Annotated in this window: 54 protein-coding genes (2 of these 54 cut by a window edge); 29 read left to right on the top strand and 25 right to left on the bottom strand. The window is 60.3% G+C overall.

Going from position 1 to position 57,671, the window contains the following annotated elements; translation table 11 throughout:
* The 6 genes from C453_RS11425 to C453_RS11400 form a co-directional block, all read left to right on the top strand.
* Positions 1–1,130 carry the 3' portion of an ABC transporter substrate-binding protein gene (locus C453_RS11425; protein ID WP_049907650.1) on the top strand. The gene continues 625 nt to the left of window position 1, outside the view, so the window shows 1,130 of its 1,755 coding nt (coding positions 626–1,755); its start codon lies beyond the left edge, outside the window; its stop codon occupies positions 1,128–1,130.
* A gap of 72 nt (positions 1,131–1,202) precedes the next feature.
* Positions 1,203–2,177 (top strand): ABC transporter permease, encoded by a 975-nt coding sequence (locus tag C453_RS11420; protein ID WP_008324653.1) that lies wholly within the window; start codon positions 1,203–1,205, stop codon positions 2,175–2,177.
* A complete protein-coding gene (locus C453_RS11415) occupies positions 2,177–3,178 on the top strand; it encodes an ABC transporter permease (RefSeq protein ID WP_008324652.1) in 1,002 nt (333 codons plus the stop codon). The genes C453_RS11420 and C453_RS11415 overlap by 1 nt, the downstream gene beginning before the upstream one ends.
* On the top strand, positions 3,178–4,218 hold the full coding sequence (locus C453_RS11410) for an ABC transporter ATP-binding protein (RefSeq protein WP_008324651.1): 1,041 nt from the start codon (positions 3,178–3,180) through the stop codon (positions 4,216–4,218). The genes C453_RS11415 and C453_RS11410 overlap by 1 nt, the downstream gene beginning before the upstream one ends.
* Complete coding sequence (locus C453_RS11405) at positions 4,215–5,582, top strand: ABC transporter ATP-binding protein (RefSeq protein WP_008324650.1); 1,368 nt, start codon at positions 4,215–4,217, stop codon at positions 5,580–5,582. Before C453_RS11410 ends, C453_RS11405 begins: the two co-directional genes overlap by 4 nt.
* Complete coding sequence (locus C453_RS11400; protein ID WP_008324649.1) at positions 5,579–6,529, top strand: tetratricopeptide repeat protein; 951 nt, start codon at positions 5,579–5,581, stop codon at positions 6,527–6,529. The genes C453_RS11405 and C453_RS11400 overlap by 4 nt, the downstream gene beginning before the upstream one ends.
* 118 nt (positions 6,530–6,647) lie before the next feature.
* Here the strand turns inward: C453_RS11400 and ric are convergent, their stop codons facing one another.
* From ric to C453_RS11365, 7 genes are all read right to left on the bottom strand, one after another.
* Complete coding sequence (ric, locus tag C453_RS11395) at positions 6,648–7,361, bottom strand: iron-sulfur cluster repair di-iron protein (protein WP_008324648.1); 714 nt, start codon at positions 7,359–7,361, stop codon at positions 6,648–6,650.
* Between the two features lie 126 nt (positions 7,362–7,487).
* Complete coding sequence (locus C453_RS11390; RefSeq protein ID WP_008324647.1) at positions 7,488–7,874, bottom strand: cupin domain-containing protein; 387 nt, start codon at positions 7,872–7,874, stop codon at positions 7,488–7,490.
* 627 nt (positions 7,875–8,501) lie between these two features.
* On the bottom strand, positions 8,502–10,340 hold the full coding sequence (locus C453_RS11385; protein ID WP_008324646.1) for an IucA/IucC family protein: 1,839 nt from the start codon (positions 10,338–10,340) through the stop codon (positions 8,502–8,504).
* Between the two features lie 2 nt (positions 10,341–10,342).
* The gene (locus tag C453_RS11380) at positions 10,343–11,716 is read right to left on the bottom strand and encodes a lysine N(6)-hydroxylase/L-ornithine N(5)-oxygenase family protein (RefSeq protein WP_008324645.1); all 1,374 of its coding nucleotides are present in this window, start codon (positions 11,714–11,716) and stop codon (positions 10,343–10,345) included.
* The gene (locus C453_RS11375) at positions 11,709–12,347 is read right to left on the bottom strand and encodes a GNAT family N-acetyltransferase (protein WP_008324644.1); all 639 of its coding nucleotides are present in this window, start codon (positions 12,345–12,347) and stop codon (positions 11,709–11,711) included. The genes C453_RS11380 and C453_RS11375 overlap by 8 nt, the downstream gene beginning before the upstream one ends.
* Positions 12,344–14,170, bottom strand: coding sequence for an IucA/IucC family protein (locus tag C453_RS11370; RefSeq protein WP_008324643.1), 1,827 nt, complete (start codon positions 14,168–14,170; stop codon positions 12,344–12,346). Before C453_RS11370 ends, C453_RS11375 begins: the two co-directional genes overlap by 4 nt.
* 298 nt (positions 14,171–14,468) lie before the next feature.
* A complete protein-coding gene (locus tag C453_RS11365; protein ID WP_008324642.1) occupies positions 14,469–15,932 on the bottom strand; it encodes an amidase in 1,464 nt (487 codons plus the stop codon).
* Positions 15,933–16,094: 162 nt separating this feature from the next.
* Between C453_RS11365 and C453_RS11360 the strand changes: the two genes are divergently transcribed.
* From C453_RS11360 to C453_RS11345, 4 genes are all read left to right on the top strand, one after another.
* Positions 16,095–16,835, top strand: a complete 741-nt coding sequence (locus C453_RS11360; protein WP_008324641.1) for a GNAT family N-acetyltransferase — start codon at positions 16,095–16,097, stop codon at positions 16,833–16,835.
* 99 nt (positions 16,836–16,934) lie between these two features.
* Entirely contained in the window at positions 16,935–18,278 is a 1,344-nt protein-coding gene (glnA2, locus tag C453_RS11355) for a gamma-glutamylputrescine synthetase (protein ID WP_008324640.1), read from the top strand.
* A gap of 57 nt (positions 18,279–18,335) precedes the next feature.
* Positions 18,336–19,118, top strand: coding sequence for an MOSC domain-containing protein (locus C453_RS11350; protein ID WP_008324639.1), 783 nt, complete (start codon positions 18,336–18,338; stop codon positions 19,116–19,118).
* Between the two features lie 211 nt (positions 19,119–19,329).
* A complete protein-coding gene (locus tag C453_RS11345) occupies positions 19,330–20,139 on the top strand; it encodes an HpcH/HpaI aldolase family protein (RefSeq protein ID WP_008324638.1) in 810 nt (269 codons plus the stop codon).
* An 82-nt stretch (positions 20,140–20,221) separates the two neighbouring features.
* On the opposite strand, the gene C453_RS11340 is transcribed toward C453_RS11345, so the two are convergent.
* The 4 genes from C453_RS11340 to C453_RS11320 all read right to left on the bottom strand — a co-directional run bounded on the left by C453_RS11340 (position 20,222) and on the right by C453_RS11320 (position 24,809).
* Positions 20,222–21,385: an ABC transporter substrate-binding protein gene (locus C453_RS11340; protein WP_008324637.1), complete on the bottom strand. Its 1,164-nt coding sequence runs from the start codon at positions 21,383–21,385 to the stop codon at positions 20,222–20,224.
* A gap of 148 nt (positions 21,386–21,533) precedes the next feature.
* Positions 21,534–22,310, bottom strand: coding sequence for a PHP domain-containing protein (locus tag C453_RS11335; RefSeq protein WP_008324636.1), 777 nt, complete (start codon positions 22,308–22,310; stop codon positions 21,534–21,536).
* 637 nt (positions 22,311–22,947) lie between these two features.
* A complete protein-coding gene (locus C453_RS11325) occupies positions 22,948–23,784 on the bottom strand; it encodes a class II glutamine amidotransferase (RefSeq protein WP_083881600.1) in 837 nt (278 codons plus the stop codon).
* A gap of 11 nt (positions 23,785–23,795) precedes the next feature.
* Positions 23,796–24,809 (bottom strand): NAD(P)/FAD-dependent oxidoreductase, encoded by a 1,014-nt coding sequence (locus tag C453_RS11320; protein ID WP_152418046.1) that lies wholly within the window; start codon positions 24,807–24,809, stop codon positions 23,796–23,798.
* Positions 24,810–24,954: 145 nt separating this feature from the next.
* On the opposite strand from C453_RS11320, the gene C453_RS11315 reads away from it, so the two are divergent.
* Positions 24,955–25,353, top strand: coding sequence for a helix-turn-helix domain-containing protein (locus C453_RS11315; protein WP_049907648.1), 399 nt, complete (start codon positions 24,955–24,957; stop codon positions 25,351–25,353).
* A 4-nt stretch (positions 25,354–25,357) separates the two neighbouring features.
* Positions 25,358–25,960: a class I SAM-dependent methyltransferase gene (locus C453_RS11310; RefSeq protein ID WP_008324631.1), complete on the top strand. Its 603-nt coding sequence runs from the start codon at positions 25,358–25,360 to the stop codon at positions 25,958–25,960.
* 582 nt (positions 25,961–26,542) lie between these two features.
* On the opposite strand, the gene C453_RS11305 is transcribed toward C453_RS11310, so the two are convergent.
* Positions 26,543–28,252, bottom strand: a complete 1,710-nt coding sequence (locus tag C453_RS11305) for a sensor histidine kinase (RefSeq protein WP_008324630.1) — start codon at positions 28,250–28,252, stop codon at positions 26,543–26,545.
* A gap of 318 nt (positions 28,253–28,570) precedes the next feature.
* Here C453_RS11305 and C453_RS11300 point away from each other — a divergent pair, with 318 nt between their 5' ends.
* Positions 28,571–29,179: a SprT-like domain-containing protein gene (locus C453_RS11300; RefSeq protein ID WP_008324629.1), complete on the top strand. Its 609-nt coding sequence runs from the start codon at positions 28,571–28,573 to the stop codon at positions 29,177–29,179.
* Positions 29,180–29,380: 201 nt separating this feature from the next.
* Positions 29,381–30,109 (top strand): type 1 glutamine amidotransferase, encoded by a 729-nt coding sequence (locus tag C453_RS11295; RefSeq protein WP_241430739.1) that lies wholly within the window; start codon positions 29,381–29,383, stop codon positions 30,107–30,109.
* 94 nt (positions 30,110–30,203) lie between these two features.
* Here the strand turns inward: C453_RS11295 and C453_RS11290 are convergent, their stop codons facing one another.
* Positions 30,204–32,126 carry an archaea-specific SMC-related protein gene (locus C453_RS11290; RefSeq protein ID WP_008324627.1) on the bottom strand — a complete coding sequence of 641 codons (1,923 nt, stop codon included), beginning with the start codon at positions 32,124–32,126 and terminating at the stop codon, positions 30,204–30,206.
* A gap of 102 nt (positions 32,127–32,228) precedes the next feature.
* Between C453_RS11290 and rdfA the strand changes: the two genes are divergently transcribed.
* Complete coding sequence (rdfA, locus tag C453_RS11285; RefSeq protein WP_008324626.1) at positions 32,229–32,831, top strand: rod-determining factor RdfA; 603 nt, start codon at positions 32,229–32,231, stop codon at positions 32,829–32,831.
* 309 nt (positions 32,832–33,140) lie between these two features.
* Here rdfA and C453_RS11280 read toward each other — a convergent pair whose 3' ends face one another.
* From C453_RS11280 to C453_RS11250, 8 genes are all read right to left on the bottom strand, one after another.
* On the bottom strand, positions 33,141–33,872 hold the full coding sequence (locus tag C453_RS11280; protein WP_008324625.1) for a universal stress protein: 732 nt from the start codon (positions 33,870–33,872) through the stop codon (positions 33,141–33,143).
* The gene (locus C453_RS11275) at positions 33,865–35,328 is read right to left on the bottom strand and encodes an APC family permease (protein WP_008324624.1); all 1,464 of its coding nucleotides are present in this window, start codon (positions 35,326–35,328) and stop codon (positions 33,865–33,867) included. Before C453_RS11275 ends, C453_RS11280 begins: the two co-directional genes overlap by 8 nt.
* A gap of 306 nt (positions 35,329–35,634) precedes the next feature.
* Positions 35,635–36,363, bottom strand: coding sequence for a helix-turn-helix domain-containing protein (locus C453_RS11270; RefSeq protein ID WP_008324623.1), 729 nt, complete (start codon positions 36,361–36,363; stop codon positions 35,635–35,637).
* A gap of 62 nt (positions 36,364–36,425) precedes the next feature.
* A complete protein-coding gene (locus C453_RS11265; protein ID WP_008324622.1) occupies positions 36,426–37,442 on the bottom strand; it encodes a proline racemase family protein in 1,017 nt (338 codons plus the stop codon).
* A 366-nt stretch (positions 37,443–37,808) separates the two neighbouring features.
* Complete coding sequence (locus tag C453_RS11260) at positions 37,809–38,129, bottom strand: outer membrane protein assembly factor BamD (protein WP_008324621.1); 321 nt, start codon at positions 38,127–38,129, stop codon at positions 37,809–37,811.
* Position 38,130: 1 nt separating this feature from the next.
* Positions 38,131–39,603 (bottom strand): sodium-dependent transporter, encoded by a 1,473-nt coding sequence (locus tag C453_RS11255; RefSeq protein ID WP_083881597.1) that lies wholly within the window; start codon positions 39,601–39,603, stop codon positions 38,131–38,133.
* A 291-nt stretch (positions 39,604–39,894) separates the two neighbouring features.
* Positions 39,895–40,056 carry a DUF7560 family zinc ribbon protein gene (locus C453_RS21120; RefSeq protein ID WP_449404890.1) on the bottom strand — a complete coding sequence of 54 codons (162 nt, stop codon included), beginning with the start codon at positions 40,054–40,056 and terminating at the stop codon, positions 39,895–39,897.
* A gap of 105 nt (positions 40,057–40,161) precedes the next feature.
* Positions 40,162–40,797, bottom strand: a complete 636-nt coding sequence (locus C453_RS11250) for a helix-turn-helix domain-containing protein (protein ID WP_008324619.1) — start codon at positions 40,795–40,797, stop codon at positions 40,162–40,164.
* Positions 40,798–41,086: 289 nt separating this feature from the next.
* On the opposite strand from C453_RS11250, the gene C453_RS11245 reads away from it, so the two are divergent.
* The 13 genes from C453_RS11245 to mobA all read left to right on the top strand — a co-directional run bounded on the left by C453_RS11245 (position 41,087) and on the right by mobA (position 54,049).
* Positions 41,087–41,662: a hypothetical protein gene (locus C453_RS11245; RefSeq protein ID WP_008324618.1), complete on the top strand. Its 576-nt coding sequence runs from the start codon at positions 41,087–41,089 to the stop codon at positions 41,660–41,662.
* Positions 41,662–42,324 (top strand): QcrA and Rieske domain-containing protein, encoded by a 663-nt coding sequence (locus C453_RS11240; protein ID WP_008324617.1) that lies wholly within the window; start codon positions 41,662–41,664, stop codon positions 42,322–42,324. The genes C453_RS11245 and C453_RS11240 overlap by 1 nt, the downstream gene beginning before the upstream one ends.
* On the top strand, positions 42,324–43,838 hold the full coding sequence (locus C453_RS11235; protein WP_008324616.1) for a cytochrome b: 1,515 nt from the start codon (positions 42,324–42,326) through the stop codon (positions 43,836–43,838). The genes C453_RS11240 and C453_RS11235 overlap by 1 nt, the downstream gene beginning before the upstream one ends.
* On the top strand, positions 43,831–44,043 hold the full coding sequence (locus C453_RS11230) for a hypothetical protein (protein ID WP_008324615.1): 213 nt from the start codon (positions 43,831–43,833) through the stop codon (positions 44,041–44,043). Before C453_RS11235 ends, C453_RS11230 begins: the two co-directional genes overlap by 8 nt.
* Positions 44,040–46,988: a nitrate reductase subunit alpha gene (locus C453_RS11225; RefSeq protein ID WP_008324614.1), complete on the top strand. Its 2,949-nt coding sequence runs from the start codon at positions 44,040–44,042 to the stop codon at positions 46,986–46,988. Before C453_RS11230 ends, C453_RS11225 begins: the two co-directional genes overlap by 4 nt.
* Positions 46,985–48,049: a nitrate reductase subunit beta gene (narH, locus tag C453_RS11220; RefSeq protein ID WP_008324613.1), complete on the top strand. Its 1,065-nt coding sequence runs from the start codon at positions 46,985–46,987 to the stop codon at positions 48,047–48,049. The genes C453_RS11225 and narH overlap by 4 nt, the downstream gene beginning before the upstream one ends.
* Positions 48,050–48,279: 230 nt before the next feature.
* Positions 48,280–49,104, top strand: coding sequence for an ethylbenzene dehydrogenase-related protein (locus C453_RS11215; RefSeq protein ID WP_008324612.1), 825 nt, complete (start codon positions 48,280–48,282; stop codon positions 49,102–49,104).
* Positions 49,105–49,114: 10 nt separating this feature from the next.
* Entirely contained in the window at positions 49,115–49,852 is a 738-nt protein-coding gene (locus C453_RS11210) for a molecular chaperone TorD family protein (protein WP_008324611.1), read from the top strand.
* Positions 49,849–50,748, top strand: a complete 900-nt coding sequence (locus C453_RS11205) for a hypothetical protein (protein ID WP_008324610.1) — start codon at positions 49,849–49,851, stop codon at positions 50,746–50,748. The genes C453_RS11210 and C453_RS11205 overlap by 4 nt, the downstream gene beginning before the upstream one ends.
* Positions 50,745–51,575, top strand: a complete 831-nt coding sequence (locus C453_RS11200) for a HEAT repeat domain-containing protein (RefSeq protein WP_008324609.1) — start codon at positions 50,745–50,747, stop codon at positions 51,573–51,575. The genes C453_RS11205 and C453_RS11200 overlap by 4 nt, the downstream gene beginning before the upstream one ends.
* Positions 51,576–51,609: 34 nt before the next feature.
* A complete protein-coding gene (locus C453_RS11195) occupies positions 51,610–52,890 on the top strand; it encodes a P-loop NTPase (protein ID WP_008324608.1) in 1,281 nt (426 codons plus the stop codon).
* Positions 52,891–52,898: 8 nt separating this feature from the next.
* Positions 52,899–53,405, top strand: a complete 507-nt coding sequence (locus tag C453_RS11190) for a molybdopterin-dependent oxidoreductase (RefSeq protein ID WP_008324607.1) — start codon at positions 52,899–52,901, stop codon at positions 53,403–53,405.
* Positions 53,402–54,049 (top strand): molybdenum cofactor guanylyltransferase, encoded by a 648-nt coding sequence (gene mobA / locus C453_RS11185; RefSeq protein ID WP_008324606.1) that lies wholly within the window; start codon positions 53,402–53,404, stop codon positions 54,047–54,049. Before C453_RS11190 ends, mobA begins: the two co-directional genes overlap by 4 nt.
* A gap of 140 nt (positions 54,050–54,189) precedes the next feature.
* Here mobA and C453_RS11180 read toward each other — a convergent pair whose 3' ends face one another.
* From C453_RS11180 to C453_RS11170, 3 genes are all read right to left on the bottom strand, one after another.
* Positions 54,190–54,426, bottom strand: a complete 237-nt coding sequence (locus C453_RS11180; RefSeq protein ID WP_008324605.1) for a DUF2249 domain-containing protein — start codon at positions 54,424–54,426, stop codon at positions 54,190–54,192.
* 75 nt (positions 54,427–54,501) lie between these two features.
* A complete protein-coding gene (locus C453_RS11175; protein WP_008324604.1) occupies positions 54,502–54,729 on the bottom strand; it encodes a DUF2249 domain-containing protein in 228 nt (75 codons plus the stop codon).
* 77 nt (positions 54,730–54,806) lie between these two features.
* Positions 54,807–55,088 carry a DUF7521 family protein gene (locus C453_RS11170; protein WP_008324603.1) on the bottom strand — a complete coding sequence of 94 codons (282 nt, stop codon included), beginning with the start codon at positions 55,086–55,088 and terminating at the stop codon, positions 54,807–54,809.
* A 545-nt stretch (positions 55,089–55,633) separates the two neighbouring features.
* Between C453_RS11170 and C453_RS11165 the strand changes: the two genes are divergently transcribed.
* Positions 55,634–56,020: a hypothetical protein gene (locus C453_RS11165; protein WP_008324602.1), complete on the top strand. Its 387-nt coding sequence runs from the start codon at positions 55,634–55,636 to the stop codon at positions 56,018–56,020.
* A 192-nt stretch (positions 56,021–56,212) separates the two neighbouring features.
* Here C453_RS11165 and C453_RS11160 read toward each other — a convergent pair whose 3' ends face one another.
* Positions 56,213–57,671: the 3' portion of an amino acid permease gene (locus C453_RS11160; RefSeq protein WP_241430737.1), read on the bottom strand. Its footprint extends 725 nt past the window's final position; the window shows 1,459 of its 2,184 coding nt (coding positions 726–2,184); the start codon falls outside the window, past its right edge; it ends in the stop codon at positions 56,213–56,215.

The following is a 57,671-nucleotide window of genomic DNA, read 5'->3' as shown; positions in this document are numbered from 1 at the left end:
CGTCGAAGCTGACGAGTTATCGGACTGCCGTCCTTCCCGTCGAAGCGCTCGAAGAACACGGTGACGACTTCGGGTCGTTCGACACGGGCGTCTGGGCGACCGGCCCGTTCACCTTCGAGTCGGCAGAGGCTTCGGGGCCGTACGAGTTCTCCCGCAACGAGGAGTACTTCAAAGAAACCGAGGCGGGGCAACTACCGTATCTCGACAGCGTCACGTACAGTGTCGTCCCCGACGGTACGGTCCGGAACACGAAGCTCAAAACCGGAGAGGCCCACATCAACCCGACCGTTCCCGCGAACAAGGTCGAAGACCTCGAAAAGGCGAACAACGTCTCGGTGCTCTCGATGCCCAGCGTCGAGCGCGTCAATATGTACATTAATTGGCGGAACGTCGAACCACTCGGAAAAAAGAAAGTTCGACACGCACTCGGCCACGCGTCCAATCGAGAGGCCATCAAATCGGTGAAATTCGCCGGGAGAGCCGACCCGGCGTGGTCTGTGTTCCCACCGTGGCATTGGGCCTACGACGAATCGTCCGTCTCGAAGTATCCCTACGATATCGAGAAAGCGAAGTCCTTACTCGCCGATGCAGGTGAGAGCGACGGGTTCTCGCTGGAAGTTGACGTGACGAACCAGCCAAAGTTCGTCGACATCGCACAAATCCTCCAGCAATCGTACAAGGAGATCAACGTGGACATGGAGATAAATCCCAAGGAGAAAGGGTCTGTTTGGGGTCCATGGTATCCGAGCGAGTGGGACGACAAGGACGAAAAAGAAGAGAACCGCGAGGTCGGCCCGCCGTCCGACGTGGAAGCACTCATCGAGAGTATCGGCTACGGCTTCAGCGCCGACGGCTACGCGTACCTCGGGTTCCACTCGCGGGAGTATTTCAACTCCTCGTTCTACGGGGACGACGAAGTCGACGCATGGCTCGAAGAAGCCCGTCGCACTCAGGACCAAGCACAGCGCGCAGAACTATACCGGAAGGTCCAGCAGAAGGTCACAGATTTCTACCCGCTTATCATGCAGGTGTGGCCGCACACGAACCAGGGGCGTCGGAGCTCCGTGAAGAACTACATCGCGTATCCGACACGAACCCCGCACGTGGAAAAGGTCTTCCTCGAAGAGTAACGGCAAAAGTAACACATACATGCCCAGACCAACGTTAGACGGGTCGAAACACATCCATCGAGGGTGGTACTGATGAGTACGTCGAATTACGCAATCAAACGAACGCTGCTGCTCGTGCCGGTTCTACTCGGTGTGAGCCTCGTGACGTTCCTGTTCATCCGGCTCAGTCCGAGTGACCCGGTCGTCGCGATGCTCCCCCCGGAGGCCGCCGCACAGCAGAACATCGTCAACGAGCTGCGACGAGAGATGCGTCTCAACGAGCCACTCTACATCCAGTACACCTACTGGCTGTGGGACGTGCTTCACCTCGACTTCGGGTACTCCTACTCCCAGAGTGCGCGAGTCACGTCGCTCATCAAGAGCAGTGCGTGGGCGACCGCACAGCTGTCGTTCTTCTCGTTTATCATCGGCGTCATTGTCGCAGTTCCGACCGGCGTCATCAGTGCCGTGAAAAAGGACACGTGGGTCGACAACGTCACCCGTGTCGCGGCCTTCGGTGGAATCAGCCTCCCGGGGTTCTGGGTTGCGATCATGATGATACTCGTGTTCGCGCTGTTCTGGCAGAACTGGTTTGGCGCACCGCTCATCCCGTCCGGTGGGTACGCAACGCTCAGCGACGGCCTTGGGACGTATCTCAGACACATCCTTCCCCCAGCAACCGTCCTCGGAACCGGGTTCGCCGCGCTCGTGATGCGAATGACCCGGTCTTCGATGGTAGAAGTCCTTCAAGAAGAGTACGTCAGAACCGCGCGTGCGAAGGGAGTCAAAGAGAAGTCGGTACTGATGATTCACGCGCTCCGAAACGCGCTCATCCCCGTGGTGACGGTTATGGGGATGCAAATCGGATTCCTGCTGAACGGAGCAGTCGTGATAGAACAGGTCTTCCAGTGGCCTGGCATCGGCCGCCTGCTCTACATGTCGGTCCTCTCTCAGGACCTCGTCACCGTTCAGGGAATCGTCCTGTTCATTGCGACGGTGTTCGTGGTCGCGAACCTCGTCGTCGACCTCCTCTACGCGTATCTCGACCCCAGAATTAGTTACGAATAATGGCTATCGATACGAAACACTCTGAAAACAGAAGCGTCGTCGACCAAGTCGGCAGCCGTGTCCGCTGGCTGGTCGCAGTGTACCGGCGGCTGGATTTGAGCGCCCAGGTATCGTTCTGGATTGTCGCCGCAATCTCGGTGGCGGCCGCCGCCGCACCGCTCATCACGCCGTACGCACCGGGTGAGCAACTCGCGATTACGGCCGACCCAGCGCTGAAGCTCCACCCGCCTACGCCGGCGAATCCAATGGGGACGGACCTCTACGGACGCGACGTGTTCACGCGCCTCGTGTACGGAGCGCGTTCTTCCCTCGCAGTCGGCCTATTAGCAGTCGGTATCGCCGCAACCATCGGCATCACCGCCGGTTCGATTGCGGGATACGTCGGCGGGTGGGTCGACGAATCGATTATGCGAGTCATGGATATCCTGATTTCGTTCCCGGCGCTCGTCTTGGCGATTACGCTCGTCGGGGCACTCGGGAGTGAGACGGTGATTACGATTCTGCCAGTGCTGGGAGAGCTGCTCGCCTCACTGCCGGTCGTCGGGTCGTGGACAAGTAACAACATCATCAACGTCATCTTCGTCATCGGGCTCGTGTACTCGCCGCAGATTGCCCGAGTCACGCGTGGCGAAGTGTTGCGGACGAGCGAAGAGGAGTTCGTCGAGGCGGCCGAGAACACGGGACTGTCTCGTGTTCGAATCCTCGTTCAGCACATCCTGCCAAACTCGATGGCACCAGTGCTCGTCCAATCGACGTTCCTCGTCGCGACGGCGATTCTGTTCGAAGCGTCGCTGTCGTACCTCGGCTTGGGCGTGCAGCCACCAATCCCCACCTGGGGAGTGATGATATCGAACGGGCAGGGGTACCTCCCTGACTCGTGGTGGTGGACCACCTTCCCGGGGCTCGCGATTATGGTGACGGTGTTGGCGCTCAATCTGCTCGGGGACGGCCTCCGAGACGAGTTCGACCCACGCTCTGCCACTGACGGAGGGCCGAACTGATGAGCGACGCACAGACCACGCTTTCGGACGCCGACATCGACGCCGAGACCGAGGCTGCGCAAGTGTGTTCCGACGACTCGCTGCTGTCGGTTCGCAACCTCCAGACTCGGTTCCAGACGGCCGGTGAAACGGTCCAAGCCGTCGACGGAGTCTCGTTCGACATCGCCGAGGGCGAGATTCTCGGTATCGTCGGCGAGTCCGGCTGTGGGAAGTCGGTGACGAGCCTATCGCTCATGGACATCGTTCCCGAGCCCGGCGAGGTCCACGGCGGTACCGTCCGATTCGACGGTGAAGACATCCTCACGAAGAGTCCAGAAGAGAAACGCCAGCTTCGCGGGAACCGCGTCTCGATGGTGTTTCAGGAGCCTGCAAAGGCGCTGAACCCGGTGTTCGACATCGGTTGGCAAGTCGGCGAACCACTCCGAGTACACGAGAATCTGACCAAGTCCGCCTCGCGAGCGAAAGCTGTCGAACTGATGCGCCGTGTCGGGATTCCGAGTCCCGAAGAGCGCGTCGACGACTACCCACACGAGTTCTCCGGTGGGATGCGACAGCGTGCGATGCTCGCGATGGCGCTCGCCTGTACGCCCGATTTACTCATCGCCGACGAACCGACGACGGCACTCGACGTCACTATCGAGGCGCAGATTCTGGATTTGATTCAGGAACTGAACGTGCAGACGTCGATGAGCGTCCTCATCGTCACGCACGACCTCGGTGTCGTCGCGGAAGTCTGCGACCGCGTCGCCGTCATGTACGCCGGTCGCGTCGTCGAGTACGGCGACGTCGAAGACATCTTCGCCAACCCGCAACACCCCTACACCAAGGGACTCATCGACTGCGTTCCGGACCCGACTGCAGACGAGCAGTCGCTGGAAGCCATCTCCGGGACCGTCCCAAACCTCGCGGACACGCCGGAGGGGTGTAACTTCGCACCGCGGTGTCCGCACGCGACAGACGAGTGCCGACAAATCGACCCGCGGATGCGAGCGGTCGGCGACGACCACTACAGCGCTTGCCTCTGGGAGGACCCATCATGAGTTCGCTACTAACGATAGACGGCCTGACGAAGCACTTCAGCGAAAAGGACTCGCTCATCCGGCGACTCCGACCCGACCAAGAGGTCCGAACCGTTCGGGCAGTCGACGACGTCTCGCTGGACGTCAAAGAAGGGGAAACACTCGGTCTCGTCGGTGAGTCCGGCTGTGGGAAGTCGACGCTCGCGCGAGCAGCAGTGAGACTCATCGAACCCACCGACGGGAGCGTGTACTTCGACGGCGACGAGGTGACGGGCTTTTCGCGGTCGGAACTCCGCGAGTTCCGCAGCGAAGTACAGGTGGTCTTCCAAGACCCCTTCGCGTCACTGAACCCACGGTATACCGTCGCGAAGACGCTCATGGAGCCGATGCGTGTCCACAACATCGGCGCAAACGACACTGAGCGGAGAGAGCGAGCGGCGTCACTGTTAGAACGGTGTGGACTCGGTGCTGAGCACCTCGACCGACACCCACACGAGTTCTCGGGAGGCCAGCGCCAACGCATCGCTATCGCCCGAGCGCTCTCTGTCGAGCCGAGTATGCTGATTGCAGACGAGCCCGTGTCCGCGCTCGACGTGTCCGTTCAAGCGCGCATCTTGAACCTCCTCGACGAACTTCGCGAGGAGATGGGGCTGTCGATGCTGTTCATCAGCCACGACATGTCGATTGTGCGGCGAGTGTGCGACCGCGTCGCGGTGATGTACCTCGGGAAGATTGCCGAGGTCGCACCGACCGACCGGCTGTTCACCGACCCACAACACCCCTACACGCAGGCGTTGCTGTCCGCGATTCCCGTTCCCGACCCGACGGTCGAACGCGATCGCGTCCACCTCGAAGGGGACGTTCCAACCCCCATCGACCCGCCGTCTGGGTGTCGGTTCCACCCGCGGTGCCCGAAGGTAATCCCGACGGAAGGATGGGACGGTTCGCAGGCCGCGTGGCAGCGCGTGCTGGCACTGAAACGTCGGCTCGCGGCCGACGAGTTAGACGCCGAAACGACGCGTGAGCACCTCGAAGACGAACGGAAGAGCGTATCAGACGACGCAGTCGTCCAAGAGCTCTACGACGAACACGTGGCGCGGAAAGGAGTGGCGGACGCAGAGACCGTCTCGCTCCCGCCAGACGCAAACGACACCGTCAAATCCGCGCTCCAACGACTCGTCGCTGGCGACAGAGACGGTGCGGTGGCGATGCTCGAACGCTCGTACACCACACCGTGTGCTCGCGAAGAGCCGTCGCTCACCACCCACGGGGCGGGGACGCACCAGTCTGCGTGTCACCTGCACGACCCGTCGTTCGTGACGCAGTCAAAGTCACAAAACGGTGAACTCGCAGTCGACGGAATTGCATCCGGTGATGCACGATGACGCCGGAAAGCCTCACCCCCGAGGACCGAGAAAACGAAGCGCTCAGAACCCTCGTCACGCGAGCTACCGCGGACATCGGCTCGACCGACGAGTCGACGCTCTTCGCCGACGACGCCACTCGGGAAGCAATTACGAGCGCGTACGAGACCGCCGTCTCCGACTCGGAGGTCGCGGTGGACGACGTACAGCGCGTGGTCGACGAGGTTCTCGACCAGCTGTCGGGCGCACGGCTCACACTCCAGCACCAGTCGCGACCGTCGTTCGACGCCGCACAGGCGATGACGTACTCGTTTATCCAAACCGGAGACGAGACGTACCTGACTCGCGGGCCGTTCGACGGCCCGGTGTGTGACCGATTGGAGCGCGGCGCACGCGAGTGGTCGGATGGCGACTACGGACGAGCAGCCGAATCGTTCGAAGCCGCGGCTGACGCCGCTTCTGAACCGTCCGAAGTGGTGGCGTCGCACGTCCTCGCTGCCGCTGCAGAGCACCGCAGCGGTGCGGACGAGTCCGCGCTCGACCACATCCGGTCGGCTCTCGAAGTCGACACAGACGCGTGGACGCCGTTGGTGGTTGGAATCGCCAGCGCTTCGGACGTGCCGAAGCGGTTCAGAGACGGAAACTATCGAGCGGGACTCTACGTCCGCTGGACCGACGCGGTTCCGGAGAACTGTCGGGTCGAAGCGGAGTGGCGGCCGACGCCGTCAGACCCGTGGGAACCGCTCCCGTCGTCAGACTGTAGCCCGCTCTCGGCAGTAACGCCAGAGACCGAACTTCGCTTTACGCTCTCTGGGTCGGCTTCTGCGTTCCCCGAACTCCTCGGGTACTACGTGGCTGTCGGTGCGATAGCAGAGGGTCAATCGCCGGATGCGTTGAGCAGCGACCGACTCTGCTTTTCGGGACCAGTCGCAGAGAACGTGGCGGAAACGCTCTCAATCGACCGCTGAGCACCATTATAGCGGTCGGTTTGGGGGTCCGCCTTCGTTCTCACCGTCTCCAAGTCGCGCTGTTTCTGGATTACATCCCCGCGTCGTTTCTAGGTTACACGTCTGCGTCGTTTCCAGGTTACACATCTGCGTCGATTGCCGACGCGACGGCGGGGAACAACACATTATTTTCCTTGTGCACGTGCAGGTGCGTGTCCCGCTCTAGGTCCGCAAGCCGGTCGAGCATGCTCCGGTAGCTCGCACACGCACCCGCTGGAACTGCATAGCCGTCGGTCAGGTCGGAGAGACGGTCGAGACGCTCGGCGGTCGCTTCGTGGTCGTCTTCGAACCCCTCGATTTCTCGGTGGACCGTCTGAAGCTCCGCGTCGGTGAGCGACTCACCGGCGTCGATTGTTCGAGCAATCGGAAAGAGGTCGTCTTCCTCCTCTTGGATGTGGGTCTGCATCTCTTCGGCGAGGGCGACGAACTCCCGTTCCACAGCTTCGAGTTCGGGATGGTCCTCACCGTGGACGTTCGCGACCTTGTGGACGAGCGCCTCCAGCGCGGGAAGTTCCTCACGCAGTCGGTCGTGATGTGTCGAAACAATGTGGTCTGTGAGTTCGGACAGCGACTCCCAGTCGAGTGATTCGTCTGTCTCGGTTGCCTGGACAGTTCGAAGCTCCGCCCGAACGTCGTCGATATCGGCGTCGGCAGCTTCGCAGGCCGCCGCGAGCGACACGTCGCCGCCGCAGCAGTAGTCGATGCCGAACTCCTCGAAGACGGGGGCAAACGCCAGTGTCTCTTCGACGAACGAACTCACCTGCCGATTTGGGTCGATTGTATCTGACATCATGGTGTATCGAACGTACGAGAAACTCGTTTCGACGCGGACGTAGCAATTTGGCCGAACACGTTCGGTTCTGGCGACTGCTTGGACGTGGGAAAGAAGAGGACGACCAGCAGACGCGACAGCCAGCAGTTAGTCGTCGGCCGCCATGGGTTCGAACTCGCCGGTTGCGAGCCCACGCCGAACCGGGTCGTGTTCCTCGTCTGTCGGCGGTGGCGCAGTTACCAACAACGCTTCCAGTCGCGACTCGTCGTCGGCTTTGATGCCGCGTTTCGTGTCTGCCGGGACGGTGACGACGTCACCTGGTTCGACACGATGGTCCGTCTCCCCCTCTCGAACGATGCCAGTTCCCGAGCGAACATCGACCACGAGGTCGCTCGACGGCGCGTGAACCGGGATGAACTGGCCGGGTTCGAAGAAGCCACAGATGACTTTCACACGCTCGCTTCGAAATCCTGCTTGTGCGGAAAACCGGTCGTCGTCGTACACTCGCTCCGCATCGAAGTCGATGCGTGGCATCAACACATCCCTCCGTTATCTCGTCTGAATCGACGGCGATAGCGTTGGGACGGGTAGCTCGACCCGACGGTCGGGAACGCAGTTGTGACTGTGTGCATCTCTTCGATGCAACTCGGGAGACACGATTCAACATTGTCCCGAACTGGTTCGAGAAGTGTGGAAGTCGACGCGGAGGGGTTGGGGGATGGGTAGTATGAAATATATATGGTATATCCCTGTGTATCCGGAGGTTCTGTCGAATAGTCGACGATGGTATTCAAGAACCAATATTGTATATCTATAGCACAACAATCTCCCGAGAGATTAGAAATTTCTACAATTTTTGAAAATTTTTATATTGTCACTAGAACGACATTCGTGAATATGTCGATCTCACGTGGAGTCTCCGAGCTCCCTCTGAACCTAGATGACGACTTCAGGTGATAGTTTTCTCTACTCTGTATTGTCCCTATTGAGAACTACTATTAACACATTTCAACACCACCTTCGTCGGATAAACTCCCATCACAGGAGTCTAAGAAGAATAGAAAAAACGCATGCCAGTCAGTGATTCCACTCCGTGCCATCACACCGGTACGAGTGTAATGGCGAGTCTGTCGCACGAAGTCGCCACCAGCGCCGGCGTGATTAGTCGTCAGCCGGGTTCGGCTGTGTCAGGTCGTCCACCTGCTCGTCGGCGACCTCGTGGAGCGCGTTCGTGACGGTTCCGTGCTCTGAGGCGTGTGGTCGGCCAGGGGCGTCGTCGTACCCGTAGTCGAAGATTCGATTCCGGTTGAGGCTGAGCTTCGTGAACTCGGGTTGGAACATGTCGAACAGCTCGAACCGGTCTTCGAGTTCCGGGAACTGCGCCTGGTAGTCGAGGATTGCCTCCCGGGCGTGCGTCCAGAATTTCTCTTCGGCGTAGTCGTGGTGCTCTTCGAGGATGTCCGCGACGTACCGGAGGACACACACGAACAGGCCACAGAAGATGAACTGGCAGAGCCCCTCAGGTGGCTCCTTTCGGAGCACTTCGTGCATCTCGTCCGGCAGCGCCTCCAGTTCGGGAAGTGGCTGGTCGCTCACGTTCACGTCGTCCACGAAGTCCTTGACAGCGAGGCGTGTCGGCACCCCGTCCTCGACGACGAGCATCGTGTTCTGGCCGTGCGGGGAGAACACGGTACCGTAGCGATACAGGAAGTGCAGCAGTGGCGGAAGGACGGTATCGAAGAACTCCGAGAGCCACTCGTCGAGCGTCAGTCCAGAGCGGTCGACCAGCCGCGAGATGAACGGTTCGCCGTCGCCATCGACGTGCATCAACGACGAGAGCGTAATCGCCCGCTCGTCGTCTTCGAGGAAGGTGTAGATGGACTCCCGCCAGACCACACCGAGTAGTTCGTGATACTGGTAGGGCGAGTCGTCGATGTCGGTGAAGTCACCGTGGTCGTAGTTGAGACCTGCAATCTCACCCGGGAGAATCAGTCCTTGGTCTTGCAGGAAGTCGTCGCCCTCGTAGATTCCCTTGATGTACTCCGTGACTGTCGGGGCGAGTTCGGTGCGCTCGCCCGGAAGGCCGCGCCAGACGAGCGTGTTGAGGATTCGCATCGGGACCTTCACGTGATGTTTGTCCTCGTCGTCGACGTTGACGAACGTTCGAACCGACTGCTGTGGGAGGTATTCGTCCGGGCCCTCACCCAGCGGGACGATGTCGTCGGCCGCGATGTGGTCGGGGAACAGCGGGACGATACTGTTCTCCCACTGCCAGTCGTGGACGGGCATGAAGTAGTAGTCGTCCGGGTCGAGCCCCTTGGAGACGAGCCGGTCTCTGAACTGGTCGTAGTGGTCGCCGAGTTCGCGCCGGACGAGCGAGTCGTGGTCGACAGTTTCAGTTCCGACGAACGTCGCCTGCTCCTTGCTCACGGCCGCCCACGAGAGCGTTACGGGCTGTTTGCGCTCTGGTGCGTACTGCTTGTAATCGTCGTAACCCCAGCCGAGCCGACCCTTGTTGTAGGTAATCCACGGGTGGCCCTCCATTTCGCCTTCGAGGAGGGCGTAATCGAGGTTCGTGGGGTCGAAGTCCTCACGGCCTCGCTTTCGCGCCTCGATGTGGGCGTCCGCGAGTAGCGTCCGTTTGTACTCGCGAACGAGGTTCCCCTCTGTGAGTCCGTTCAGCGAAGTCGTCTCACCCAAATCGCGCAGCAGCCGAAGCGGGTCGTGATGCTGTTCCCACGTGTCGCCCGCCCGTCGCTCGATGGTGTCGCTGTAGACGTGGACGCTGTCCATCAGCCGTTCGGTCGCTTCGAACCGATAGCTCGTCTCGCCGAGGTCGAATCGGAAGACGCTGCGGTCGTCGCCAGCGTCGACCTTCCGGGGCGAGATGATGTCCTCGTAGGTGAACTCTTCGAGCATCTTCGTCAGGAGGCGGCGTTCGACCGTCTCCCAAATCTCGTCGTCCAGTGCGTCCCGTAGTGTCGTGTCGTTCGGATTCATCGTTAGTCGTCCTGCGTGGGTGTGTGGGTCAGTTCACGCTCGCTCTTGCGAGAGGTGTCCGGTGCGTGCTTGGCGAACTGCTCGACCGAGAAGTCCTGAAAGACCGTGTCGACGTCTTCGGGATAGGCCTCGCGACCGACCAAGCGGTTGACGAACTTCGTGTTTCGGTAGCACCCGAGTCCGAGGTCGGGGACGCCGACACCGTGGGTGTGAACCTCGGCGTTCTGGAGGAAGACATCGCCAGCGACGTCGATTTCCAGACGGTGGTCGGCAGTCACCTCGAATCGGCCCTGTTCGTCCCACCTAATCGACGCTTCGAGTGGGTCGAGGAAGTCGGGAATCGGGCGCTCGTAGCCGGTCCCAAGAATCACGACCTCGCTCTCGTGGACGAACGACTCCTCGGTCTGCCACTGGTGGCAGTCGAGGGCGTAGGCTCCACCGACGTCTGCGATAGCTTCGACCTCGGTCATGGCGAACAGGCCGACATCAGGGTCTCGGTTGCCGATGGAGCGGCGGTAGAGGAGGTCGTAAATCTCGCCGCTCGTCTCTGGGTCGATACCCTTGTAGAGCAGGTCTTGGTTCGGAACGAGGTCGTCTTTGACCCCCTGCGGAAGGTCGTAGACGTACTGCTCGTACTCGGGTGTGAAGTGCTGGAGCCCGAGCTTCGAGTACTCCATCGGGAAGAAGCCGTCCGAGCGCGTCAGCCAGTCGAGTCGGTAGTCGTGACCGGGTTGGCGCTGGAGTAGGTCTTGGAACACCTCGGCAGCACTCTGTCCAGACCCGACGACAGTGACCGAGTCCGCATCGAGAACGCGCTCGCGGTTGTGTCGATACCGCGCAGTGTGGAACACGTCGTCTTCCGGGTGTCCGCGAAGGTTTTCAGGAATCGACGGCTGGGAGCCGATTCCGAACGCGATGTTCTCCGCGCGGTACTCGAAGCGCTCGTCTGCTTCGGGATGGTGTGCGGTAATCACGTAACACGACGCTTCGCTGTCCCAGCGAACGTCGGCCACGTTGCGGTTGAACCGACACGTGTCGAGTCGGTCGACGACCCACCGAAGGTAGTCGTTGTACTCCCGGCGAGGAACCTGGAAGGTCTCGTAGAAGTAGAACTCGTAGATGCGGCCGGTCTCCCGCACGTAGTTGAGGTAGCTATACTCGCTGGTCGGGTCGGCGAGTGTCACGAGGTCGGCGAGAAACGGGACTTCGAGGGTCGTCCCGTCGAGGAGCATCCCCTCGTGCCACTGGAACTCGGCGTCGCGTTCGAGAAACACGGCATCGACTTCTTCGTCCACGCTGTCGAGCAGGGCCGCGAGACCGAGGTTGAACGGGCCGATACCGATACCGACGACGTCGTAGACGTGGTCATCAGTCATTGGCGCGCACCTCCTGTGTCGGCGCTGCGGAGTTGTCCGCGAGGATGTCTGATTCGAACCGGTCGCGGTTGCAGACCATCAACAGTGCTTCCTTGTCCTCTTCGTCGAAGTAGAACGTCTCTCTTGGCTCGAATCCACACTGCTCGAAGACGTGGATGACGCGCTCGTTCCGGGCGTCCGGTTCTGCAATCACTCGGTCGGTCTCGGGGTGTCGGAACTGCATCGCGACGACCGCCCGCATCAACGGGAGCGCATAGCCGTGTCCGAGGTACTCTTCGGGGCCGATGAGCAGGTGAACACCCTGGTCAGTCGGGTCGGCGTCGTAGTAGTTCGCGACAGCGTCGTCTGCCGCCCAGTAACACTCCCAGTAGCTCATCGGCACGTGGTCGAGACACCCGATGTAAGGCGTCAAGTGGTCGTCAGCGAGCTTCTCGCGGAGCGTCTCGGAGAACGTTGGCAGTGGCTCGTCGAGTTGCCAGTAGGGTTTGACGTGGTCGCTACCGAGCCACTGATGGAGTCGCCCGAGGTCGCGTTCGACCGACGCCTGTCGGAGCGAAATCGTCCGGTCGATGTCTCTGGCGTACGTCTGATACTCGTAGTCGCGTGCGATGGTCGCGTCTGGTCCAGTCATCGCTCCACCTCGGTGACGATTGGGTTCGCAATCTCCGTGTAGACAGACTGGTTTTCGAGGTCGTTTTCGAGTTCGTCCAGTCCGCGGAATCGTGTGAGCAGATTACTCTTGCACGGCACGGTCTCCTCGGTCAGAAGCGTCTCCAGCAGCGTCGACGACGGCCGGTCGTACTGCTCGTGGATGTGGGTCAACTCGTCGCGGAGGATGGAGAGTAGTCTACGCTCCTCAACGAGGTCGGCGCATCCGAAGGCGTTGATGACGTCGAGCGCGTTGTTGAGCACGACGTAGTACCGAAGTCGCTCGTCGGCGATTTCGTCCGCACAGACGGTTCCGGCGCGTTCTCCCACGCCCGGGAGGTAGTCGTCGACGCGGTCGTACTGCGACTCAGGGAAGTAGAACCCTTGATTGTCACGGTAGGCGAACTCACTTGGATACCCGTCGTCGTCGAGCGTGAGGACCGAATTCTGTTGGTGGGCCTCGACGCCCACGCCACCGACGAGGTAGAGCCACAGTACCGGACGGATGCTGATTGCGAGATACTGACGGAACCAGTCCTCGCTGACCGCGGCCGTCTCTCGCCCCTCGCGCTCGGCGATGGACGAGACGATGCGACCGAGGCGGGAGCGACCAGCGATGGCGTCCTGACAGAGCGAAACCAACGGCGTGGCACCGACCGCATCCTCGCCGCGGAAGGGGTTAGCTCGGAGGACTGTCTCTAAGCCGGACTCTGGCTGGTCGCCAACGTCGAGTGCGAGATACGCCGGGTCGCGGACGATGTCGAACGACGGGAACTCCGCCGCGAGTTCGTCGCCGAAGGCCGTATCGAGCAACTCCGCGACGGCCACGCCGCGTTCGAGTTCCGGACGCTTGTTCGTCCGGACGGAGTTCGTGATGGTGACGTTCAGCGACGATTTTACCATGAACGGTGAATCCGGATTATAAAGCGTCCGAACAGAGGTGGTAGGGAAATATTCCCAACCGTGAGCTCCGAGATAGTCGAGTCCATCGCCGAGGTGTGACTGGACGCGGTCCTGTGAGAGCAGATACTTCGCCTGCCACGGGTGGACAGGCAGGAGCACGTCGTCACTTTCGACGTGGTCGGCCACGAACGACTCCTCGACGGTTGGGTCTTCGCGCAACTCGTCTTTTACCCACTCGCTCGCGGGTTGCTCCAGCGCAGAGTCCTGAGACACCAGTTCGGGAGTCGCACGGAAGTAATGCAGAGAAAACGACCCACGGAGTTCGGGAGCGTACGTCGGCCGGTTGTGAGCCGCAATTCCCTGCCGGCTCTTCGGCGTCGGGTGGCGCTGGTGGCCGAAGACGAGCGCCTGTTCTGCGTCGCGGAACGAGAGACGGTCAGCGTACAGGTGCTCTGTGTCCCCCATCCGTGCATCGACGAACTGCTCGATGTTCGCCTTGCTTCGCAGGACGCGTTCGAGAAGTGCGTCTGGCACTGCGCTCCCGCCCCGCGAAAGTGTGAGGTCCTTCACGATAAGCGACGAGAGCGTGGCCGCATCGGCTGGATGGACTGTCCCATCCGGCAGCCGATAGCTGAGGGAAGTCTCAAATCGATGGCCCTCTGTCGGCGAGCAGTGCGTCAGTGGTGCCAAAATCTCGATACCCTGTTCAGGAAGCGTCGTTCGAAGGAGCCCGTCGCTCCCGGGTTCGACGCCAGCGACTGCGCCCGTCGTGACCTTGTAGTCCGCTGCGTCGCGGAGATAACAGTTGAAGAAGGCGTGGACAGTCGCATCGTCGGCCCGAGTGGCGGGGTCAACCTCGGGACTGTCGTGGTCACCGTCACGAAGTTCGGCGTCAGCGCTCATGCGGTCTCCCCCGATTCGACCGACACGGCTGTCTCACCCGCTCAGTAGACGTGGCGCACTGACACCACGTCGCTGCGGAGTGCACTCGTGTACTCTGCGTTTGCATACAGGATTTTAGGCTAGCCTAAAGCGCAATAAAACCCACGGGATTTAGGTTGGCCTAAAAATATATATTCGATGGTTGCCTGAGTGTATGGGAAGCCGAGTAGCAGGGGGTCTCGCCCGTCAAGACTACTCATCGGCAACGGACAGAGGACCAGTCTTACGAGCTACGTGTGCGCGAACCCCAGTTTACCAACTACGTGCGAGAATACCAGTCAGACCACGGTTGAAGCCGTTCGAACGCGTCGCTCGCCGCGATGACTACCTCGTCTTCGAAGCGCGGGGCAGCAATCTGCATTCCGACCGGAAGTCCGTGGCCGACAGTTCCCGCTGGAACCGACGCGGCAGGGTGCCCCGTGAAGTTGAGCAGGAACGTCGGACACCAGCCGATTCGCGGGTCGACCGGTTCGCCGTCGACTTCGTCAGGTCCGAGTGTCGACCCCTCTGTTGCATTTTTCACGGGGGGATGAGAGACGGTCGGCGAGACCAGCAGGTCGTAGTCCTCGAACACGTCTTCGAGAGCGTCGTGGACTGCCGTTCGAACGACGTGCTGGTGGAGGTACTCCGTCGCGGACGTTCCGGCCCCGGATTCGAGCAAGTCGACGAGGCTGTCGGTCAGGTCTTCGCGGTGGTCTCGAAGCAAATCGACATCCTCGTGTTCCGCGAGCCAGTCGTTCATCGCCGCCAGATTGGCACCCACGAGGTGCAGCCACGTATCCGTCAACTCCGTGTGCGAGTAGCCGAGTTCGACGTCCACATGCTCGACTGTCGCCCCCGCGTTGCCGAAGGCCTCGACTGCGTCGTCAACCGTCGCTCGTACGGTGCGCTCGACTGGGAACGTCCCGAAATCCGGCGTGTATGCGATGTCGATTCCGTCGAGAGAGCGTCCGATAGCGTCACGGAATCGTCCGTCGTGATTCGGAAGGCTCGAAGGGTCTCGGGGGTGGTGTCCCTCCATGACATCTAAGACGAGCGCTGCGTCGCGGACGGTGCGCGTTATCGGCCCGTGACTCGACCGAATGCCGAGGTCGTCCGCAAACCCGTCCGGTCGAGTGAGGTCAGGGACCCGTCGGAACGTCGGCTTGAAGGCGTAGACGCCAGACCACGCCGCGGGGATGCGAAGCGAGCCTCCTGCGTCTTTTCCGTGTGCGACGGGCGTGAGTCCAGCGGCGACAGCAGCGGCACTTCCACCGGACGAGCCACCGGCGTTTCGCGACGGGTCGAACGGGTTCCGAGTCGGCCCGCGGAGTGGGTTGTCAGTCGTCCCCTTGTGGTCTAGCTCAGGTGTGTTCGTCGTCCCGATGACGATTGCACCCGCGTCTTCTAACCGCGTGACGAACGTCGAGTCCGATTCGGAAACGGACTCGCTGAACGCAACTGAGCCCATCGTTCGTCGGAGGCCCGCCTTCGATGCGGCGGACTCTTTCAACGCCACGGGCACGCCCGCGAGTGGACCAACCGACTCCCCGCGTTCTATCGCCCGTTCGATTTCCGCTGCCCGCGTTCGAGCGTAGTCGTCTGCGACTTCGACGTACGCGTTCAACTCGTCGTTTCGACGGTCGGTTCGTTCGAGCACCGTCTCGACGACCGTTCGGGGTGAAAGCGCTCCTCGTCGAACCTTCGCTGCAATCTCTGTCGCAGACGCAGACGCTACGTTCATCGTCACTGCGTCGATGTCCCGCTGTTGTAGGTCTATCGTTCACGAGAATTGATGACAAGCACCATCGTAAGGGATGGCCGAGATGAGATAATAAATTGATAATTCTAGCCGGATAGTGTCTAAATATCGACGGGCTTATCACTTTTTAGGCAGGCCTAAACGATGATGGCACCGACAGGTGACGATATCGAACAGATGACCGACGACCACAACCAGACAACTGATGGCTCCGAGCAAGCAACCGATGGCCACGGACGAGCAGCCGATACCGACGACGTGACACCCACGCTTGGGCCAGATACAACCATCAGGTCGAACTACGTGTTCCAGCGGTACGACGAGACGATAGAGCGAACCATCTCGTTTCGGCCGGCGACGATGGAACGCGACCTCGGGCGACTCCACAAGTGGCTCGGATACGACCACGTAGCTGAGTTCTGGGAACTCAACCTCCCGTTGCCAGCGTTCCGCGACCACTTCGCCGAAAAGCTCGCGGAAGACCATCTGACGCCGCTTATCGGCTACATCGACCACGTGCCGATGAGCTACTGGGAAGTCTACTGGCCCAGCGAGTACGAACTCGACGACTACTACGACACAGCCCCCGGCGACCGGGCAGCACACCTGCTCATCGGGCCACCGGAGTACGTGGGTAACGGCTACGCGAAAGCACTCTTCCGGGCCATGGGCCTCATGCTGTTTTCGCACCCTGAGACAGACCGGGTCGTCGGCGAACCCGACGTCGACAACGATGTCGTCATCAATATCTTAGAACAGTGCGGCTTCGAGCCACACAAGGAGTTCTACTTCGAGGAAGCCGACAAAGACGCGCTGTTGCTGCTGTGCGAATACGACGATTTCGAAGCGGCACTGCTCGACGACTCGCCAGCACTGCTTGCGTGAGGTTCGACAGACGCATGAGACGGCTCTCGTCGGCTGCCTACGTTCAATCGTCTGACGCGACCCATGGATATTTCTTCCCCCCGAGTATGGGTTCGGGTGATGGCCGCGTCTATCCGTGAGCGATGCAACGAAGCGAACGTCGAGTTCGTCCGACTCCTCTGTGTGACGAACGACGGAATGATACGTGGACAAGCGGTGAACGTCGACCACCTCGAATCGGCGCTCTCGTCGGGTATCCCACTCCCGAAGATGACCCAGTCGTTCAACGCAATCGGTTACCGGGTGAAAGACGGTCGGTTCGATGCAGTCGGTGAAGTCCGATTGCTTCCTGACCCATCGACGTTCCGCGTGCTCCCGTACGAAGACCGAACTGCCGCAGTGTTGTGTGACTTAGTCGAACACGACAGGGACGTTGCATGGGACGCCGACCCTCGGGTCGCTGCGAAGCGTATGCTCACAGCGTGTGAAGACGATGGTCTCACACCGACCATCGCCGTCGAACAGGAGTTTCACCTCTATTCGGAGAAGTCAGATGGTGAAATCGAACCGCTCGACCCGCGAGGAGAGTACTCCTCGGCGAGTATGCGCGCGAGTCGGTCGGTAATACTCGATATCGTCGACGCGCTGAAGGCCCAAGGCATCGACGTCCGAAAGCACCACCCGGAGTACACTGCAGGCAAAAACGAGATTGTCGTCGGACATGGAACAGGTCTGGAACCACTCGACAATGCTGTGTTCTGCCGCGAGACTGTCTCGGGCGTTGCTGAACGCGCGGGTGCTAACGCGACGTTTTCACCGTATCCGTTCGACGGAGCCACGAACGGGTGTCATTTCCACCTCTCGCTGTGGGACGGTGATGAGAACGTCTTCGCCCCGACGGACGACGATGCAGCGCTGAGCCAGCGCGGTCGCTACTTCGTCGGTGGTGTCCTCGAACACATGCCCGGTCTCCTCGCGTTGACGTCGCCGACGGTGAACTCTTATGCGCGACTCCAGCCAGCCAAGAGCGTCTGTGCGTACAACTGCTGGGGTATCGGGAACCGCGAAGCCGCGGTTCGCGTTCCAGAAGTGCGACCATCGAACCGCACCAGCGGCACCAGAATCGAATTTAGACCCGCAGACAACACGTCGAACCCGTACCTTGCGGTCCTCGGCTTGCTGGCGGCCGGTCGTGACGGAATCGACCGCGAACTCGACCCGGGTCCGTCAGTCGACCAAGACCCGGAGAACCTCAGCGACGACACCCGCCGAAAGCGTGGTATCGAGCGACTGCCGGGGTCGCTCGGGGAAGCGGTTCGCGAACTCGAAAACGACGAGGTGCTCACCGCCGCACTCGGCGACACGCTCACCGAGTCGTATGTCGAGATTAAACGAAGCCAGTGGGAGGCGTTCACAGCGCACGCGGATACGTGGATGCGCGGGACGTACCGCGACCGCTTCTGAGGAGTTTGAAGTTGTCAATGGCGAAAGAGAAAAATCACTGCCGCATGATATCAACCCATGACGACCAAGCCACAAATCGAGAAGCTGAGAGTGTATCCGGTCAAGTCGCTCGACGGTATCGAGGTGAAAGTCGCCGACGTTCGGGCAAACGGAACACTCGCACACGACAGGGAGTTCGCACTCTTCGACGCCAACGGAAACGTCCTCAATGCGAAGCGTGACGAGCGGTTGCACGCGATTACGGCCGACTACGACCCGAAAGCGGGTGTACTTACAGTCGATGCACCATCGGCGACGGCCGCACAGTTCGACCTCGTACACGACACCGAGGCGGCGGAAGCGTGGTTCTCGGACGTTCTCGACGAACCGGTGACGATACGGAGAGACACCGACCGAGGGATTCCAGACCGCCCGAAACTTGGCCTGTCGGTCGTGAGTACTGAGACGGTTCGAACGGTGGCGTCGTGGTTCGACGAACTGACTGTCGAAGGGACGCGCCGACGACTTCGAACGAACGTGGAAGTCTCAGGCGTGCCAGCGTTCTGGGAAGACCAGTTCGTCGGCGACGACGCGCCGGCGTTCGAGGTCGGAGGCCTCCGGTTCGAAGGAGCGATTCCCTGCAGTCGCTGCGTCGTGCCCGGGCGAGACCCGGACACTGGAGAACCACTACCGAAGTTCCGAAAGCGGTTCATCGAGAAGCGCCGGGAGACAGTCCCCGAGTGGGTGAACGAGGACGCCTTCGACCATTGGTTCGCGCTGACGACCATTACGCGTCTCGAAGGGTCGCCGACAGATGGAACGATTCGGGTCGGAGACCCGGTCACGCTGATAGAAGAGTGACCTCCCAGCTCGAAGGAGAAGGGAGGAGAAAGGAAGGAGAAGGGAGGAGAAAGGAAGGAGAAGAGGAAAGAGAAGGCGAACGGAGGGGGAGGCGACAGCAACGAAGCGGCCGAAACTACTTCGTGTTTTTAGGCTAGCCTAAAAACATGAACCAATTCAATCAGCCACCTCGGAGAGCAGGCCAGAAGCGAACAATCAGAATGCTTCAACCATGAATGGACCACAACAGCAGAACCACCTCGCGGACATCAGAGACACTGACGACGTGTACCTCGGGGCGGGAGTCGAAACTGCCTCGGAACAACTCGTGGAGTTGTACGGGACGCTCGGACTCGATTGGGTCTGGCTTGACCTCGAACACAAAAACGGCCCGCCGCTCGACGGACCACGACTGGAACGACTGGTTCGAGCCGCCCAGTGTGGGGGAACCGAACTCGTCGTCAGACTTCCGAACGGAGACCCATCGACAGTCAGAAAAGCCCTCGATACGGGCGTCCGCAACGTCGTCGTCCCGCGAGTCGAGACGGCCAGCGATGTCGAGCGCGCCGTGCGGGCCGGTCGCTTCGAGTTCGACGGCGAGCCAGGAGACCGCGGTCTCGCACAGGGGCGTGTGAGTGGATACGGAACGACCTTCGGCGGCGAGCGCCCGTATCACGACGTCGAAGACGAAAACGTACAGGTGGGTGTTCTCGTCGAAAACCGGACCGCCGTCGAGAACATCGACGAAATCGTGACCGTCCCTGAACTCGGGTTCGTCTTCCCCGGGCCTGGTGACCTCGGCGTCTCGATGGGGCGCACCCTCGAATACGAAGACTCGGAGGTACGAGCGCTCATCGAGCGCGTCCGCGAGGCGTGTGTCGAACACGGCGTCCCCCTCTTGGGCTTCCACAACAGCAACTTCGTCGGGCTGGACGGTACCCGCAATGCGGCCGAGCGAGGATACCGGCTCCTGCATCTCGGCGACGAGTTCGAGTTCGTCGCGGACGCCGTCACCGAACGGTCGGACTGGGTGTCAAAATGAGCAACAGAGCGTAGCGACTCACACTGGCGGGAGCGTCCGCCACAACTGAAACGAAGCGAGTGGAAGCGGCTCCGCCGTCGGCTTACGCCGTGATGATGGACGCGAGTTCGTCGCGGTCGAACAGTTCGCCCGAGAACGTGTCGGGGAAGTAGCCGGTGGCGTACCGCTCGACGAGGAAGAGGTGGTGAAGCGGGCCTGCGTAAATCGGACCGCCACGGAACACCCTCTCGTTCTTGACGGCGCTCAGTTCGGACGCGACCTCGTGGTTCTTCATGAACTCGAGGACCGTGCTTCTGAACTCCTCGCGCGTCTTTCCTTCGTGTCCGCGCAGGAGAATCGAATCGGGGTCGACCTCCAGGAGCGTCTCGTAGTCGATGGTACCACGGTTACTCTCGGAGAGTCCCTGAATACCCGTGTCGGCGAGAGCGTCGGTGAGACCGATGTCGTCGGTCGCCTTCTTGTTCGCTCCCTTTCCACTCAGACGAGCGGGGTAGAACGACTCTGGCTCGTTACTGCCCTGCCAGCAGAGGAGCGCATTCGGACGACTGTCCGGGCCGGGGAGCTTCGTCTGGACATCCGTGATGTACTCGTCGTGTAAGGCTTTGATCTGTTCGTACTTCTCCACTTCTTGGTGGACTTCTGCGACCTTCCGGAACGCCTCGTACATCGAGTAGTAGCGGTAATCGTGCCACGTGTCTGTGCGCCGGAAGATGGTATTCCCGAAGAACGGGCCGACGTTGTTCGAGATTTCTTCGATGTCGGCGGGTTCGAGCTTGAAGCCCTTGTTGTTGATGAGCCACTGCGGGTCGATCATGTGGAGGTCGCTATCCAGATTGTAGAAGACCTCCTTCGAGATGCCCGAGTCACCGACGATTTTCGTCAGCGAGTCCGTGTCGAAGCTGACTCCGTCGAGTTCGTCGTAGTGGTTGACGTGGAAGCGCGAGGGAAGCCCCATGCTGGTCACGGTGTCTCCGTGGCCGAGTGCGACCGCCATGTCACCGTAGTCGGGGAAGTAATGCGCGACCGTTTCCGGCGGCTCGTCGAGCGTCACTTCGCCGACCGGCTCCATCGACACCGAGTAGCTCGTGTCTTCGGGCGTGCCCGTCGCCGTCTCGGTCTGGGTCGACTCCGTGGTAGAACTGGTCGTCGTCGCTGTCTCCTCCGACGAGGAGCCACTGCAGCCAGCGAGTCCGGCTGTCAGTGCGCTCGCGCCGATACCAAGGAAGTGCCTTCGGTTCAGGTCCATATGTTTTTGGCCTGCCTAAACATATAAAAGCCCGTCGAAGTTTAGGCGAGCCTAAATGCTCCGGTCGGGCAATGAGACAGGTCCGATAGCCGGGGGGACTACCATCTCGAAGTTATAGACGCTGAGCCGGCCACGCAGAGAGGTACCATCAGACTGAGAGTCTGGCGGGTTCAATCCCGAGTTCTGCGAAGAAATCAGCGACGTGGGGGACGCGCTCGGTGAGTTCATCCGGCGCGTGCGAGTCAGTCCCGACAGTGAACGAAACGTCGTACTCACGGAGCACCTGTAAAAACGGAGGCGTCGGGTGGTACTTCCCAAAGTCGTCGAAGACGCGGCCAGCATTCAGTTCGGTACTCGTCTTCGAGCGTTCGAGCGCCTCGGCGACCTGTCGGTAGTGAGCCTCTGTTGCGAACCCTCGAAGGGCAGAGTTCCGTTCGAACAAGTCGATATGGGCCACGATGTCGAACAGTTCGGAGTCGATTAGCGCGACGAGTTTCTCGAAGTACGTATCGACCAACGCGGCTCGCTCCGGTTCAGATTTGTCGGCGAAGTATGGTTCGTAGTGGACGTGAACGTCTTCGAGATGGTGGACACTCCCGATGGCGTACTGGAAGCCCGCCTCGTCGAGAAACTCGCCGATGGCGTCCTCGTCGCGGGGGTCGTAATCCATCTCGACGGCGTCGTAGATTTCGATATCGAATCGCTCGCGGAATCGCTCGATTGCCGACCGGCGTCGGTCGTAGGTCATGTCGAGGTTGAACCCGAGATTGCTTCGGATCTCGACCATCGCGTCGCGCTCGGAGACGTTGCAGTGGTCCGAGATACCGATTCCCGAGAGTCCCGACTCGCTGGCCGCCTTCAGCATCTGGCGGAGAAACCGGCCATCAGAGTAGATGGAGTGGGTATGGTAGTCGTAGTCGACCATAACTGAGTCAGTGTTGCTCCGCCGCATTAACTGTGTGTTGCTTTTTCGTCAGAACCGGAGTGAATTGCGGTGCTCACTGTCCTGACCTGCATCGCGAAGCCACTGAGAAGTCAGTTTAGAGGACGTCGACGGGAAAGTAAACACGACAGTCGGTATGCCCACCTATCGAGGCACCGTTCCTAAGAGGACTGACTCGACCTCCGAATTCGCAGTTGAACTCCTCGAAAGAACATGAGAACGCCCACGACGAGTAACGCGAGGTCGACGATATCGCCGCTTCGGAGGTATAAGACGCTACTAAATGCAGCTATCAGGGATCCACCCACCAGTAGATAGTACACGGATTGGATGCCGCCTCGAATCACACTTGCAACGACCAACAACCCATAGAGAACCACACTGAAGGTCAGTTCGAGGTCCGTAGGCGGGACTTCTCGAATGTATATATGGTAGATTAACAACAGAGGGACAACTGACAGAATGAACAACTGACCGGTGTCCGGACGGCGAAACTCAACCATTACCTCGTCTTTCTCCACAACCTCGAAAAATGTATTTGTTCCGTACTTTGTTGTGTCCACGAAAAGTGGCCTTCAGTTTGTCGTTTCGAATACCATCCGACACCCCCGAGAGATTCCTACGGTTCGAGTGCCTCTGGTGAGGTCCATACGCTCATGTCGTGACCGACACCGACAACACCACCTTGTTGAATAGGTGTCCACATCTGGGGGTCATGGGCAGGTTCGCTGGCTAACAGGAAGTGGTCGGCTGTTCCGCGTTCGATGACCCACGGTGGCTCATTCAGATTTTCGTGATCGATCGACGGCGCGTGGACAAAGAGAGGTTTACCCCCCTGGTGGCCGATGAGAGTTTGGCCATCGGTGAGGACGAACGTCAGGTACGTTCGGTCAGACGGACCATCCGGGTCAGTGTGCATACCGCCACCTAATTCAGCGACTCGTGTTACGACTGGACGAATGATCTCCCAGAGGTCCTTTGGACTGCCGGAAAATCTTCCATCATCGTCGAGGTGGCCTGCATCAGACAAGGCTGTGAGTAATACATAGAACAGAATCTCGCTGTCTGTGTCTCCCAAAATGTGGGGTCGCAGGTCTGAAGCAACCCCCTCGCGTAGGGTTGAGCGTACTTCGTCGAATCCAGCTATATTTCCGTTGTGCGCGAACACCCATCGTCCATACTGGAAGGGGTGGGTGTTACCGATAGTGTGGTCTCCATGCGTCGCTCGGCGCACGTGCGCAACCACGGTCTTCGACTCGATTTGGCTCGAAAGAGTATCGTAGACAGGAGTGTCGGCAGCCATTTCCGGGCTCTTTACCAGTTGTGGAACTCCCTGTACGTAGTGGGCAACACCCCAACCATGTGGATTCGTGTGACTGAGTCGTTCGAGGGAACAATCCGCATCAATCAACGCCCTCTCGATGGGGCACGTAACGTGGCTCCGAAGGGCAAACATCCGACACATCGTTATACCTGCCACCGTTCCTGTGCAATCTCATGAACTATATGCTCGACACATTCTGAGCCCTCACTTGCTGCATTCATCAGCCCGCTAAATCCTGTCCTCGCATCGCCAACGACGTAGACCCCAGGAACGTCAGTTCGCCCCGGTTCGTCGGCATCGTAGACTTCCATCCCCCAATTCATTGTCGTTTCGACACCGAGCTTTTTGGGCAGGTCTGAGGACGGAACGGAGCAGTCGTCGAACACGAACCCCGACTCACGCTGAACACGGTCCCCGGTATCGAGTTCGACAGCTTGCAAATTCCCGTCGGTCGAAACTAACTGCGATACCTCTTCTTCGACGACCTGCACGTCCCGCTCGTTCATCGCAGAGACAGTAGACGGGTCGAGTTTGGTGCCGTTTGTGAAGACGACGATGTCCGAGGACCAGTTTCGAATCAAGGGGACGAATTCACTGACTCCTTTACCTCCGAAGACGGCGAGAGCTTCGTTTCGGTGTTCGTACCCATCACAAAATGGACATGGGTAGACGCTATTTCCGTAGACGTCCTCGATTCCAGGGAGCCCCAACTGTTCAAGTTCGTTACGACGTCCGGTTGCGACGACAATGCGGTTCGTGGTCAATCGAGTCCCATCCTCCAGTTCCACCTCGAATCCAGAACCAGATTCTCGGGCTTCAATCGCCTTCCCTTCGATATACCGGACAGTATCGTACTTTTGTAACTGGTCTTTTGCTATCTCAAGTAGTTCCATCGGGTGGGCACCGTCGCGTGTGAGGAATCCATGCGAAGCTGTCGTCACGGCGTTACGTGGTGCTTCTGCGTTGACGACGGCGGCTTGCAGCGAGGCACGACCGGCCACAAGTGCTGCACTCATTCCAGCAGGCCCGCCACCAATTATGAGAACGTCGTGATCCACCTCACTGTCGTCAGTCGATTGCATAACTTTTGCAATCAGGACTATAGGGATAAGGTTGTCGTTCCGAAGTGATGAAATATCAATTTCCCAATCACCCATCTAAAACGCCAGTAATAAGCTTCAAATCTGTTCCACAACCACAGAGACCAGCCTTCCGAATGCGACACAGGTGTTGTCTTTTGAAATCCTAAATGCGGTTGATATGCAACCTTTTTTCTGATGGTGCACCCAAGTGCCGATACCAATGACCGAGGCTGTACTACAACAACTCCAAGACGACCGCGAATGTGAGGGACTGCTCGAGTGTATGCTCGGCCTAAATAAACTCGATAAAAGGGTATTTCAACTGTTGGTGGAGCGTCCTGAACCACTTTCTGTAGACCAGATCGCGGAACTCATCGATCGCGAACGGACGACTGCGTACCGTTCGGTCAAACGGCTTCAAGAAACGGGAGTTGCTGTGAAAGAACAAGAAAGCAAGAGTAAAGGTGGCTATCAGCACGTGTATCGGGTCACCGACCCTGACGAGATTGCAGATGGACTCCAACAGATGCTCAACGAGTGGTACGCTGACACCGGACAACTGATTCAGGAGTTCCGAGATACGTATTCCCAGGACTCGTCTGCCGAAATAAATCCATAGAACCATGAGCGAATCACACGACAGCAGTGACGAATTCACGCCGCAGCAGTACGACGACGCCAGCGCAGCCTACGAGGAGTACCAGACGTGCCTCTCCTACATCGGTGAACACGGGGCAATCGAACGCGACGATATCGTGGTCGACATAGGAACCGGAACCGGAAACCTTGCGTTAGAACTCGCCCCAAAGTGCGAACTGATCCTCGGGAGAGACATCGATGACGAGTGGCTTCAATACGCCCAGGAGAAGGCAGCGGAGCAGGGCGTTGAAAACATCTCGTTTGACCATGGCTCATTTCGGGAACCAAACGTGGACGAGCCCGTCGATGTCGTCGTGACGAGCTACGCGTTCCACGCGGTTTACCACGAAGGCGGTGAGGAAGAATTACGGGCCGCAATCGAGGGCATTTCGTCGTTGAACCCGCGCTATCTCGTCGTTGCGGACAGGATGATCTTCGGTCCGAGGGAGTCACACGATGGTTATGACAAACTTCCGACAATGGGGACTGTTTCGAACCTGCTCGTCGATGCAGGCTTTCGGCTCGTCGACGTAGAACCTATCAGTGCTTCTGACGGTGTCCTCGTTGCCACCCGGACAAGTCGATAACCGGGCGGGAAGAGGAGACTTCAGCCCCGGTACCCCGATATGGTGACAGCGACAGCGGTCGTAGAGTTAGGTCTGTCAGCCCTGTCCGTCCGGATATCCAGGTAGGAAACTAGTTCATCTGTACCAGGTATTGCCGTGGGGGTTCAGTATGTTCACTTATAGATGCAGATGGCATTGGTATCAATCTCCAGAACCAACTCGGCGTGGTTCGGCGCTCTATAGCGTCTTCAAATCACTGGGCGGCCCATTCGGTACGATCAGATTTAGTATAGCACTATACGATATATCCACCTCAAACCGAAGAGACACGCTATTATGCTAAATTCGGTTGTCTGGTGGAGACAACCGAATCATGAAACCAGACAAAAATCCAATACAATAGCTCAAAAAGCGGAATATCCAACTCACAGCAACGAACCAGCACAGAGCGAGCGCTTTGTCTGGTGCAAAAGACCGGCTGATTCACCCAAAGCGACCACAGACAACTTCCGCGAAGACACCACACACCGCACCGCCTCCAGTCACTCAACACGACCACAAGAGAGAATCAACCAACACACCAGTAGGTCGTCGAACCGTCGTTCAGGCCTTCCGAAGTTTGACGACGAACACAGCACCACACTCGCCGTTGTCTTCGACCCAAACCTCACCCCCGTATCCCGAGACAATCGTATCGACGAGGTAGAGACCGATACCGGTACCCGGACTTTCGAGGCCCTTGTTCCCGCGACCGAATACTGTGTCTTTCTTCTCGTCGGGGATTCCGGGGCCGTTATCGGCGATTCGAACGAGAACGTGGTCGGATTCCTCGTCGACAGTAACGGATATTTCAGGAGCGTCCGTGTCATTGTGACGGACTGCATTCGTCAGGAGGTTGCGGAAGACCGTGCCGAGCATATCGTCGGCCAACACCTGAGCACCGTGGATGTCGTTCGAGAGCGTAATCTCGGCGCGTTCGTTGCCAACGCGGACTGATTCGATTTCACTCCAGAGAACACTCCCGACAGAGACGCTTTTCGCTGGTTCGTCGTCGCCATCGAGCATCGTCTTCATCAGACTCCTGACCGTATCGGTGAGTTCAGAAGCGTGCTCGCTGTTCCGGATTATCGTCTGCAGGCGCGTCTCGGCGGCCGTGTCGTCGACCATCTCTTCGACGAGCCGAGCGTTCCCCATGACGACTCCCATGTCGTTGTGGATGTCGTGGCTGACGATTTGATTGAGCAAGGCGAGTTTCTCGTTTTTCGCCTCGATAATCTGTTTTTGTCGGTGGATTTCGGTGACGTCTCTGAGAACGATTACCCACCCGATGGCGCGGGTTTGGCTGACGAGTTCCTGTGCGCGCACACTGAGAAATACCGGGTCGTCGTCCACCGACCCGACCTGAACGCTATCGTTTCTGGAGGACGTCAGGTCGATCCCGGAAGATATCTCGTCAACCGAATCACCGATTTCGGCACCGAAGTCCGTGAGCAACTCCATCCCCCGGTCGTTCGCGTGAATGATTCGCTCGTTCGAGTCGAGAACGAGTACTCCGTCGGGGGACTCCTCCATCGCAGTCGTGTAGGCAATCGGTGGCAGGTCCAAAAACCGGTATCTGAAGATAGCAAACCCGAGGAGTGTCGAGGTAACTGCCGCAGAAGTGGGAATAAGGTTCACACCATCGCTGCCGAACGGCGGCACACCGAGCGAAGAGAACAGGACGAAGACGAACGGAGCGGCGATGCCCGCGCTAATCAGAACCGCCTGTGGCATGTACGACCGCCCGAGACGCACCGCCTCGTACACGACGATTGCAATCGCGAGCATCGACAAGAGCGCGTTGTAGAACGTGTGCAGGACCAAGTGTCCAACCCCGACATCGACGCGCATCACGACGACACCGCCGGTCTGGAAGAGTCTAGTCGACTCGAACGCGACGCCCGACGGGTTCGTTAACAGAAGCCCGAGATAGAGAGCCGGAACAGCGAGGAGCCCAGCGATTACGCGAGGTCGGAACCACTGTTCGCGGCCGGTGTACGCGAGTGCAAACAGCAGAGCGAAGGCCCCGAGCGGAGCGACCCCGATATAGAGAAGCCGATACGCCAACAGCTTCACGCTCGGGACTGTACTCAACAGTTTGAGTGCGGCGAACCCTGTCCACACCGCGAGACCGACGTTCACTGCAAAGAACGCGGACAGCACCGGGGTTCGCCCATGCTGAAGGATGTACCGAAGGCCGTAGACACCGAGGATGACCGAAATCAGCGTCGCAAGGAGGGTCGGGTACGCGAATATCGTCTGTTGCCAAGTCATGTTATATCATATCGTGTCTTTGAGAACCGCAGTCATCAGAATCTGAACATCCACGTAGAATTGAGTAGAGTACATAAACATAGTGTCTGCAGTTCGCATATAGCGTAGACTGCTGTTGTAATAGTCATTCAAATATTCTGTAGTGGACAATATTTGACGGTGCAGTTCCACAGACCGACACCACTATGTCCGCAGTAATCCGTCGATAACCACCGAATTGAAGGTGGACAGGTGAGAAGTCGCCCTCGGCATACCCGGTAGTATGTCATTCGTCCCACCCAAACACCCATAGCCCCTGGCGCAAAACAGCGGTGCATCGTGAGTCGCGACGACTACGAACTCGTCGACACCTACAGTACGATAGAGACACACGAATCCCTGACTCGGTGGTCACAGGAATACTGCTCGCGCGCTATCGAGACGTACGAGTTCGACATCGCTCTCAGTGCTGTGGACTGGGAAGTCTCGACCCGGGCGAAGCGGCGAGCGGCGGCAGTCAAGACACCACAACTCGACGACGCCACAGTCGGCGAGCCGATAGACTGGAGTTCCCACTCGAAAACCGCTCCGTCTTCGGGAACCCCACCAAACTGCACGATTTCACTTTCGTGGCGAGCGTTCGAATCGTTCGACAGAAGCGAGTGGACCGCCACGCTCCGCCACGAACTCGTTCACGTCGAGCAATTCCAGGCGTACGGAACGACCGACCACGGACCGGCGTTCAAACGCCGGGTCGAAGCGGTGGACGCACCGGTACGGGTTCGGCGGTTCAGTACGCCGAAATACGTCCTCTCGTGTGACGGCTGCGGCGAAACGGTCGCGCACCGATATCGCGATTGCAAACTCGTTCGGCAGGCAGACTCGTATCGGTCATCGTGCTGTGAATCTTCTCTCACCTGCGATAAATTCGATTCTGCAGACGATTGAATGTGTGAGAGTGGAGGTGGATAAATCAGTATTGGCTCGCCCCTATGCAAATTTCAAAATTTGTAGAAATCTTGGATATTGTAGAAATCTGAGAATTTCTTTGTGTGCTATATGACAATTATGCCGTGTGTGAACAGCCGCCAACAGGAGTATTTTACAATCCTAAGTTATTTACCGAATATTGCACCTAGTATTGGACACATGTCCATCACTCAGCCACCAGATGAACGCAGCGTCGCGCTGGTTACGCCTCCAAGCCGTGTAGACTACGCCGGTGGTATCGAGGCTGTAGTGGCGGATAGTTCGGAGACCGCCATCGAAACGGGGCGATTTGACCCCCGTAATCAGCTTCCAGACCCAGACAGATTCGACGTTGTCATCGTGACCGGGTCGTACGCGCGCATCGGTGACGACAGCGACTGGATCGAGGGACTCCAGTGCTACATTCGAAAGCGGGTGGCTGCACGCCAGCCGACTGCCGGGGTGTGCTTCGGGCACCAACTCGTCGCCAGCGCGCTCGGAGGGTGCGTCGAGGCCCTTCCCGAAGGGGAAGCGGGATACAGACAGGTCGAACTCACAGAAAACGGACGCAAACACCCACTCTTCGAGGGTGTTCCAGACCAATTCGAGACCTTCCTCTGGCACCTCGACCACGTCACAAGCGTACCGGACGGCGCAACGGTGCTTGCACGGAGAGATGAGACGATACAATCCTTCGCTCTCCAAGACGCGCCCGTTGTCGGGATTCAATTCCATCCAGAGGTCACGCCGCGAGTAGCCCACGAACTCGCCGCGCAGGCCGACGCGTCGACACCGTCAGGCGATGCTATCGTCGAAACGATACCCAACGAACCAGCCGAGCCGGTCCGGGTGTCACAGCAATTCTATCGGAATCTGGTGGCAGCACCTCGACTGGGAGACATCCAGTAGCCAACTGGTCTCCGAGAAAACAAGACGAGAGTTGTCCGGGTCGAGTCGGTGAATCGGACCGGGTGAATCGAATCAGGTGCGAACGGGTTTTCCGTTAGATTTCGAGGACCCGTTCGTGGTCGTCGTCGAGTGCCGACGCGTCCTCGGGAAGGAGAGCGACGACGACGTATTCGGCGTGTTCGTGGATATACTCGACCAGTGCTGCGATACGTTCGGAGTCGATAGCCTCCAGCGAGTCGAGGAGGATGAAGGGGAGTTGCTCGGCGACATCGTGGACGAGATAGCCCGCGAGTCCGAAGACGAGACCGATGACTTCCCGTTCGCTCTCGCTGAGGTGCTGGACAGTGTCTTCGTAAACCGACCCCGTTTCGGTCTGTCTGACGATGTGGAGCTTGAACTCGCGCTTTTCGCCCGATTTCCCACGCCCGGTCGACTCTTGGTGGATGCGTTCGATCCAGATGCGTTCGATGTTCTCGTACTCGAGCGTGTCGAGGACGCGCTCCATGTGGTCGTTGAACGCCTCGACTGCCTCCTCTTCGATTCGGTCGATGCGACCACGGAGTTCGCGAATCTCTTCGTCTATCTCTTCGCGCCGTCCCGTGAGAGATTCCAGTTCTTCGTGTCGGGCTCTGGCCTCGTCGAGGCGCTCGCGAACCCGCTCACGCTCGTCTTCGAGTCGTTCGAGTTCGAGCTCGACGCGGTTTGCCTGCGAGTGAAGCTCGACTAACTCGTCGCCTTCGTCGTCGGTCTCTTCGACGTCGGCTTCGATGTCTTCAATCTCGTCGCGAAGCGTCGACTGCCGGGATTCGAGTTCCTCGATACGTGCCTCGGTTTCGTCTCGTTCGGCGAGCGTCTGTTCGAGTCGCGCGTCGAGTTCACGCCGGCGTTCTCGCCGCTCTTCTATCGTGTCGAGACGCGACGAGAGTTCGTCTATCGCATCGCGTGCGTCCCGGCGGTCGGAAGCCAAACTCGCCCGGTACGACTGCAAGTGCTCGATAGTCGATTCGATGGTGTCAGAAGAAACCTCAGAACCACAGGTCCAACAGACGACTTGGTCATCAGCGAGGAGTTTATCGGTCACATCCCCTCTACCGTTGTCGTCGCGGAGTGCATCCCCGATATCGTCGTCCGTCTCCGCGAGCATCGACTCGTTCACGCGAACGATGTTCTGAATCTCGTTCATCTTCGATTCGAGCGACCGAACGCGTTCGCGCTTGTCTGCGAGTTTCGATTCGAGTTGCTCCGGCGAGTCTGCGGTCTCTTCGGGCAGTTCGTCGAGCGCTTCGCGGATGTCTTCTTCGTCGTCTCGCAACGCTTCGAGACTCTGTCGTTCGGTTTCGAGTCGGAACCGAACGTTTTCGAGCGTCGACCGCAGTTCGTTGAGTTCGTCGAGTAGTTCGTCGTCTTCGGACTCGGTGGTGCGCTCTGTCGACTCGATTTCGTCTTCCAGCGCTTCGAGTCGTTCCTGACTGTCGTCAATTTTCGTCTCGAGTTCCGCCTCACGCTGCTCTAAGTCGCCGATAGTCCGCTCTACCGCGTCCTTCTCACCGAGTTGCTCGTCGACTTGTCGTCGCTCGGCTTCCAACTGCGTAATCTGCGCTTCGATGGCGGTCGTATCGACGGGCCGCATGATGAGTTCCCGAAGGTCGTCGCCACGTTCGACGGCCTGACGCGCCTCGTTAGACTCCAAGAGGAACGCAAAGAGGTCTGCAAGTTCCGGGTCAGAGAGGTACGGTTCGCCCCGTGTGACGACGCTCGACCCTTCTCGCTTGAGATATCGCGTGTACGTCTCGTCGCCGATGGTCAGCAACACGTCACCTTCGTCTGCGTCGGCCTTCAACGAGGCTCTATCGCTTCCGAGCGCGGCCATGACCGCCTGAAGGAACGACGTTCGGTTCGTCGCGTTTCGACCCACGAGTATCGTGATACCGGGCTCGAACGACACCTGAGTTTCCTCGATGCCGCCGATGTTCCGTGCAGTGACCGTGATGTCGGCGACACGGTTCGTAACAGTCATGCGTTTATCCATCATCTCGCGACAAATAAATGTTTGTAAAAGATTACACCGGTACAAGTGTAATGGCCACACTTATTTGGCTCGTCACCCTCACACTAGTGTATGACTGACAAACGGCCAGACCCAACCAATTCGAAGGTCGGTCGCCTCATCCAATCGTACGATTTGGATGGGTTGGGCGCGGAGTTAGAACAACGCTGGACTGACGACGAAGAAGCCGAGAGTCTCCGAGCGCTCGCAGAATCGTTCAACCACGAACTGCTTCAGGCGGCGGCGATGGACGCCGGTCTCGACCTCCTGAGCGGTGAAGTCGAGTCGCTGTACGACGCGCTGACGGACGACGACGTGACGGGCGGTGAGCGAACGAGGGCGCGCGGGCGGCTCGAGCGCGCTGGCGTCGACGTCGACCAGTTGGACTCGGACTTCGTCTCTCATCAAGCGGTCCACACGTATCTGACAACCTTCCGCGGTGCCTCGAAAGAGCGACGCAGAAGCGACCCGACAGAGCGCGTTCAGCGTCTCCGTGGACGCTTGGCTGCTGTCTCTGAGAGTGCTATCGAATCTGCCGGAAATAACGGTGACCTCGAAGTCGGCTCACCGGACGTCCTCGTCGACGTGCAGGTACTCTGTACTGACTGCGGGAGACAGTACGGGTTCGACGACCTCGTCGAGCGCGGTGGGTGCGACTGCTCGACCGGCGAGTAACGCCGGTCTCGGGGTGAACGAGATTCCTCGCTCCCCCGATTGTGATTGTTTTTCTACCACAATATGAGAAACAGTTCGGGTTCTAGTCGGGGGCATACGACGGACCACACAGTTCTAGTTGCCAAATTCCGGTTCAATTTTGCCACCCATCATAGAATATATCAGATAGCAACGTAAAAATTCTACAAATTTTAAAATTTTCACACATCCCAATTTGCTCTGAGGACTCACTCCACCTGTAGAATTGTGATAATAAGTCACGTAAGCTATCGTCGATACTGAGAGTCAATCGAGGGCTAGCGAGAGACCCTACTGCTCTTCGTCCGGTTCTGTCGGGTTCCGTACGACCAGTACCGGGCTGAGGGTACGCTCAGCGACTCGTTCGGACGTCTCACCGAAGAGTCGTCCCCGAAGCGTTGGTTCTTCTTCGCCCATGACGATGACGTCGTGGTGATCTGCAGCGTCGACGATAGCCTGGAGTGGAGTCGAAGAAACCGTGACCATCCGAGAGAGATTGTCTCGCTGCACTCCTCTGACCACGAGTTCGTCGGAGACGTCGCCGAGAAGGTCCTCACCGTCAGCCACCCCCGACTCGTCTGTGGCGACGTGGAACAGCGTGATGTCGATTGATGGGTCCTGACTCAACGCCGAGACGACTGTCGCGATGCGGTCGACGGAGATGTGTTCTTTGACCGGGACGATGAGACGCTCGACAGACTGGGCGGGATTCGAGAGCAGCACCACGTCGCAATCTGCTTCGGTAGCAACGCGCTCTATTGTCTGCTCGGACTCGTGGGTGAACACCAGCCGCGTTTCCGCTGTCCCACCGAGTGACTCAATCGTTTCGACCAGGTCTGCAAGCTCCTCGTGAGCTTTCGGTTCGAACTGTTCACGAGCCTGTTCCGGGGCTGTCTGCTCTGGAATCTCGTGATACGCGAGGACGACGATAGTCCCCCGAGAGAGGAACCGAATCAGTGGCTCGGGAATCACCTGTCCCGAGAGAATCGCGACAGGAACCAACACGCGAACGTCCTCAGGCATCTGTCTTCACCCCCTTGAGACGCACATCTCGTGCGTAGCCGAGATACCATACAGCGGCGGCCACCGCGACGGCCACGCCGATTGCCTGCGATAATGGCTGCATGAAGACGACAAGTCCGAAACTCGCCAGTGCGCCGAGAATCGGGACGACGGGGTATCCGGGAACTGTGAACGTTGGGTTGTACCACGCCGGGTTCGAGCGGCGAAGGACGATGAGCGCAACGCACATGAGTCCGTACGTCACGAGGTGCAGGAACGACGCGACTTCGGCCAAGACTTCGGTTCGGCCCACCGCGACCAACACGACCGTCGGTCCACCGACGAGACCGAGCGCGATGTGGGGCGTTCCGTATTTGAGGTTGACTCGCCCGAGACGCGGTGGAACGATTGCGTCCCTACTGAGTGCGTACAGCGCCCGCGACGAACTGAGAATCGACGCGTTGGCGCTGGATGCCGTCGCGAGGAGTCCTGCGATGAGAATCGCAACAGCACCCGGGAAGCCGAGGTACGACCGCGCGACTTCGACGATTGCCGTCTCACCGAACGTGGCGAGTCGCGCGCTTCCGAACGCGCCAGTCGAGACGACGATAGTAATCACGTACAGAACGCCGACGACCAGTACCGACCCGACCATGGCGAGCGGGAGGTTGCGACTGGGTTTCGTTATCTCGCCCGCGACGGTCGCGACTTGCGCGAACCCGAGATACGACGTGAACACCAGTGCGGCCGTGGTGAAGATATTGAGCGTGCCGTACGGCATGAACTGCTCTGGAACCGTCTCACGGCCGAACAGACCGAGTGTGTCGAGGCTCCCGTACAAGAGAAAGACGACCAGAATACCGAGTAATAGACTGACGATGCCGTTTTGGAGTTTCGTCGTATTCTCTGTCCCGAAGACGCTCAACCCAGTCAGAAGGATACCGAATCCGACTCCCAAAATCGGGATAAGCGGGAGTGACCCGAGCGACGCGACCGGAATGCCGACTTCGGCGAAAACGGCCATCGCGTACTGTGCGAATCCGACGAGGTAGAACGCCGACGCGAAGACGAGTCCGAGCCAGAGTCCGATGCCGACGACAGCCCCGAACGACGCACCCATTCCACGGGAGATGAAGTAGTAGCCACCACCGCTTTTCGGCATCGCCGTCGCCAACTCCGACGTCGGGAGCGCGACCAACAGCGCGATAACCGCGCCGATAGCAAACGAGACCGAGGCTGCGGGGCCTGCGTTCCCCGCTGCGAGCCCCGGAAAGACGAAGATACCCGCACCGACCATCGTTCCGACACCGATGGCGAGCCCGCCGCGCAGGTCGATTGTTCGTTCGAGTTCCGTCCCGCTTTCGAGGACCGTCACCTCGTCTGCTGTCGTCCCAACGTCGACTGCCGGGTCCGGCGACACCGGCGTCCCCGGTGACTCGCTCGACACCTCCCCGACTCGGTTCTGGTCCTCAGACATACACGGTCACAGAGACAATTCGATGGTCAGACGTATATAAGCTCAGGCCGACTGCCAAACGGTCACTGGGGCGGCGTCGAACGGAATAAAGACGACGCCACCGGAGAAAGAAGCGACCCCGAGCGCGTACGCCGCGAAGTTCACACACTAGTACGTGTGATTCTCGCTCCGACAGTGGCACGCTCCCACGACTCGGCGGGATGACGGCACAGTCAGGCAATTCTCAACCGCTACCCACCAACCGACAACGTCCGACCCGAACCAACTCAAGGGACTACACAGCCGTATATCAGACGCCCATACGAGTCACTGATACTGGTCGAGAAGCTTCGCTTCCGCTTTTCGGAGGTGTTCGAGAACCGTCGTTTTCGAGATGCCCAGCTCCTCCGCTAACTCCCGCGTGGTGGTCTCCCGCGGCCAGCCGTAGTAGTTGTGCTTACACGCAAGTTCGAACACCTCGCGTTGCCGGTTCGACAACCTGTCCTGGCGGTGTTTGACGTGGTTCTTCGCGTCCACGACAGACGTGACCTTCGTCACGATGATTTCCGCGTCCGCCTCTGTTTCCAGTGCGTCGATTCGTTCTTTGAGTTGCTCTCGCCCCTCGGTATCGATGACGGGCCAGTACTCCCATCCATTGTCGACTCGAACCGGTGCGTCGTGGACAAAGCCGTGTGCGAGAAGCAGGTCGGTCATGCTGTTTGCCGGGTCGTACTCGACAACCAGTTCACGGGTCGTATTGCCGATATTGGAAGTGTCCTTGTCGAACTCGTGTCGCGGGCTCAGTTCCGAGACGGAGTCCGTCAGTCGGGACGACCTCGCAGCCTGGATGAATTCGTCGATGTCCTCAATTCTGTCCGCGTACACCGTGAAATGGCCCTTCACCGTGTTCCCAGGTGTGTTGTACACCGTGTGAGCGACTATCCCGGCATTCGTTTGTTCCGTTACTTCGAGTGTCCAGCAGTCCGGGTGCCGAATTTTGAGCGTGAGACGAGTCGTGCCAGCGAACCCACCCGAGGGCGTGCCAACCTTGGACATGGACTATCATATCTAGCGAGTAGGTTATAAAGACCGCCTCCCATGGGAGGCAGTAGTCGTTGTCAGACGCTAAAGCCCGTAATCGAATCTTTCGGGTCTTTCACGAAGGTGTGTTTACCCGTGATTCGAGCAGTTCCAGTTATCGTCGGTGTGGTCAGCGTGACGCCGTCGCGCTCTTTGACATCGACGAGTCGCCCCTCGAAGCGCGTGCCGACGATACTCTCGTGGGGATACGGTTCGCCGACTTCGAGCAACCCTTCGTGGTGTAAGAGCGTCATTTTCGCACACGTTCCGGTTCCACACGGGGAACGGTCGACTTGTCCATCTCCGAAGACGACGACACTTCGATCCACATCGGGGTTCGTCTCGTATATCTCGGAGATAGAAACCGCACCGGACTCGCCGGTGAGCGGATTGGTGATATCGAGTTTGTCGTTGACGGCCGCTCGGATTTCGAGACCACGTTCGACGAAGTCGCTCGTGTACTCGGTGGTCACGGGAAGTCCGAGTTGCTCGCTATCGACCAGCGCGAAGAAGTTCCCCGAGTAGACGATATCGACGTGAATCGGCGAGTCTGCGGCGGAGACTGACACCGTCGTCTCGTCGTAAACGAACGACTGCACGTTCTGGATGGTGACGCCTTCGACACCGCCCTCACTGTAGGCTGTCTCGACGCCTCCCTCGCTGTACTTCGGGGCCGCCTCGACGAGTCCAGCAGGAGTTTCGACCTGAACCGAATCCAGGGCAGGGAGGCGTCCCAACTCGACGAGGGCAGACACGACACCGATAGTCCCGTGCCCACACATATCCAAATAGCCCTCGCTGTCCATGAAAAAGACGCCCACATCTGCATCGTCGCGCCGTGGCTCGACCAAGACGGCACCGAACATGTTGTCGTGGCCGCGTGGCTCTTTCATCAACAGTCTTCGAATCCAGTCGTGTGTTTCGGCGAACGCGTCTCTCTGTTCTCGGACACTGTCGCCAGCAAACGTGGACTCGTCGAGACCGCCAACCACGATGCGAGTGGGTTCGCCCCCCGTGTGAGTATCGACCGTTTCGATGGATATCTCTGAGTTCATTCGTATACCACCGTATCGTCATCGACCACCAGACCAGCCACCACGATGTAAACGGCATCCGCCGGATGCCTTTCGCATCGGCCAGCGTGCCCAGTATCGCGATCAGGAAGCCAAATCGCCTTTTTCCACTCGCTTCTCGTCGTGCGCACTTCAGAAGATATCATAGTAAGTCCAACAAAATTCAGGGATAGCGCTTCATTAGACAGATCTCCTATTATGGGAGGTTTGGACCGAGATTCGTCACCGAAACCCGAAGCACCGCGAAGGAACCCTCAGACAGACTATCGTAAGCACTCAGGGACGAAAATAGAGAGGCCGGTCACGCCCGACTGTGACCGGTCGCAAGTGGAGTCGCCAACCCGTAGTCTAGTCGAGACGGTCTAGTTGGTCGATTTCCTCTGGAGACCAGTCGTAATACGGCTCTTCGACCTCGCGAAGGGTCTCGACGCACTCGTTGTACCGCTCGCGGGCGACTGGCGCGTACGGGTCGTTCGGGTGGGCCTCCACCCAGTCGCGGAGTTCCGCAAGTGCGCGCGGCGAGTAACTGTCGACCTTGTCTTGCTTTTTCAAAAGGCTCAGTTTACGCTCCTCAGACCGCAGCGATTTGACGAGCGCGACGCTCGCAACACCAGGCAGCGCCACGATGGCGATAGCCATCGAGATCCACGTGACAGTTGGAAGCGCCATCTCAGTCACCCCCACTCACGGAGACGCCAGTATCCGAGATCTTCTCGGGTGCGTTTCCGACAACGCTCATCACGACCGTACTCACGACAGTGAGCGCAGCCATCACTGCAACACCCAAGAGCATCAGCGTCTGGTTCTCCGTTCCGATGCTTATCACGACACCGTAGCCGATAATGAACAGCATCACAGCGGGGATGACGTACTTAACGACCGGGTTCCACCACGACCCGATGTAGATGCCAGCATTGCGGTTGAGGTCGATGATACGAGCGCGCTCTGGGCCGAACTTCCAAGCGACGAGCGCGATGATAGAGAGCGTTGCGAGCGGTAGCCCGAAACTACCGAAGATGAAGTCCATCTGTCCGAGGAACGACGTGGAGTATGCGCTTGGAAGACCGAAAAGCCAAATCACGCCACAGACCGCGAGCACCGACTTCGTCCGGTCGAACTGCGTCTCTTCGGAAACGGTTGTCACGCCGACTTCGGTGATACCGAGGCCCGACGTGAACGTCGCGAAGAAGAACGAGACGAAGAAGACGAGTGCCCACAGGCCGCCGCCGGGCAGTTCGGGGAACACCTTCGCCAGAGAGATGAAAAGCAAGTTGGACCCTGCGCTCGGTTCGAGTCCGAAGGCGAAGACCACTGGGAACGTGGCAAACACGGCTAACAGGCCGATACTCGTGTTCCCGATGGCGGTGAACAAGCCACCACCGAGCGGTACGTCGTCGTACCGGCCGAGATAGCTCCCGTATGTGAGCGCGATGCCCCATCCGAGTCCCGTCGAGAACAGTGCTTGGCTGAGTGCTGCGACCCACGTGCTGCCGCGAGTGAGGAACTCCCACTTCGGCGTGAAGACGAACGCAACGCCCTCCATGCCACCCGGAAGCGTGACACCGCGGACGGCAACAGCCACGAGCGCAACGACGAGCAGTGGAATCATCCACTTTACGACGCGTTCGATGCCGCGACGAATTCCGAAGACGAGGACGCCTGCGATGCCAGCCATCGTCAGGGTGTGCATTCCGACGACGAGTCCCGGATTAGCGATGAATCCGTCCCAAAATGCCTGTGGCTGGAAGCCGGGTTGAGTGAACGTAAAGAGGACCGAATTCCCCGCGTAGTACAGCGCCCAGCCGATAATAGGAGAGTAGTACGACATCAGCGCCACGTTGACGACGAGCACGACGAGTCCGAGTCCTTGCGCCCGCTTCGTCTGAAACACCTGTTTAAACGCCCCGATGACCCCGTTGCTCGTGTAGCGACCAATCATCGTCTCGGCCATTAGACCGGGGACAGCGATGAGGAACAACAACAAAATGTACGCCACGAGAAACGCACCACCGCCGTTTTCACCCGTGGTGAACGGCATCCGCCAGATGTTCCCAGCACCGACCATGGCACCGAGCATCGCCATCAGGAAACCAAACCGACTTCCCCACTCTTCTCTCGCTGTTCTCGCCTCTGTGTCTGTCATGGTAAATACAACAAAATAAAGATATTGAGTCTAATTAGGTAGGTCACCTATCATGGGAGGTTCAGCCTCATTTCGTACGCTATACTACGTCACGGTATCGCGTGACGGTAGAGCCGTACACACCAAATTTGCTACATGGGAGGTAGCAGAAAACCAGAGAGCCGCCCATTGCGGACCAGCAGAACCTATGCGTACCATTAGGTTCGGGAGGAGGTCAATAGTACGTTGCGTCCACGGACCCCACTCGTTCGCACGTCATACACCGGCAATAGGAACCGCCCTGTCCGTCACTCACGAATGGTCTCTAGACCGACGTAACCGAGTGAAGTCCCCGGCTTCGACCGAGGCCTCGCACAACACACACCCACCATCGAGGATTCTCGACCTGATACCGGCGTCGACACCCACCTCGACGCTGCACTCCGGGCAGTCGAATATATATTCGTCTGACACGATTGCCCCATCATCAAAACTGACGACTTCGTACAACTAGTCCACCCCATCATAGGGTGGGAAATAAAATAGGTCGGCGGGAACGCGGCGGAGATGGTGGCGTACTCAGCAGTCGAGAATCGTCCCGAGAAGCTTCGATTGGGCCGCCGAGAGGTGCTCGGCGAACGTCGAACGGTTGATATCGAGTGCCTCGGCCACCTCGGTCGCGTTCGATTCTCGTGGGTGTTCGAAGTAGCCCATCCGATGGGCAGTCTCTAACACTTCTTGCTGTCGGGCGGTGAGCGCATCGCGGTCGATAAACACGAGCGAAGCCCCCGAATCGGGACACTCAGACTGGGTGAGTCGCCGCAGCGACACGCCGTCGAACGCCGATTTGAGGTCGACGATGATTTCGCGCAGTTGCTGGAGGTCGGACGCGACAAAGGAGAGGATGATAGCACCGTTTTCAGCCTCGATGTGGCGGACAGGACACCCAGACGTCTCGATGAATTCGCATGCGCACCCCGGAGAGGCCTCGGTCTCGTAGGTGAGTCGGTACACCGTCTGCTCCTCGTGGTGAAACACCTCGTTGACGTCGGTCATGTCTGCCTCCGCGTCCGCAGTGAAATCGATTGCGACAGTGTCACCGCTGGTCACCGCAGAGCGCGAGACAGACTCGATGTCGGTCCCTCCCGACGCCTCGGTAACGTGGCAAGCCGACGAGTCGGTGATTTCGACCTCGCCGTGTACCCCAGCGTCCATATCTGAGCGGTTCGCTGTCGGTTCGAAAAAGTGCTTTGCCCATTCTTTCTGGGTGGGAATTCGAGTCCGCCGTCCGTCGGTCATCCACTCCGAACGAGCAGGTCGCACGAACCTGTCAGCCGTATAAAGACCCCGCACCTTATGGTCGGGGTGTTACCGGACTCGCGTGTCACCTTCGAATGAGTCGAAGTATGTCATACTCCAGCCCGGTGACAATTGAACGTGGTGCCCGAGGGGAAACACCCGACGGGAGCGACTTCCGACGGCGGAGGAGACGGGGTGAGTACCCGTGAGACGAGAGACTATCGTCGTGTTGCTCCTCGTCATCGCCGTGCTCCTGCCGATGTGGTACGTCGCATTGCACGGCGAACCGCCGAGCGAGCAAATCGAAATCGACCAGAGCGTCACCGAGATGCGGCCGCTCCAGGAAATCGTCGATACGCCGGAGAAACTCGCACCGAGTCAGGTCGGCGTCATCGTCTGGGTCGCGCTGTTCGGCCTCGTTGCCGTCCTGACTGCGGTCCATCGGTTCATGGACTCCGCAGTGAGAAGTACCCGCCGCGACGACACGGCAGTCGCCGACGGTGGACAGGTCGGCCTGCCGTGGTTCTGGACTGACGACCGCTGGGTCGTCGAGTACCGCGACGCCACCGACGCGATGGAGGGGATTCTGGCGATGGGCGGGCTGACGATTCTCGCTATCGTCTTCGCCGCGTTGTTCACCGGCGAGTATCTCACCCTCGCGCGGACGCAGTACTTCGGCGTCTACGCGATGGGGATGTTCGTCTCGCTGGCTCTACTCACCGTTTCGTACTACGCGTGGTTCCTCCCCCACGTCGAAGTCGCAGAACGGAGGGGACACTGATGAAATCGACAGACTTGGAAGCCGAATCTGGCGACTGTGATAGCTGCTGTACCGACTGTACGGACGACGGGAACGACGAGTATCGACCGAGTATCTTCACCGACACCCGCGCGTCGCTGGCTCGGCGCGACTACGCGAAGCTTCTCGCCAGCGTCGGCGGCCTGACTGCGGTCGCAAGCCTCACAGCACCGTTAGCCGGGCTGACGCGCGTGTTCGAGCGTGAGTACACCGGACCGGTGTACTCAGACGGCATCTACCTCGTAGACGGCGAGGGCGAACGAATCGAAGAGACAGCCCTCGCGGAAGGCGAGAAGATGACGGTGTTCCCCGAGCCACGACCGGGAATCGAGAAAGCGCCGACGCTCCTCGTACGACACCCCGAGGGGTCCTACAGCGACACCGTCAAAAAGGAGTTCATGGTCGCAGGCTACACAGCCTACTCGAAGGTCTGCACGCACGCGGGGTGTATGGTCTCGGACGAAGAAGACGGGACGCTCGTCTGTCCCTGTCACTTCGGGAAGTTCGACCCGACCGACGGTGCTGCGGTCGTCGGCGGACCGCCGTCACGGGGACTTCCACAGCTCCCAATTACCGTCTCCAGCGAGGGGTATCTCATCGCAACGGGTGACTTCAACGGGCCTGTCGGCCCGGGAGGTGAGTGATGTCCCGAATCGACCGCCTCGCCGACCAGACCGCCGACGCAGGCAGCCGCGCCTACCACTGGATGGATACCCGGTTCGACCTCGACACCGGACGCCAGTTCCTCGGCAAAGCGTTCCCGGCGGAGGACTCGTTCCTCCTCGGCGAGGTTGCGCTGTTTTGCTTCCTACTGCTCGTGCTCACGGGGATGTTCCTCGGGATGTTCTTCGAGCCATCCACGAGCGACGTGACGTACGAAGGAAGCGTCGAGAAGTTCCAGGGCGAAGAAGTGCCGGAAGCCTTCGCGAGCGTTCTGCACATCACCTACGACATCCCGTTCGGGATGTTCATCCGGCGGATGCACCACTGGGCGGCACACCTGTTTGTCGCCTCTATCGGGTTGCATATGCTCAGGGTGTTCTTCACCGGGGCGTATCGTAACCCACGCGAGCCGAACTGGGTCGTTGGCACCGCACTCGCCGGACTCTCGATGGGCGCAGCCTACACTGGCTACGCCCTCCCGTTCGACGAGTTCGCCGCGACAGCGACAGGAATCGGGTACAACCTCGCAACCTCGATACCACTCGTGGGTGGACTCGTCGGGAAAGCGTTCTTCGGTGGGGAGTTCCCGTCGAGTGCGACCATTCCGAGGTTGTACTTCATCCACGTCCTCATCATCCCCATCGCAATCGGGGTGTTGCTAGCGATACACATGGCGATACTCATCCGCCAGAAGCACACCGAAGCACCCCGTGACGAAGACGTTCAGGGCCTCACACCGAGCGCCGACGGGTCGCAAGCGGGAGCCACGGCAAGCGACGGCGGTACCGAATCCATCGCACCGACGAGCGATGGCGGTACCGACTCCGCCGTCTCGACAACCGACGGAGGAACCGAACCCGTCCTCTCGAAAGACGACGACAGCGTCGTCGTCGGCCTCCCGGCATTCCCGAACCAGACGGCCGTGAGCGCGGTCGTCTTCTTCCTGACGCTCGCGACGCTCTCGGCGCTCGCCGGGTTCCTCCCGGTTCACAACATCGCGGAGTACGGCCCGAACAACCCCGCCGGGACGCCAGAACTCATCATGCCGGACTGGTTCCTGATGTGGGTCTACGGCCTCCTGAAGCTCCTGCCCTCGTGGATGAGCTTCACGATTCCGGTCGTTCACATCCACATCTCCACCGAATTCGTCGGCGGCGTCCTGCTGCCGACGCTGGTGTTCGGAGCCATCGCGGTGTGGCCCTTCGTCGACTACCACGACGAGTCGGTCCACTTCACGGCGGACCCACTGGACAGACCGTGGCAGACGGCAGTCGGCGTCGCGGCCGTCCAGTTCATCATGATTACCTCCATCGCGGGGATGAACAACCTGCTCGGACGCGCCCTCGGCGTCGGAACGGGCGTCATCAACCCGATTCTGACGGCCGCGTTGTTCGTCGTCCCACTCGGGTCTGGGCTGATGGTGTACCGAGTTCTGGGCGAGCGCGACGAACAGCCGCAGGCGAAGCCACACCCCGAGGAGGTCGACGATGACTGACGCCGAGACGGGCGTGACCGCGACGCGCGGCATCGAGCTCTCGGCGCGGACGTACCGACACCTCGACCGTGTGAGCAAGCTCCTCGGCGTGGGACTCGTCGCCCTCGGACTCGACATGGGTGGCGACACGCTCCTCGGAGTGGCCGTTGGACTCCTCGGCGCGGCACTGGCACTGACGACAGTCTTCCTTCAGATAGAGAAATGAGTCGAAACGACGCATCCCACGACGGTGAGACGACAGGCGAATCGGCAGCAGACAAACAGGCGAACGACGCCCCCGAGGTCGGCGACCCACCCGGGGACCCGGCATCCAGCGATGGGCTCGTCTCCCGGCGGAACTTCCTCGAAGGCATCGGCATCGCGTCGCTGCTCGGCATCGGGAGTTCGACCGCGTCCGACGACAGCCTGTTCCAGATGGGCGGGCTGAAGCCAGTAGACGACACAATCGGCAACTACCCGTACCGCGAGTGGGAAGACCTCTACCGAGACGAGTGGGACTGGGACTCGGTCTCTCGGTCGACCCACAGCGTCAACTGCACCGGCAGTTGCTCGTGGAACGTCTACGTCAAAAACGGCCAAGTCTGGCGCGAAGAGCAGTCCGGTGACTACCCGCGCTTCGACGAGAGTCTTCCGGACCCGAACCCCCGCGGCTGTCAGAAAGGCGCGTGTTACACCGACTACGTCAACGCCGACGAGCGCATCAAACACCCGCTCAAGCGCGTCGGCGAGCGCGGCGAAGGCAAGTGGAAGCGCATCTCGTGGGACGAAGCCCTCACCGAGATTGCCGAACACGTCGTCGACGAGGTGCAGGCCGGTCGCTACGACGCCATCAGCGGCTTCACGCCGATTCCGGCGATGAGTCCGGTATCGTTCGCCAGCGGCTCTCGCCTCGTCAACCTGCTCGGCGGCGTCAGCCACTCGTTCTACGACTGGTACTCCGACCTGCCGCCGGGACAGCCAATCACGTGGGGCACCCAGACCGACAACGCCGAGAGCGCCGACTGGTACAACTCCGATTACATCATCGCGTGGGGGTCGAACATCAACGTCACGCGCATCCCGGACGCGAAGTACTTCCTCGAATCAGGGTACAACGGGACCAAGCGCGTCGGCATCTTCACCGACTACTCCCAGACGGCCATCCACACAGACGAGTGGCTCAGTCCCGACTCCGGGAGCGACACGGCGCTCGCGCTCGGGATGGCACAGACCATCGTCGACGAGGAATTGTACGACGAGGCCCACCTCAAAGAGCAGACCGACATGCCGCTTTTGGTCCGGCAGGACACCGGAAAATTCCTCCGGGCCAGCGAGGTTCCGTCGGTCAACTCCAGCGCGGACCGCCCCGAGTGGATGATGCTCATGCTCGATTCGGACGGACGCCTGCGCGAAGCGCCGGGGTCGCTCGGCGAACGCGACGGGCAGAAAGACTACTCGAAGAGCATCGTACTCGACTTCGACCCGCAACTCGACGCCGAGACGACGGTTCGAACCGAAGACGGGAACGTCCAGGTACGGACCGTCTGGGCCGAACTGAAAGACGAACTGGCGACGTGGGACCCCGAAACGGTCCACGACGTGACCGAAGTCGGCAAAGAGACCTACCAGCGAATCGCCCGCGAGTTCGCGGAGGCAGACAAGGCGAAGATTATCCACGGAAAAGGCGTCAACGACTGGTACCACAACGACCTGGGGAACCGTGCGCTCCAGTTGCTCGTTACCCTCACCGGCAACCTCGGTGAGCAAGGGACCGGCCTCGACCACTACGTCGGCCAAGAGAAGATTTGGACGTTCCACGGCTGGAAGACGCTCTCGTTCCCGACCGGGAAGGTCCGTGGCGTGCCGACGACGCTGTGGACCTACTACCACGCAGGCATCCTCGACAACACCGACCCCGACACGGCCGCCAAGATTCGGGAGTCCATCGACAAGGGCTGGATGCCCGTCTACCCTGAAGAGCGAGACGACGACTCTCGTCCCGACCCGACGACGATGTTCGTCTGGCGTGGCAACTACTTCAATCAGGCCAAGGGCAACGTCGCCGTCGAAGAGCAACTCTGGCCGAAACTCGACCTCGTCGTCGACATCAACTTCCGAATGGACTCGACGGCGCTGTACTCGGACATCGTGTTGCCGACGGCGAGCCACTACGAGAAACACGACCTGTCGATGACGGACATGCACACCTACGTGCATCCCTTCACGCCCGCGGTCGAACCGCTGGGCGAGTCGAAGACCGACTGGCAAATCTTCCGCGAACTCGCCGCGAAGATTCAGGAAGTCGCCACCGACCGCGGCGTCGAACCCATCCAAGACAGGAAGTTCGACCGCGAAATCGACCTCCAATCCATCTACGACGACTTCGTCCGCGACTGGGAGACCGGCGAAGAAGGTGCGCTCGCTGAGGACCGCGCCGCCTGCGAGTACATCCTCGAACACTCCGAGGAGACGAATCCGGCAGACAGCGACGAGCAGATTACGTTCGCAGACACCGTCGAACAGCCCCAGCGACTCCTCGAAGCGGGCGGGCACTGGACCTCAGACATCGAAGACGGTGAGGCCTACGCACCGTGGAAGGACTTCGTCCAAGACAAGAACCCGTGGCCGACCGCGACGGGCAGACAGCAGTACTACATCGACCACGACTGGTTCCTCGAACTCGGCGAGCAGTTGCCGACCCACAAAGAGGGGCCGGAGAACACGGGTGGTGACTACCCCATGGAGTACAACACGCCCCACGGCCGGTGGTCGATTCACTCCACGTGGCGGGACAACGAGAAACTGCTCCGCCTCCAGCGCGGTGAGCCAGTGTTGTACCTCCACCCGGAGGACGCAGCAGAACGCGGTATCGAAGACGGCGACACCGTCGAGGTGTTCAACGACCTCGCGGAAGTCACGCTACAGGCGAAAATCTACCCGAGCAGTCAGCGCGGCACGGCCCGGATGTACTTCGCCTGGGAGCGATTCCAGTTCGAGGACGACACGAATTTCAACTCGCTCGTGCCGATGTACATGAAACCGACGCAGTTGGTGCAGTACCCCGAAGATTCGGGCGAGCACCTGCACTTCTTCCCCAACTACTGGGGGCCGACAGGCGTCAACAGCGACGTCCGAGTCGACGTGCGGAAAGCCGGAGGTGACGACCAATGAGCACCGACGAAGACACCACGACCGAGCCGGTCGACCTCGCAGAGGGTATCGACCATCAGGTCGCGATGGTGATGGACCTGAACAAGTGCATCGGCTGTCAGACGTGTACGGTCGCGTGCAAGTCGCTGTGGACCGAAGGCGGCGGCCGCGACTACATGTACTGGAACAACGTCGAGACCAAGCCCGGAAAGGGGTACCCACGCGATTGGGAAGACTCGGGCGGTGGCTGGAAGTCCAGCGAACACAACGAGCGCAATCCCGGCGAGATACCCAGTCAAGAGGACTACGGCGACGCGTGGGAGTTCAACCACGAGGAGATAATGTACAACGGCAGCGACCAGCCGCTCCGTCCCGACAGCGACCCCGAATGGGGACCGAACTGGGACGAAGACCGCGGCGCTGGCGAGTACCCAAACTCGTATTACTTCTACCTCCCGCGCATCTGCAACCACTGTACGCACCCCTCGTGTGTGGAGGCCTGCCCGCGCAAGGCCATCTACAAGCGCGAAGAGGATGGTATCGTCCTCATCGACCAGGAACGCTGCCGCGGCTACCGCTACTGCGTCGAGGGGTGTCCCTACAAGAAGGTGTACTACAACGCGACCCAGAAGACCTCCGAGAAGTGCATCTTCTGTTACCCCCGTATCGAAGGGGAAGGCCCGGACGGCGAGACGTTCGCACCGGCCTGTGCCGAGGACTGCCCGCCGCAACTCCGCCTCGTCGGGTTCCTCGACGACGAAGAAGGCCCGATTCACAAGCTCGTAAACGAGTACGAGGTCGCGCTGCCGCTGCACCCGGAGTACCAGACGCAGCCGAACGTCTACTACATCCCGCCGTTCGCGCCGCCGCAGCACTCAGAAGACGGCGAATCGGTGGACGTCGAGCGCATCCCGCGGAACTACCTCGAAGAACTGTTCGGCGAGCGAGTGCACGACGCGCTCGACACCATCGAAAAGGAACGCGACAAAGTCAACCGCGGCGGCGAAAGCGAACTGCTCGATATGCTGACCGACACGAATCCGGCTCGGAAGTACCGTTTGGAGGTGTTCGATGATGATTGAGCAAGGTGAGCCGCTTCGCGGCTCAAAAATGCGAGCGGGTTGTGCCCGCGAGCAGAGCGAAATCTCATCGGGCTCGCTGAGACGGGAGTCTCAGCGGTGTTTGACGATGACTGAGCGAAGCGAAGCATCGTCAAGCTCACCGGAGCGAAGCTCCGGGGAAAGTTCGATGATGAGTAAGCGAAGCGTCGAATCATCGAGCTCGCCAGAGCGTGCTCTGGAGGTGTTTGACGATGAGTGAGCGTAGCGGGAAGAAAACAGCCGCGACCGCAGCCACCGTCATCGTCTGTCTGGTGCTGCTCGCGGCATCGGTCGGCCCGGCGATGGTGTCGGCCCGGCCAGCCAACCAGATTCCGGTCGAATCGGTCTCGGCCGACGCACAGCCGCAGGACCCGACCAGCGAGGCGTGGGACACAGTCCCGGCAGTCGGCGTCCCGATGGCCAGCGCACCCAGTAGTGTCCCGAACGCCAGCGACACCTCAGTCGAGTCGCTTCGCGTGCAGTCCGCCCGGACCGAAGAGCGACTGTACCTCCGTCTCTCGTGGGCAGATGGGACTGCCGACCGCAACGTCTCTGGACCGCGGCGATTCGCCGACGCGCTCGCCGTGCAAGTCCCGGTCAACACCAGCGCACGACCCCCGATTTCGATGGGGAGCGACCGCAACCTCGTGAACGTCTGGTACTGGAGCGCCGACGGCACGACCGAGGAACTCCTCGCTGGCGGCCCGGGAACGACGACTACGTTCGAGGAGTCGGCCGTCGAGACGGAGACGACCTACGACGACGGCCGCTGGACGGTCGTCATGTCGCGCGAACTCGAATCGAGCGCCGAGAACCGAACCTCGTTCGCCGTCGAGAACAACGTCGACGTCGCGTTCGCCGTGTGGAACGGCTCGGAGATGGAGCGGTCGGGTCGGAAGTCCGTCAGCGAGTGGTATCACTTCCCGTTCGGCCCCGGACCGCAGGGACCGCCGTACGAGTCGATTCTGTGGACTATCGCCGGACTCGCCATCGTGGGCGTCGCGCTGGTGACGGTCAAAGCGGTCCAGAAAAACTGAGGAGAAACCGATGACGACAACACCAGATTCACACGACGACGCGGCCGGAACCGACGCGCAGACCGTGGCTGACGAGCAGTTCGACCCCCAAGGAATCGACCAGCAAACCGTCGCTCGGGCCGGGGTGTACACAGTCTTGGCGACGCTCCTCGACGAACCCGACGAGTCGGTCTACGCTCAGCTCGAATCCGGCGACGTCGACGCGACCGTTCGCGACCTGCTGGATGCGACGGGGCTGGACGTCGAGCCCCCGAACCTGACCGTCGAAGTGGACCACGACACGCTCTGCGCGCGGTTCAACGACCTGTTCACCGTCGGCTACGCGGAGTACACCGACCGAACCGACGGCTCGCTGAATAGCGAGGGGCCGCGAATCTCGCTGTACGAGACGTCTTACCGACCGGAGGCGGCGTGGAACGACGTGAACCTCGATTTGGCCCGGGCGTACGAGTACTTCGGGCTCGAAATCGACCAGTCGGAGCGAGATAACCACGACTACCTCCCGTATCAACTGGAGTTCGCGGGCTACCTCGCTCGGCTCGAATCATCTGGGTCTGAGGATGTCGCTCGCGCGCGACTCGACCTCCACGACCGACATCTCCACGTCGTCGCTGGCGGCCTCGCAGACCGGATGGCCGAACTGTCGGTCGACGGTCTCTACAGTGAACTGGCCGCGTTCCTCGACCGGTTCGTCACCGCCGACCAACAGGACCTCGCCGACCGATTCGAAGGAGGTGGCGACCCGTGAGCGGCAGCCGTGTCGAAGACGCCGCGAGTCCGACGGGTCTCGTCGCGGCGACAGCGAACCGTGTCGAACGCGCCTCACCGGGGTCGACGCGGGCGGTCGCTGGCGTGCTCGGACTCCTCCCGATAGCCGCGACGACGCTGTATCGAGTCGCGCACAACACGCCTGCGGGGCTTCCGGCAGGAGTCCCCGAGTTCGTCGCGCTCTGGTACCCGTTTGCCATCCTCGGACCCGCACTTGCGGGGTTCCTGCTCGCGACGACTGCCGAGACGGCCAGTGAGCGAGTCGGACTGACGTTCCTCGGTGGGTTCGGCCTGATTTCGCTCGCGTCCTCAAGCGCGTGGATGCCGGCCGCCGTCGGAATCGCTGTCGGCGGGGGCGTCGTCGTCTGGAACCGGCTGGCCCGACTGAAGACCGAAGAAGACTGGGACGAAATCAGACGAGTCGCACCGACAGTCCTGCTGGTCGTCGGCCTGGCCGTCTCGCTAGCGGCGACTGTCGGCGTTGCATCCACGACGCTCCGCCCGCTCGGGACCATCCTCACGCTGCTCGCGCTCGGCCTCACGCCCGTCGTAACCGGCTGGGACCTGACGAGTCTCGGTGCTGGCGTTGGGATAGGTCTCGTCACGCTCGCGTTGGCGACGAATCTCCCGTACGTTGCGGGGGCAGTGCTGCTCGTCGGCGGCGGTGTCGTCGGCGCTCCGCTCGGACTCGTCGCCTTCGCGGTCGGTGGGGGCGTCACGGGCGTCGTGTTCAGTCTCCGAGGTGAGCGAATGGACCGTGCTCTCGGCGCGGCGCTGCTCCTCGTAGCGGGCGTCCCTGCAACACTCCTCAGCGCGGCGGGCGTCATCGTCGCTGTCGCACTGCTCGCAACCGAATCACGAGGTGAGATTTCATGAGAGACGAAGAAGAAGCGACCGACGGACCGCCAGACCCGCAACTACACCCAGAGCGCAGTCCGGGGTTCGGAGAGAATCCCGTCGGCCTCGAAGACATCGAGGTCGACCGCGACGTGACCATCGGCGAGGCGTCGCTGGCCGAACTCGCCGCCAGCGACACCGAACCGGTCGAAGACGACGAGGTAGCAGACCTCATCGAAACGCTCGCCGGAGACGACGTTGTCGAGCGTCGCAGAGCGGCACTCGCACTCGCGGAGCGCGACAGCGACGAGACAATCGTGCGCGCACTGAGTGCCGCGGCGACGACCGACGAAGACGCCGACGTTCGGCAGTTCGCCGTCGAGGCGCTGGCCAAACACGGCGGTTTACTGGCGGCAGAGACAGCACGCGCATTGACCGACGACCCCGACCCGTGGGTCCGTGCGGAGGCCGTCGTCGCCCTCGACCGACTCGATAGAGAGGCACACGAAGACGCAATCGAGCGGGCGCTCGACGACGACCATCACGCCGCCCGCCGAAACGCCCTCGTCTCGCTGTTCAAACGTCGCGGAGAGGGTGCGCTGTCCGTGCTTGTCGATGCAGCAGACGACCCGAGCGAGCGCGTTCGAGAGTGGGCGGCCCACCTCCTCGGCGGCATCGAAGACGAGAAAGCAGACCAGACGCTGGCGGAGTTAGCCGACGACGAGCGAAGTATCGTCAGAGAGACTGCCGTCCGCGCTCGCGAAGTCGATTCGGGAAGCTTCCGGCGGCAGTTTGCTGGCGTGCTCGACGAGTCCGACCGGACGCTCCCCGGCGAAGACGACCTCAACCGGACGCCGGACCTGTGAACACAGACACGCTACCCACCGACCCATCCATCCCATGACCAACAATCGACACCCAAACCCAGATTCTGACGACCCGCCACTCGAAGACCGCGTCGAATCGGCACTGAGAGCCGTTCGCGACCCGGACGCCGGTGTCAACGTCTTCGAGGCGGGATTAGTCGAGTCCATAGACGTAGACGAATCGAACGTCACCGTCGAAGCCGCGGTTTCCGAGTTCGACCACAAGAACGCGACCGGAATCATGCGTGCGATGGTGCAGGCGGTTCGGGACGTTCCAGACGTCGAGAGCGCCCACGTCGAACCCGTTTCCCCCTCCGCAGACGGGGCAGTCGAGGGAGTGGCGGGATTCGACACCGTCATCGCCGTCGCCAGCGCGAAAGGCGGCGTCGGGAAATCGACCGTCTCGACCGCCCTCGCCTGTGCACTGGCAGCAGACCGGCCGACAGGCCTGTTCGACGCCGACATCCACGGGCCGAACGTTCCGTCGCTCCTCGACGTGTCCGGACCCATCCACTCGGACGACGAGGGAAACCCGCTTCCAGTCAAGACGACCGAGTCGGGGACGACACTCGACGTGATGAGCGTCGGCCTGATGGAAGACGGCGCACCGCTCGCGTGGCGCGGTGCGATGGCGCACGATGCACTGACAGAGCTGTTTACGACCACCGCGTGGCGGGCAGACGACACGCTCGTCGTCGACTTACCACCGGGAACCGGGGACGTGGTCTTGACCACGCTCCAAGAGGTGTCTGTCGACGGTGTCGTGGTCGTGACGACGCCCTTCGAGTCGAGTCTCGACGACACCGCCCGGAGCATCGAACTGTTCCGAGACAACGGCGTTCCGGTCCTCGGCGCAGTCGTCAACATGGGCCAGTTCGCCTGTCCCTCCTGCGGCGACACGCACGACATGTTCCCAGGAGGTTCGCACGAAGAACACCTCGACGCGCCCGTCCTCGCCGAACTGCCGTTTTCGCCGCGATTCCAAGCGACACCAGCACCCGGCGAGGTCGCACCCGAGATGGAGGACCTCGCCGACGCTGTCGCCGACGCCGCAGCCACCGCGTGGGACCTCGACGTGCCGAACGACGCACTCGATATTCGAGGCGAAGCCCCGGAGAAGCGACGCGAGCGCGTCGCAGAGCGGTTTACCGCACTGGAGAGCGGTGAGACGTTCACCCTCGTCAGCGACCGCGACCCGACGCCAGTCAGGGATTTCCTCGGCGGGCTCACCGACCGGCGACCTGAGGAGATACCAGGGTTCGAAGTCGAGCGTCAGACGCCGAACGACTGGGTGTTAACAGCAACGAGACCGTAAGAGGAGCAATGACCCACAACACGACATCCGACGCGGATTCGACCCAGACCGACGCTGCGGACGCAGACGCACTCGCCATCGAAATCGTCGGCGACGACGACCGCGTGACGCTCAGCCCCCGCGACTTCGAGACGTTTCCGACGACCGACCGCGAGTGCACCATCGAATGCGCGTCCGGGACGCGAACGACGGGGACGTGGACCGGCGTCGTACTCGCCGACCTCCTCGACCGCGTCGAGACGCCGCCCGAGACGACCCACGTGCGAGTGACGAGCACCGATGGGTACGCCGTGTGCGTCGATATCGTCGCCGCGCTCGATGCTATCGTCGCAGTCGCCCGAAACGGCGAACCACTCGTGGAAGGCAAGCCCTACGCGACGCGGTTCCTCGGTGGCAACATCGACGGCGCACGGACGGTCAAGGGAGTGGCCGAAATCGAACCGCTCGCGCTGGAACCGAACGCGGACCCGAGCGACCTCGAATCCATGTCGCTCGACGACGCATCGTACGGATGACCCGGAGTCGAGAGACGACGGCTGTCGTCCTCGCTGGCGGACAGAGCAGCCGATTCGGTGACGGCCTGAAGGCGACGGCGACACTCGGCGGGTCCGCACTCGTCGAGCGCGTCGCTGAGGCGGTTCGAGACGCGACTGGACGCGACCCGATTGTCGCTGCTGGAGGGAACGAAAAGCGCCCGGTCGTCGAAGGCGTGCTCTCAGACGCAGTCCAGTACGTCGAGGACGCCGAGTGGTGTGCTGGACCGCTGGCCGGCGTCTGTGGGGCAGTCCCAGAGGTTACGACACCCACACTCTTTCTCTGCGGGTGCGACATGCCGCTTCTGTCTGCACGCGCAGTCTCGTGGCTGTGTGACCGCCACGCCGACACAGACGCCGACGTGACAGTTCCGCTCGACGAAGACGGCCACCCACAGTTGCTACACGCGGTCTACGAGACGGCAGCGCTCGAAGCGTACTGTGACCGCCGCCCCGACAGCCACAGCCTGCGGTCGCTCGTCTCCGAGCTATCGGTCGAAACAGTGCCGCCCGAAGCGACACCTGGCGACATTGGGGTGTTGCAGTCGGCGGTGAACGTAAACACGCGTTCTGAGCTCGTAGCGGCTCGCCAGCGACGCGCAACCGGTGAATATGTTCGGCGGTGAAAATATTCTCCTTCCAGATGACCAATCGAACGGGGTCGGTTACAATCGACGGCCATCGATGTCCCATCTCGCGACACCGACGCCCGCCGTCTCTTTTCACGGGAGCAACACGGCTGAGACATATCTATGACGGGGCACGCTTACTCCTTCTTCGGGAACTTCGCGACGTACTCGGTCGGGCCGCGGCGCTCGGTCGCGTAGTTTTCGGCGTCGAACGCCGGAACCTCGGCTTGCATCTCGTAAAACAGAGGTTTCGGCTCGTGGTCGTTGACGATGACGAGCGTGTCGCCGCTTTCGAGGTCGTCGAACGCCTCGTGAATCTTCGGGTGTCGTTTCGCGGGCGGAATCTCGCGGACGTCGAGTTTCGTCTCTGTCATGCACTCGTTCGTTTCGGCCCAGACCGTGAGGACATTGCCCCGAATATGTTCAACGAGGAGAGACTCGCGTGCAAGTCACTGCGGCGTGATTGTGACGTGCCACTCATCGTCGGCAATCTGCGACGTCTCGTAGTCGAACCCGCGGGCGTCGAGCACGTCGTAGAGCGGCACGGGTTCGAAGCTATTGACGAGCAGGACGGACTCCTCACCTCCCAACCCGTCGATTGCACTCATAATGTCGCTGAACGGCTCCCCGTCGATTTCTCTGGCGTCGAGGGTTTCTACGGTGTGGTCAGGGTCCATCTTACTCATAGTACACACATCGCAAGCAAGATAACTGTCCGTTGTCCCGATGATGTTCGGAGTAGTTTTCGCGGGAGTCAGGCGTTGTCGGTGTACAACGAGTGCGCGATGACGGCGAATCCGCCGACAGTGAGCGAACTCTCGGCGACGAGGGCGTAGTCGTACGAAAGCGGCGTGAGTTGGTGGACGATGCCCGCGACCAACGAACCGAGGGTGATGAGCGCGAAGCCGACACACAACGACCGGAGCGCGTGCGTCTGTCGGTGTCTGTAGGCGCGGAAAGTCACGAGCGTCACGAGGCCACCGAACAGGAGCGTCGCCGTCTTCATCCCGACGACGAGGGCGGTGAGTCCGTTCATGGTCTGTTCGAGGCCGTGGGACGGTCGCGTGTCTGTCTCGGTCTCGCGGTATCGGGGGCGGGAACCGCCACGTCGACGCTGACGTTCGGCTGCGTTGCACCTGTACGGTCCTGATTCGGGTGTAGATATGGTCTCATAGTTCTGGTCCGCTTTCCCGACGTACCCCCGGCGGGTGCGGGCGTCACGTCTCTAGTCTTCGCTGAGTTCCGACGAAGCACTATGCACTCTGCCGAAGATGTTCGGAACAGTTCTCTCGGCGGGAAAACAGTCGGTGAGCGACGAGCAGTACGTTGCGAGCCACCCGACAGACAAGCTATGAGGTAAATAGAGATATACGGCTCCGTTTAAATACTCAATTGCTGATAGTTTGTTGAGACCGTGCTGAATACAGGCGCAAGTCGGTCAATCCACTGCCCAAGAGATGTTGGTTCCCGCTTATTAATGCTCTCGGCAGGTCATCTCTTTTGATAAATCTCTGACTGGCTCTTCTCCCAGTTGGTCGAATTCCCAGTAGAATTAATTTACCACTACATAGACGCACTTACATGACAGCCAAGCTATTTTTCGGGGGTTTGGGAATCGTCCAAGTTATCGTGGGATGTATCCTTGCATGGGCAAATTTTGGACATCTCATCGGAGGTTTTGGTCTAATTGCCGTTGGAGCGTTGCTTGTAAGTGGCGTGCTGAAAATCCTCTTTGGCTTTGTCTATGAGAGCGTTGTAATCCTTCAGCGAACTATTGGCGGGTCGTTCCTTCTTGAGGGAGTCTACTTCGGCACCGGCTACCAGTGTCTAGTCGAAGTTGGAGTGTACGAGGCTCGGCTATGGGTTTACGTCCTGGCCACACTCTCTGCGTTGATATTGATGGTAGTCGGTATTGGCGTTCTTCGTGACCGGTCGGCGTTCCCGGGCTTCTTCCCGAAGCAATCGTAACTTCCGTTGGTATGTCATCTATAATATCTGTGGATGTGGTCTAGTCTTTGCTGAACTCATCCCTCTGTCTGTCGCACGTCGGCCTTGTCATCTATCGAGACGTTCAACAGAGTCTTCACCCAATGTGTAGAGCGGCCATACCCTTCTTCGACGAGCGACCGGGGAGAGTGGGGAGAGGAGCGTCGGGGGCGCTCACGAACCGCGTATCAGGGCGACGTTACCCGGAACGTCATGCACGACTCGTTCGGTGACTGTTCCGAAGGGTATTCGGGACCCCTCGGTCCGCTCCGAGAGACCGACGCAGACGGTGTCGTACTGACTGGTCGCTTCGACAATCGCCCGACCGATATCGTCGGCGACGACGACCTGGACGTCGTACTCGCCGGGGTCGAGTCCCGCCGCCTCGGCGGCGTCGACGACGACCGACCGCCCCCGTGCCTCGGCGTCCGAGTCGCTCTTCCCTCGGGGGGACTGGACGTTCAGCAGGGTCGGGACGGTCCCGTCAACGGTCGCGAATTCGACCGCCTGATGGGCAACGACCGGCGCGTTGTGGCCAGGGGCGATGAGTGCCACCGGCGTCCCGATGGTCTCGTTTCTGAGGGTGACGAGTGAGAGGTCACAACTCGCGTTCCGAACCACCGGGTCGACCGTCGCGCCGAAGACGTGGCCGTCGCGTTCGAGCGTCCCGTCCCAGCCGAGGATGGCCTCGTCGGCTTCCTCCTCTTCGAGCACGTCGAGTATCGCCTCTCCGACGTCGGGGGCGACAACCGTTCTGGTCCGGAGGGTGACGTCCATCTCGGCCGCGATGTCGTGGGCACTCTCGAGAAGTTCGCGCTGATGCTCGAAGCGGTCGGCCTCTACGTTCTGAAACGGCGAGGGGTGTGCGACCGGCGTGACGTTGACCGCGACGAGTTCGGGCGTCCCCCGGTCCTCGTTGGCGTGCGCGCTGGCCGCCGCCAGACGGAGGAGGCCGCGCTGTGTCTGCGGGTTCGCCACCGGAACGACCACGCGAAACGGCTCGGCTGGTTTCCCCCGAATCGCTTCGCTGAGGAGTCCTTCGCTCACAACGCGCCCCCGTGTATAGGTCGCGTACCAGACGACGCCGAAGGCGACGATGCCCGACCCAATGACGACGACGACAGTCGCCATCTGCGAGACGACGACGAGCGACAGCACCACTCCCAGTACCGGGACGGCCGGGTAGAGCGGTCGTGGGAGCGCGAACGATGGGTCGTAGCCGTCCGGGTCGGCCCGCCGGAAGACGACGAGTGAGATGTGGACGAGCGAGTACGCGACGAGGAAACTGAAGCTCGCTGCCTCTGCAAGCAGCGCGATGATAGTCTCCACTTCGAGGCCGACGAGAATCAACAGCGCCGTCACGCCGCCAGTGGCCGCGATGGCTCGGTGGGGCGTGTAGAACTGCGGGTGGCTCACGTTGAACCAATCGGTCACAACCCCGTCTCTGCCCATGGCGTAGATAACCCGTGAGGCTGCGAGTATCGAGGAGTTCGAGCTCGATATCGCCGCGATGATGGCGGCGAAGACGATTGCGACTACCCCTGCCGGACCCAGGTAGGTGACGGCCACGTCCGAAACCGGGATGGGAGAGTCGCCGAGCGACTCGAAGGGGATTACTCCAGTGCTGACGAGC

Source organism: Haloferax elongans ATCC BAA-1513 (assembly GCF_000336755.1).
Classification (GTDB): domain Archaea; phylum Halobacteriota; class Halobacteria; order Halobacteriales; family Haloferacaceae; genus Haloferax; species Haloferax elongans.
The sequence above is the reverse complement of the archived record's forward strand: the minus strand, read 5'-3'. Positions and strand labels throughout refer to the sequence as shown.

What these genes read in the sequence shown, in the direction of transcription:
- C453_RS11420 (WP_008324653.1), top strand. Translation starts at nt 1,203, where the DNA reads ATGAGTACGTCGAATTACGCAATCAAACGAACGCTGCTGCTCGTGCCG.
- C453_RS11415 (WP_008324652.1), top strand. Translation starts at nt 2,177, where the DNA reads ATGGCTATCGATACGAAACACTCTGAAAACAGAAGCGTCGTCGACCAA.
- C453_RS11410 (WP_008324651.1), top strand. Translation starts at nt 3,178, where the DNA reads ATGAGCGACGCACAGACCACGCTTTCGGACGCCGACATCGACGCCGAG.
- C453_RS11405 (WP_008324650.1), top strand. Translation starts at nt 4,215, where the DNA reads ATGAGTTCGCTACTAACGATAGACGGCCTGACGAAGCACTTCAGCGAA.
- C453_RS11400 (WP_008324649.1), top strand. Translation starts at nt 5,579, where the DNA reads ATGACGCCGGAAAGCCTCACCCCCGAGGACCGAGAAAACGAAGCGCTC.
- ric (WP_008324648.1), bottom strand. Translation starts at nt 7,361, where the DNA reads ATGATGTCAGATACAATCGACCCAAATCGGCAGGTGAGTTCGTTCGTC.
- C453_RS11390 (WP_008324647.1), bottom strand. Translation starts at nt 7,874, where the DNA reads ATGCCACGCATCGACTTCGATGCGGAGCGAGTGTACGACGACGACCGG.
- C453_RS11385 (WP_008324646.1), bottom strand. Translation starts at nt 10,340, where the DNA reads ATGAATCCGAACGACACGACACTACGGGACGCACTGGACGACGAGATT.
- C453_RS11380 (WP_008324645.1), bottom strand. Translation starts at nt 11,716, where the DNA reads ATGACTGATGACCACGTCTACGACGTCGTCGGTATCGGTATCGGCCCG.
- C453_RS11375 (WP_008324644.1), bottom strand. Translation starts at nt 12,347, where the DNA reads ATGACTGGACCAGACGCGACCATCGCACGCGACTACGAGTATCAGACG.
- C453_RS11370 (WP_008324643.1), bottom strand. Translation starts at nt 14,170, where the DNA reads ATGAGCGCTGACGCCGAACTTCGTGACGGTGACCACGACAGTCCCGAG.
- C453_RS11365 (WP_008324642.1), bottom strand. Translation starts at nt 15,932, where the DNA reads ATGAACGTAGCGTCTGCGTCTGCGACAGAGATTGCAGCGAAGGTTCGA.
- C453_RS11360 (WP_008324641.1), top strand. Translation starts at nt 16,095, where the DNA reads ATGATGGCACCGACAGGTGACGATATCGAACAGATGACCGACGACCAC.
- glnA2 (WP_008324640.1), top strand. Translation starts at nt 16,935, where the DNA reads ATGGCCGCGTCTATCCGTGAGCGATGCAACGAAGCGAACGTCGAGTTC.
- C453_RS11350 (WP_008324639.1), top strand. Translation starts at nt 18,336, where the DNA reads ATGACGACCAAGCCACAAATCGAGAAGCTGAGAGTGTATCCGGTCAAG.
- C453_RS11345 (WP_008324638.1), top strand. Translation starts at nt 19,330, where the DNA reads ATGAATGGACCACAACAGCAGAACCACCTCGCGGACATCAGAGACACT.
- C453_RS11340 (WP_008324637.1), bottom strand. Translation starts at nt 21,385, where the DNA reads ATGGACCTGAACCGAAGGCACTTCCTTGGTATCGGCGCGAGCGCACTG.
- C453_RS11335 (WP_008324636.1), bottom strand. Translation starts at nt 22,310, where the DNA reads ATGGTCGACTACGACTACCATACCCACTCCATCTACTCTGATGGCCGG.
- C453_RS11325 (WP_083881600.1), bottom strand. Translation starts at nt 23,784, where the DNA reads ATGTTTGCCCTTCGGAGCCACGTTACGTGCCCCATCGAGAGGGCGTTG.
- C453_RS11320 (WP_152418046.1), bottom strand. Translation starts at nt 24,809, where the DNA reads ATGGGTGATTGGGAAATTGATATTTCATCACTTCGGAACGACAACCTT.
- C453_RS11315 (WP_049907648.1), top strand. Translation starts at nt 24,955, where the DNA reads ATGACCGAGGCTGTACTACAACAACTCCAAGACGACCGCGAATGTGAG.
- C453_RS11310 (WP_008324631.1), top strand. Translation starts at nt 25,358, where the DNA reads ATGAGCGAATCACACGACAGCAGTGACGAATTCACGCCGCAGCAGTAC.
- C453_RS11305 (WP_008324630.1), bottom strand. Translation starts at nt 28,252, where the DNA reads ATGACTTGGCAACAGACGATATTCGCGTACCCGACCCTCCTTGCGACG.
- C453_RS11295 (WP_241430739.1), top strand. Translation starts at nt 29,381, where the DNA reads ATGTCCATCACTCAGCCACCAGATGAACGCAGCGTCGCGCTGGTTACG.
- C453_RS11290 (WP_008324627.1), bottom strand. Translation starts at nt 32,126, where the DNA reads ATGACTGTTACGAACCGTGTCGCCGACATCACGGTCACTGCACGGAAC.
- rdfA (WP_008324626.1), top strand. Translation starts at nt 32,229, where the DNA reads ATGACTGACAAACGGCCAGACCCAACCAATTCGAAGGTCGGTCGCCTC.
- C453_RS11280 (WP_008324625.1), bottom strand. Translation starts at nt 33,872, where the DNA reads ATGCCTGAGGACGTTCGCGTGTTGGTTCCTGTCGCGATTCTCTCGGGA.
- C453_RS11275 (WP_008324624.1), bottom strand. Translation starts at nt 35,328, where the DNA reads ATGTCTGAGGACCAGAACCGAGTCGGGGAGGTGTCGAGCGAGTCACCG.
- C453_RS11270 (WP_008324623.1), bottom strand. Translation starts at nt 36,363, where the DNA reads ATGTCCAAGGTTGGCACGCCCTCGGGTGGGTTCGCTGGCACGACTCGT.
- C453_RS11265 (WP_008324622.1), bottom strand. Translation starts at nt 37,442, where the DNA reads ATGAACTCAGAGATATCCATCGAAACGGTCGATACTCACACGGGGGGC.
- C453_RS11260 (WP_008324621.1), bottom strand. Translation starts at nt 38,129, where the DNA reads ATGGCGCTTCCAACTGTCACGTGGATCTCGATGGCTATCGCCATCGTG.
- C453_RS11255 (WP_083881597.1), bottom strand. Translation starts at nt 39,603, where the DNA reads ATGACAGACACAGAGGCGAGAACAGCGAGAGAAGAGTGGGGAAGTCGG.
- C453_RS11250 (WP_008324619.1), bottom strand. Translation starts at nt 40,797, where the DNA reads ATGGACGCTGGGGTACACGGCGAGGTCGAAATCACCGACTCGTCGGCT.
- C453_RS11240 (WP_008324617.1), top strand. Translation starts at nt 41,662, where the DNA reads ATGAAATCGACAGACTTGGAAGCCGAATCTGGCGACTGTGATAGCTGC.
- C453_RS11235 (WP_008324616.1), top strand. Translation starts at nt 42,324, where the DNA reads ATGTCCCGAATCGACCGCCTCGCCGACCAGACCGCCGACGCAGGCAGC.
- C453_RS11230 (WP_008324615.1), top strand. Translation starts at nt 43,831, where the DNA reads ATGACTGACGCCGAGACGGGCGTGACCGCGACGCGCGGCATCGAGCTC.
- C453_RS11225 (WP_008324614.1), top strand. Translation starts at nt 44,040, where the DNA reads ATGAGTCGAAACGACGCATCCCACGACGGTGAGACGACAGGCGAATCG.
- narH (WP_008324613.1), top strand. Translation starts at nt 46,985, where the DNA reads ATGAGCACCGACGAAGACACCACGACCGAGCCGGTCGACCTCGCAGAG.
- C453_RS11215 (WP_008324612.1), top strand. Translation starts at nt 48,280, where the DNA reads ATGAGTGAGCGTAGCGGGAAGAAAACAGCCGCGACCGCAGCCACCGTC.
- C453_RS11210 (WP_008324611.1), top strand. Translation starts at nt 49,115, where the DNA reads ATGACGACAACACCAGATTCACACGACGACGCGGCCGGAACCGACGCG.
- C453_RS11200 (WP_008324609.1), top strand. Translation starts at nt 50,745, where the DNA reads ATGAGAGACGAAGAAGAAGCGACCGACGGACCGCCAGACCCGCAACTA.
- C453_RS11195 (WP_008324608.1), top strand. Translation starts at nt 51,610, where the DNA reads ATGACCAACAATCGACACCCAAACCCAGATTCTGACGACCCGCCACTC.
- C453_RS11190 (WP_008324607.1), top strand. Translation starts at nt 52,899, where the DNA reads ATGACCCACAACACGACATCCGACGCGGATTCGACCCAGACCGACGCT.
- mobA (WP_008324606.1), top strand. Translation starts at nt 53,402, where the DNA reads ATGACCCGGAGTCGAGAGACGACGGCTGTCGTCCTCGCTGGCGGACAG.
- C453_RS11180 (WP_008324605.1), bottom strand. Translation starts at nt 54,426, where the DNA reads ATGACAGAGACGAAACTCGACGTCCGCGAGATTCCGCCCGCGAAACGA.
- C453_RS11175 (WP_008324604.1), bottom strand. Translation starts at nt 54,729, where the DNA reads ATGGACCCTGACCACACCGTAGAAACCCTCGACGCCAGAGAAATCGAC.
- C453_RS11170 (WP_008324603.1), bottom strand. Translation starts at nt 55,088, where the DNA reads ATGAACGGACTCACCGCCCTCGTCGTCGGGATGAAGACGGCGACGCTC.
- C453_RS11165 (WP_008324602.1), top strand. Translation starts at nt 55,634, where the DNA reads ATGACAGCCAAGCTATTTTTCGGGGGTTTGGGAATCGTCCAAGTTATC.